Genomic DNA, 56,146 nt, shown 5'->3' with positions numbered 1-56,146 from the left:
CCGGAGTTGGCGCATGTGCGGGGAGTTGGCTGATGGCGCTGGGGAGGGCGTTTTCGGTGGCGATCCGTGGGGTGGCGGGGGTGATCGTCGAGATCGAGGCGGATATCACCTCTGGTCTGCCGGGGGTGCATCTGGTGGGTTTGGGGGATGCGGCGTTGCAGGAGTCGCGGGACCGGGTGCGCGCGGCGATCACCAATTGTGGCAATACCTGGCCGATGTCGCGGTTGACGTTGGCGTTGTCACCGGCGACGCTGCCCAAGAACGGTTCGGCGTACGACTTGGCGCTGGCGGCTGCGGTGTTGTCCGCGCACGGGAAGAAGGACTGGCCGCGGCTGGAAAAAGCCTTGCTGCTAGGGGAGTTGGCGCTCGATGGGCGGGTGCGGCCGGTCACCGGGATTCTGCCGGCGGTGTGGGCGGGCAAGAACGAGGGGTGGCCGGTGGTGGTGGTGCCCGAGGAGAATCTCGCCGAGGCCAGCCTGGTGGATGGTATCGAGGTGTGGGGTGTGCGCACGCTGGGTCAGCTGCAGGCGTGGCTGGCGGGCAAAGGTGGGTTGGCCGCTCGTCTGGAGACTGTGGCGCCCGCGCCGGCGGTGGTGGCTGATCTTGCTGATGTGGTCGGGCAGACCCAGGCCCGGTATGCGGTCGAGGTGGCGGCCGCCGGTGCGCATCATCTGTTTCTGTCGGGGCCGCCGGGGATCGGTAAAACGATGTTGGCGCAACGGCTTCCGGGGTTGTTGCCGCCGTTGACGGAGCAGGAGGCGTTGGAGGTGACGGCGATCCATTCGGTGGCCGGGTTGCTGACCGGGGCCACGCCGTTGATCACCGAGCCGCCGTTCATCGCGCCGCATCACACTTCCAGTGTTGCGGCCATGGTCGGTGGTGGTTCGGGTATGGCCCGCCCGGGTGCGGTCAGCCGGGCGCACCGCGGCGTGCTGTTCCTGGACGAGTGCGCCGAAATCGGTACCAGCGTGCTGGAAGCCATGCGGACGCCCCTGGAGGACGGCGAGATCCGGCTGGCCCGCCGCGACGGGGTCGCGAAATACCCGGCGCGGTTCCAGCTCATTCTGGCGGCCAACGAATGTCCTTGTGCGCCGGCCAATCCCCGCGATTGTGTGTGTCCGGCCGCGGTGAAGCGGCGTTACCTGGGCAAGCTGTCCGGACCGTTGATGGACCGGGTCGATCTGCGCGTCAAGATGCATCAGGTGCGTGGCGGGGCATTCGGCGACCAGGTCCCCGAACCCACCGCGGTGGTCCGGGAACGGGTGGCCAACGCCCGGGCCGCGGCGGCGCACCGATGGCAGGCGGTCGGGGTGCGGACGAACGCGGAGGTGCCCGGGCCGATCCTGCGGCGCGCGTTCCGGCTCAGCCGCGAGGCCATGGCACCGCTGCGCACAGCGCTCGATCGCGGCACGCTGAGCATCCGCGGAGTCGACCGAACCTTGCGTGTCGCCTGGTCCATCGCCGATCTGGCGGGCAAGGAATCGCCGACGGTGGTGGACGTGGGCACGGCGCTGAGCTTCCGCGATGAGGTGGTCAACGATGGCCGATGAACAGACCCGGCGGGCGTGGGCCTATCTGTCCCGCGTGACCGAACCACCCTGTCCCGCACTGGCCGAGTACGTCGGCGTGCACGGTCCGGTCGAGGCGGCCGCGAGGATACGGTCGGGCACGGAGCCGCCGTCGCTGACCGATGCGGTGGCGGGGCGCCGCGATGTCGACCGCTCGGCAGACGATCTGGCGATGCTCGATCGTCGCGGCGGCCGGCTGATCACGCCGGACGATGACGAGTGGCCGTACCTGTCATTCGCCGCGTTCGGGGCGGAAGACGTCAGGAGGAAACAGGACGGGCGGGTGCCGATGGTGCTGTGGGCGATCGGGCCCGCTCGGCTGGACGATATCGCCGACCGTGCCGCGGCCATCGTCGGCACCCGGGCGGCCACCGCCTACGGCGAACATATGGCCGCGACCCTGGCGGACGGGCTCGTCGAACACGATGTGGCGGTGGTCTCGGGCGGCGCGTACGGGATCGACGGCGCAGCACATCGAGCGGCACTGGCTGCCGAGGGCTGCACGGTGGCGGTGCTGGCCGGCGGTATCGACGTGCCGTATCCGAGCGGTCATTCGGCTCTGCTGCACCGGATTTCACAGACCGGATTGCTGCTCACCGAGTACCCACCCGGCGTGCGTCCGGCCCGGTTCCGCTTCCTGGCCCGCAATCGTCTGGTGGCCGCGCTCGGGCGTGCCACCGTCGTCGTGGAAGCCGGGCTGCGCAGCGGGGCGGCCAACACCGCCTCGTGGGCCGCGGCGATGGGACGAGTGGTGTGTGCGGTGCCCGGACCGGTGACGTCCTCCGCGTCAGCGGGTTGCCATGTGCTGCTGCGGGGCACGGCGCTGCTGGTGGACCGGCCCGACGAACTGGTCGAGATCGTGGGCAAGGCCGGGGAGTTTGCCGACGAGCCCGAACATCCGGTCGCAGCACTGGACGGGCTGTCCCGGCCCGAGCGGCTGGTGTACGAGGCGCTGCCGGCGCGGGGGTATCGCAGCCTCGAGGAGATCTCGGTGGATGCTGCCCTTCCCGCGGAGTCGGTCCTCGGGCCATTGGCGCTGCTCGAGGTGTCGGGCTTGGTGCAGCGAAAGGAGGGCAGGTGGCGGATCGTGTCGCGGTCCACGCCGGCGTAGCCGACCGCCGCCGACCGGCCACTCGTACAGTGGTGCGGAGATCGTCTAACAGAACGGGGAGGCACTGTGGCGGGACGTCCGGTCCACACCTTCGAGGTGATCAGCTCCACGCAGCTGACACCGCACATGATCCGGCTGGTGCTCGGTGGCTCCGGGGCGGGGCAGGGTTTTGACACCTTCACCCCCAGCGCGTTCACCGACTCCTATGTCAAATTCGTCATCGTTCCCGACGGCGCCGATGTGAGCGCGCTCCCGCGGCCGCTGACCCTGGACAGTTTCAACGAGCTGCCCGAGGATCAGCGCCCGACGGTGCGCACCTACACCGTCCGCCGTGTCGATACCGAAAAGCGTCAGATCACAGTCGATTTCGTGGTACATGGTGAGCAGGGGGTGGCCGGTCCGTGGGCGGCAAAGGTCCAACCCGGCCAGCCGGCCTACCTGATGGGCCCCAGCGGGGCCTACGCGCCGGACCCCGCCGCGGACTGGCACCTGCTGGCCGGCGACGAAGCCGGACTGCCGGCGATCAGCGCCGCACTGAACGCCCTACCCCCGACCGCGGTCGGGCAGGCGTTCATCGAGGTGGCCGGACCCGAGGACGAGCTCGACCTGACCGCCCCGGCGGGTGTCGCGGTGCACTGGATCCACCGCGGCGGCCGTGCCGATCAGGTGCCCGATTCGGTCGCCGGTGACCACGCGCCGCTCATCGCGGCGGTGCGCGCCGCCGAATGGCTGCCCGGTCAGGTGCAGGTTTTCGTGCACGGCGAAGCGCAGACCGTCATGCACAATCTGCGGCCCTATCTGCGCAAAGAGCGCGGTGTCGAGGCGAAGTGGGCGTCCATCTCCGGGTACTGGCGCCGCGGGCGGACCGAGGAGACCTTCCGGCAGTGGAAAGCGGAGCTGGCGAAAGTCGAAGCGGGCCAGTCAGACTGACCCCATGGCATTCGGCGACTATCAGCTCGAGATCTACTTCCAGGGCCTTTCCGGGGTGGTGCCCACCCTCCCGATCGGCTACGCCGAACTGGAGGCCAGGGCCGAGAAGGCGATGTCCCCGTCGCTGTGGTCGTATGTGGCCGGGGGTGCCGGCGACGAACGCACCCAGCGCGTCAACGTCACCGCGTTCGAGAACTGGGGCCTGATCCCGCGGATGTGCGTCGGCGCCACCGAACGCGACCTGACGGTGAACCTGTTCGGGCTGACCCTGCCGTCGCCGCTGTTCATGGCGCCCATCGGGGTGATCGGGCTGTGCGCTCAGGACGGCCACGGCGATATCGCCTCGGCCCGCGCGGCCGCCAGGACCGGCGTCCCGATGGTGGTCTCCACGCTGACCGCCGATCCGCTGGAGGCCGTCGCCGCCGAATTCGGTGAGACCCCGGGTTTCTTCCAGCTCTACACCCCGAAAGACCGTGAGCTGGCGGCGAGTTTCGTGGCCCGCGCCGAGGCGGCCGGGTTCAAGGGCATCATCGTCACGCTCGACACCTGGGTGCCCGGCTGGCGGCCGCGCGACCTGACCACCTCGAACTTCCCGCAGTTGCGCGGGCACTGCCTGACCAACTACACCAGCGACCCGGTGTTCCGGGCCGGGCTCGCGCAGCCGCCGGAGGAGAACCCACAGGGCGCGATCCTGAGCTGGATCCAGAACTTCGGCCAATGCGTCACCTGGGACGACCTGGCCTGGCTCCGGACCTTGACGACGTTGCCGCTGCTGGTCAAGGGCATCTGCCATCCCGATGACGTGCGCCGCGCCCGCGACGCCGGGGTCGACGGCATCTACTGCTCCAACCACGGCGGCCGCCAAGCCAACGGCGGCCTGCCCGCCATCGACTGCCTGCCCGACGTGGTGGCCGCCGCCGACGGGCTGCCGGTGTTGTTCGACTCCGGGGTGCGCAGCGGCGCCGACATCGTCAAGGCGCTCGCGCTGGGCGCCACCGCGGTCGGCGTCGGGCGGCCGTACGCCTACGGGCTGGCGCTCGGCGGCGTCGACGGCGTGGTGCACGTTTTGCGTTCCCTGCTCGCCGAGGCCGACCTGATCATGGCGATCGACGGTTACCGGTCACTGGCGGATCTCACCCCGGACACGCTGCGGCGCGTCACCTAGACAGCGCGCGTGCGGCTGAGCACGGTGGGGGAGTGCAGATCGAGCCCCTTCTGGAGGAATTCGACGAATTCCTGGAGCTTCAGCGTGGCCGCTCCGCGCACACCCGCCGCGCCTACCTCGGTGACCTGCGATCACTGTTCGAATTCGCCGGCGGCGGGCTGGACAGCCTGAACCTGATCACGCTGCGCTCCTGGCTGGCTGCGCAGGCCGGTGCGGGGGCGGCGCGCACCACGCTGGCCCGGCGCACCTCGGCGGTCAAGACGTTCACCGCGTGGGCGTGCCACCGGGGGCTGCTGCGCACCGACCCGGCGGCCCGGCTGCAGACGCCCAAAGCGCACCGCACCCTGCCCGCGGTGCTGCGCCAGGATCAGGCGCTCGACGCGCTGGAGGCGCTCAATTCCGGTGCGCAGCAGGGAGATCCGCTCGCGCTGCGGGACCGGCTCATCGTGGAGCTGCTCTACGCCACCGGTATCCGGGTCAGCGAGCTGTGCGGGCTGGACATCGACGATGTCGACACGTCGCGGCGGGTGCTGCGGGTGCTGGGCAAGGGCAACAAACAACGCTCGGTGCCGTTCGGGGAGCCGGCCGCGGTGGCCCTGAACGCCTGGCTCACCGATGGCCGTCCCGAACTGGCCACCGAGAAGTCCGGGCCGGCCCTGCTCCTCGGTGCCCGCGGCGGCCGGGTGGACCAGCGGCAGGTCCGCACCGTCGTGCACGACACCATGACCGCGGTCGACGGCGCACCGGATATCGGACCGCACGGTCTGCGGCACAGCGCGGCCACCCACCTGCTCGAGGGCGGCGCCGATCTGCGCATCGTGCAGGAACTGCTGGGACATTCCTCACTGGCCACCACGCAGCTCTACACCCATGTCACGGTGGCGCGACTGCGGGCGGTCCACGACCAGGCGCACCCGCGAGCCTGACCGGTTTGAGCCGGATGGGTGTCTCGCCGATCAGCCCCAGCGGATCGACATAATCGGCGCGGGCGGCCGGGCCCCACATCGCGCCCCAGTGCAGGCACGCCGCGGCGGGACAGCCCACATGCCCGGCGATCAGCACACCGATCGGGGTTCCGGCGGCCACCAGCTGACCTGCCCGCACCGTCGCGCGCACCGGCTCGTAGCTGGTGCGCAGGCCACCGGGGTGGCTGATGGACACCAGCGGCCGGCCGGCCAGTTCGCCGGCGAACACCACCGTGCCGGCCCCGGCGGCATAGACCCGCCGCCCGGGTGCCCCCGCGAGGTCGACACCGCGGTGGCCGCGGTTCCAGTTGGGCGCCGGGGCGTCGAAGCCGCGGGTGACCGCCGGGTGGGGCTGCAGCGGCCAGCCCAGCCGGGTGGTGTCGGCGTGCGCCGGGGCGGCCGCGGCAAGCATTGCCGACAGCACGGCGAGAAACCTCATCACCCCAGTTCAGCGGCCCGCCGCCGGTATGGGAAGCCGGTCGCCGGAGAATGTGGATGAGGGCCCGACTGTGGATAACTGCGGTGGTAAAAGCACCGGTATCCACGGTGTAAACTGCTACCCGCAGCTCACTTTTGTGGGCTGACTTCGCGCGCCTGCTTTGCAATCGCTGCTTCCTCCGGGAACGAGGGTTGCACCAGCTTGCCGGGCGGTCCCGCTTCGGGAAACCGAAACGGGTCCGGCAACAGCGGACGCCAGGGTCCGGTATCACCCGATGCCGGGCGACAACCGATATATAAGTGAGGCACCATCGTGGCCGTAGTGACCATGAAGCAGCTGCTCGACAGCGGCACCCATTTCGGGCATCAGACCCGGCGCTGGAACCCCAAGATGAAGCGGTTCATCTTCACCGACCGCAACGGCATCTACATCATCGACCTGCAGCAGACGCTGACCTACATCGACAAGGCCTACGAGTTCGTCAAGGAGACCGTCGCCCACGGCGGCACCGTGATGTTCGTCGGCACCAAGAAGCAGGCCCAGGAGTCCATCGCCGCTGAGGCGACGCGGGTCGGTATGCCGTACGTCAACCAGCGCTGGCTGGGCGGCATGCTCACCAACTTCTCCACCGTGCACAAGCGCCTGCAGCGCCTCAAGGAGCTTGAGGCCATGGAGCAGACCGGTGGGTTCGAAGGCCGCACCAAGAAGGAAATCCTCATGCTCACGCGTGAGAAGAACAAGCTGGAGCGCAGCCTCGGCGGTATCCGGGACATGCAGAAGGTGCCGTCGGCCATCTGGGTCGTCGACACGAACAAGGAGCACCTGGCCGTCAACGAGGCCATCAAGCTCGGCATCCCGGTCATCGCCATCCTCGACACCAACTGCGACCCCGACCAGGTCAACTACCCGGTCCCGGGTAACGACGACGCGATCCGCTCGGCCGCGCTGCTGACCAAGGTCATTGCGTCCGCCGTGGCCGAGGGCCTGCAGGCTCGTGCCGGTGCCGGCAAGACCGAAGCAGCCGAGGCGGCCGAGCCGCTGGCCGAGTGGGAGCAGGAGCTGCTGGCCGGCGCGACCACCGGCACCGAAGCCGCTGCCGAGACCACCACCGACGCTTCCTGATTTCTCAGTTCAAGGAGAACCGCTTTCATGGCTAACTACACCGCTGCCGACGTCAAGCGCCTTCGGGAGCTGACCGGCGCCGGCATGCTCGACTGCAAGAACGCCCTGACCGAGAGCGACGGCGATTTCGACAAGGCCGTCGAGGTACTGCGCATCAAGGGTGCCAAGGATGTCGGCAAGCGCGCCGAGCGCGCGACCGCCGAGGGTTTGGTGGCCGCCAAGGACGGCGCGCTCATCGAGCTGAACTCCGAGACCGACTTCGTCGCCAAGAACGCGGAGTTCCAGGCGCTCGCCGACCAGATCGTCACCGCCGCGGCAGCCTCCAAGGCCGCTGACGTCGACGCTCTCAAGGCTGCCAAGTCGGGTGACACCACCGTCGAGCAGCTGATCGCGGACCTCAGTGCCAAGATCGGCGAGAAGCTCGAGCTGCGCCGGGTGGCGTACTTCGACGGTCAGGTCGAGACCTACCTGCACAAGCGGTCGGCCGACCTGCCGCCGGCCGTCGGCGTGCTGGTCGAGTACACCGGCGCCTCGGAGGAGGCCGCGCACGCGGTCGCCCTGCAGATCGCCGCGCTCAAGGCCAAGTACCTGACCCGTGAAGAGGTGCCCGCCGATGTCGTCGCCAACGAGCGCCGCATCGCCGAGGAGACCGCCAAGGAGGAGGGCAAGCCCGAGCAGGCGCTGCCCAAGATCGTGGAAGGTCGCGTCACCGGTTTCTACAAGGATGTCGTGCTGCTCGATCAGCCGTCGGTGTCGGACAACAAGAAGTCCGTCAAGGCGCTGCTCGACGAGGCCGGCGTGACCGTGACCCGGTTCGTCCGGTTCGAGGTCGGCCAGCAGTAACAGCTCGGCCCATTGTGGCCAGAAGAACCCCGCGTCGCCTCCGCGACGCGGGGTTCTTTGCGTCGGGAACCTCCCAGCGACGTGGTACGTACTGGTACCGTCGGGCTCATGACACGTGTGCACGCTTTCGGCGATGACGCCCTGGGTGATCTGGATGCGGTCGGGCTGGCCGCTGCGTTGCGGGCCGGCGACGTCTCGCAGGCCGAACTGGTCGAGGCCGCGATCGCCCGGGCCGAAGCCGTCAATCCGGCGTTGAACGCGCTGGCCTACCCGGCATTCGACCGAGCCCGCACGGCCGCACCTCGCAACGGCTTCTTCGGTGGGGTACCGACGTTCGTCAAGGACAACTCCGACGTCGCCGGGATGCCGACGATGGAGGGCACCGACGCCTGGATACCGCGGCCGGCGCCCGTCGACGGCGATTTCGCCCGCAGCTACCTGGGCGCCGGTCTGGTCGCCCTGGGCAAGACCCAGCTCTCCGAGTTTGGCTTCAGCGCCTCGGCCGAGCACCCCCGCCTCGGGCCCGTGCGCAACCCGTGGAACACCGCACACACCGCCGGGGCGTCATCGTCGGGATCGGGCGCCTTCGTGGCCGCCGGGGTGGTACCGATCGCGCACGCCAACGACGGTGGCGGATCCATCCGCATCCCGGCCGCCTGCAACGGACTGGTCGGGCTCAAACCGTCCCGTGGCCGGCTGCCGCTGGACAAGGCTATGCGCCAGATGCCGCTGCGCATCGTGGCCAACGGGGTGCTCACCCGGTCCGTGCGTGACACCGCCGCGTACTACCGCGAGGCCGAACGCCTGCAGCGGAACCCGAAGCTGCCGCCCATCGGCGACGTCACCGGGCCCGGCGGCCGGCGGCTGCACATCGCGGTGTGCACTGAATCGATTGCGCGGGAATCCAGCCCGGAGATCCGCGAGGTGACGATGAAGACCTCGGCACTGCTGGAGAGTCTCGGGCACCGGGTCACCGAGATCGCCAACCCGGTGCCGGCGTCGTTCATGAACGACTTCCTGCTGTACTGGTCGCTGCTGGCGTTCGCGCTGGTGCGCGGTGGGCCGCGCACGTTCGGCCCCAGCTTCGACAAGACAAAACTGGACAACCTGACCCTCGGGCTGGAACAGCTGGCCGGCCGCAACCTGTTGCGCATGCCGCTGGTGATCGGCCGGCTGGCCCGGACTCGCCGCACCATCGCGCGGCTGGCCGCCTCCTACGACGTCCTGCTCACGCCCACCCTCGCCGACGTGACGCCCCGGATCGGGCACCTCGATCCGAGCGCCCCGTATGAGCAGATCATCGACCGGCTCATCGACTGGGTCGCCTTCACCCCGCTGCAGAACGTCACCGGGGACCCGGCGATCTCGCTGCCGCTCGGCCAATCCGCCGACGGCCTGCCCGTCGGGATGATGTTCGCGGCGCCGGTCGGGCAGGAACGTCTCCTGCTGGAGCTGGCCTACGAACTCGAGGAGGCCCAGGCGTTCCCCCGCATCCAGGAGTGACCGCTCTATGCTGTGAGGCGGCTGGACGGGGAAGGCCGCTGGGCGGGAAATAAATTTGGGGGGATGGATGGAATCCGGGTCCGACGACGCGCCCGAGCGCCCACCGGGGCCGCGAGGTTCCATGCGCTATCAAGACCCCGGCTCGACAACACCGCGGCCGCCCACCGTCGCCGAGGCCCGTCAGCGCGATAAGGCGCGCCGGGCCCGGGAAGCCGCCGAACATTTCGCCGCCCTGCAACGGGAGAACGCGGAGAAGCGCGCGGCCACCGGGAAGAAAGTCCTGATGGGCTCGGTGGCCGTCGTCGGCGTCGTGGGGGCCATCGCGCTGGGCTACCAGGTACTGCACGAAGACACGGTCTCGGCCACCTGTGTCGCCGACGGGAGCAACCAGGTGGTGCCGGACAGCTACTGCAGCAGCGGTTACGCGGGCACGGGTGGGCTGTTCATCTTCGCCGGCTCGCCGTACCGCTACTACTACGGCGGCAGCAACGGCGGAATCGGGACCACGGCGCGGGGCGGCACCCTCGAACTCCCCAAGGGCACCACCGGCAAGACGAGTTCGGGATCGTCGATCTCGCGCGGTGGCTTCGGCTCGTCCAGCCATGGAAGCTCGGGCAGCTGAATGCGCCGTGAGCACAGTTCCCCGCGACCGGGCTGGGAACGGATCGTGGCCGAGCAGGGCATGTGCTTCGGCACCCCGGCGCGTGATTCGGTCGGTGCGGATCGGCCGTATTGGGACGAGTCGGTGCACTACGTCTTCGATATGGACGAGGTGCTGTCGCTGGAAGCCTCTGTCGAGGTGCTGCATTCGATGTGCCTGGATGCCGTAGAACACGTGGTGCTGACGGAGCGCTACCGAGACTTCGGCCTGCCCGAGTGGACCTGGGAGCACATCGAGAAGTCGTGGCGCCGCAGCGATCCGCACCTGTACGGGCGATTCGATCTGCGCTACGACGGACGCAGGCCACCGGTGCTGCTGGAGTACAACGCCGACACCCCGACCTCGCTGCTGGAAGCCGCGATCCTGCAGTGGCACTGGAAGACCGACGTCTTTCCCGCCGACGACCAGTGGAACTCGCTGCACGAACGCCTGGTCGTGCGGTGGGGTGAGATCCGGGATCGGTTGCCCGGCAAGGAAACTCACTTCACCTGGTCCTCGGCCGACGCGAGCGGTGAGGACAACGTCACGCTCGGCTACATCCAGGAGTGCGCGGCCGAAGCCGGCCTGCACACCGTCGGCCTCTCGATCGAGGACATCGGGTTCGACCGGGACCTGGGCTGCTTCGTCGATCTCGAGGAAGCCCCCATCGCGTCGCTGTTCAAGCTCTACCCGTGGGAGTGGATCCTCGACGACGATTTCGGGCGGCACGCCCTGGACCTGCTGCCGTCGACCATGTGGGTGGAACCGCTGTGGAAGACGCTGCTGAGCAACAAGGCCATCCTCGCGGTGCTCTGGGAGATGTACCCGGGCCACCCCAACCTGCTGCCCGCCTATCTGGACAGCCCGCACGAGCTCACCGAATACGTCCGCAAACCCAAGCTGGGCCGCGAAGGGGCGAATATCAGCGTGGTCGGGGCGGGGCAGGATATGGAGACCGGCGGGGTCTACGGCGAAGAGGGCTACGTCTACCAACTGCTGGACCCACTACCGAAATTCGACGATATGCGGCCCGCGCTGGGTGCGTGGATCGTCGGCGACGAATCCGCCGGGCTGGGCATCCGGGAGACCTCCGGCCTCATCACCGATGACGGCGCCGCATTCGTCCCCCATCGTATTCCGCTGTGACCGGAAGGATCCGTCAATGAACCGCGCCACCCTCTCGGCCCTGGGGCCGGACTACTGGTCCATCGTCGGCCACGGTGCGTCGGCGATCGTGCTGTACACGATCGTCGGCATCGCGCTGATGGTCCTGGGCTTCCTCGTCATCGACTGGACCACGCCCGGTCCGCTGCGCGCCTTGGTGCAAGCCGGACGACCCAACGCCGCCGCCATCACCGCCTCCGGAGTCCTGTCGATGGCACTGATCATCGTGCTGGCGATCTACAGTTCCACCGGTGATCTCGTCGGCGGGTTGATCAAGACCCTGGTGTTCGGTCTGCTGGGCATTGCCGCGCAGGCGTTCTCGGTCCGCCTGGTCGGCGTGATCAAGGGTGTCGACATCGGCCGCGTGCTTGCCGAGGAGCGCTTCACCCCCGAAGTGCTGGTCGTGGCGGCGTCGTATCTGGCCTTCGGACTGATCATCGCGGCCGCGATTCTCTGATCCGACGACGAAATCCGTTGTCGTCGAGACACCTTGTTGTAATCGCAAGCAGTCTCCGTTAACGCGGCATATACCACAGATAGCGTTCGACGAAACACAGCGCGCCCACCATCCCTTCCGTGGAGTCCGCTGCACCACCCACGATCACGCGACCACCGGAGATCGCCACCGCGTCCGGTAACACCTTTCTGTGCCTGGTCCGGTTCGCCCTGGCGAACATCAGGCGCCGGCCCGAACGATTCGTCCTGTCCGTCCTCGGTATCGCGCTGGCGATCACATGCGTCACCGTGGTGCGCACCATCGCCGCGAGTTTCGCCATCACAGGCGCGGATTCGGTCACCGATGTGATCGGCGGCGCGCAGCTGTGGGTGGTGCCGGCCGCCGGGGTGCACTATGACACCGCGGCTCTGGCCTTGGTGGCCGACGGCCCCGCCTCCGCCATCACCGTCGTGCCCGCCGACTGGTCGGCCGTCCGCACGCTGTCCGGAACCACCTCGATCAACGGTATGACGGTGTCCGTACGCGGCAACGACTCGGTGGCCCCCGGCCACGCCGCGGTGGGGGAGCAACTCGCGACCCGGCTGGGCGTCAGCCCCGGCGACCGCGTGGTGATCGGTGGACAGAGTCTCGTGGTGGACCCCTCTGGCCCGGGCGAATCTGCCACGGTGTCAACCGATCTGGCGCACAGCGTGGTGGGTGACAACGGGTGGTGGACCATCACCGCGCCCGCAGGTGAGCAGAAGCGCCGCGACCTGGCCCAGATCTTCGGCGCGGCGACCGGGCTGCCCACCACCACGGATCCGGCGGTACAGCCCGACCACAACGGATCGGGACTGATCTATGACACGGTGGGCGGGGTGGGGCCGCTGACCTTCGAGCAGAACTTCTCGGCGCTGTTCTCCGGCAAGGTGACCGGGTCCACGCTGGGGCTCATCTCCACCATCGGCCTCATTCTCGGCTTCGTGATCGCGGTGTCCTCCTTCCTGGCCGCCGTCGCCGAACGCAAAAGGGAGTTCGGCATCATGTCGAGTATCGGACTCGCCGACGAGGTGCTGTATTTCTTCCTCGTCGAGTCGGCCATCGTCTTCGTGGTCGCCTATCTGGTCGGTGTGCTGGGTGCGGGAGCGGCTGTCGCCCTGGTGATTCCGGGTATCGCGACCGTGACCGCGTGGGCACAGGCCGCCGGTATGGTCGCGGCGTTCATCCCCGCCATGGCGATCGTCGGGGCGTTGATCCCGGTGCACCGGCTGTTGCAACAACGGCCCGTCGACCTCTTGGGGGGCAGGTAGTCATGCGCTACGGACTGTCGTACGGCTGGCTGGCGGCGCGGCGCCGGCTCGGTGAGATGATCCTGCCCGCCATCACCACCGCCACGGGTGCCTTTTTGGTCGTCATCGTGTTCGGGATGTCGGAGGGGATCCGGGCCCAGTCGGCATCGCTGGGCCACGCCGACGAGATCAGTGCCGCTGTGGTGCTCATCGCCGTCACCGTGTTGCTTGTCGGTGTGGTCGAGGTGGCGGTCGCCACCACCCGGACGGTGGCCCAGCGGACCAGGGAACTGGGCGTGTTGGGGGCCAACGGAATTCCCCGCGCACCTGTCGTGGTCGCGCTACTCGTCGAACCTGTCATCGCCGCCCTGCTGGGGGCCGTCGGCGGGGCAGTGCTGGCGATGGTCGCCGGACTGGTGCTGGGGGCCGTCGGCTTCGTCCCGACCGGGGTGGCGATCGGCGGCCTCGCGCTGGGGACCGCCATCGCCGTCGCGGTCAGTGTGGTCGCCGCGCTGGCCACCAGTGTCGTCCCCACCTGGAATGCGGCGTCTCGCCCACCCATCCGATCGTTGAGCACGGGATAGGAAGACATGACTGCCATCAACGAATCCGCCACCGATTCGGTCGCGGTGGCCGACGGCGCATCAGCCGGCGCGGCGCCGGTCATCGAGATCTCCGATGTGTGGAAGCTGCACAAACTGGGGGACGAGGTCGTCAAGGCGCTGATCGCCGTCGAGCTGAAGGTCATGCCGGGCGAATTCGTCTGCCTGATGGGCCCCAGTGGAAGTGGCAAGTCGACGCTGCTCAACATCATCGGCGGCCTGGATCGCCCGACGAAGGGCGCCGTCCACGTCGCGGGCCAAGACACCTCGACGATCTCGGAGAGCCAGTTCGCCGCGCTGCGGCACGACACGATCGGGTTCATCTTCCAGAGCTACAACCTGATCCCCTTCCTGTCTGCCGTCGAGAACGTCGAACTACCACTGATGTTCGAGCCGTATGACCGTAAGGCGTTGCGCAAGCGCGCCACCGAACTGCTCGAACTGGTCGGATTGGGACACCGGATCAATCACCAGCCGACGAAGATGTCCGGCGGCGAGCAGCAGCGCACCGCCATTGCGCGTTCGCTGATCAGCAATCCGACATTGGTACTGGCCGACGAGCCGACGGCCAATCTGGACCACCGCACGGGGGAGACGGTGGTGCGCATGCTGCGCGACCTGTGTTCGACGCTCGGCGTCACGGTCGTCGCGAGCACACACGACCCCACGGTGGCCGACGAAGCGAGCCGTGTTGTCCGGATGCGAGACGGACAGATCGTCAACTGATCCAACGGTATTGGGAGACTAGTCATGACACAAGAACTCGAACACTCGGCCACCGCCGAACGCGACAAGCTGATGACCACCGAACTGGTACCGGAACAGATCCTGCCCAAGGTGATGAGCACATTCGGCCTCACCGCCGCCTATGTGTTCATCATCTGCTGGATCACCGGTTCCTCGGTGATGGCCACCGGTGGGTGGACCGCCATCCCGATGTGGATCCTCGGCATCCTGACCTTCCTGGTTCCCGCCGGCATGGCCGTCGTCGAACTCGGCAACCTGTGGCCCGGCCAGGGTGGTGTGTACATCTGGGCCACCCGGACGATGGGTGAGACGTGGGGCTTCATCGGCGGTTACCTGTCCTGGGTGCCGGTGATCCTGAACGCGGCGTCCTCCCCGGCGGTGGTGCTCTCGTTCCTGTTGCTGGCGTTTCACACCGAACTCGGGGTGATGACGAGCGTCATCCTGCAGCTGGTCATCATGTGGGTGGTGGTCGGGCTGGCGCTCGCCAAACTCGCCGCCAACCAGCGCATCATGAACGTCGTCTTCGTCGTGTTCGGCATTCTCGCGCTGACCATCTTCATCTGCGGCTTGCTGTTCGCGGTGAAGAACGGCTCGGCGACCCCCTTCAACTGGCACGACGCCGTGATCCCGAACTTCGCGGTATCGGGCTTCCTGTACGGCACGGTCCTGCTCTACCTGCTCGGCGTGGAGACGCCGTACAACATGGGTGCCGAGTTCCTGTCGGTCCGCAAGAGTGGCCCGCGGATGATCCTCTGGGGTTCCGCCGCGTTGGTGGCCATCTACCTGCTGACGACCCTGGGCACCATGATGGCACTGCCCACCGATCAGATCGACGCGGTCACGGGTGTGATCGGCATGCTGGGCGTCTCGGGATTCCCCGGCCTGATGGAGATCTGCGCGGTGGTGCTGGCCTTGATCATCGTCGTGGCGCTGATGACCTACCAGGTCGCCTACTCCCGGCTGATCTTCGTGTCCGGCCTGGAACGCCACCTGCCGCGGATCTTCACCCACCTCAACCCGCGCACCCGCAACCCGGTGAGCGCCATCCTGATCCAGGGTGTGCTCTCCTCGCTGCTGATCATCGGGCTCTACTCGCAGAGCAGCCTGGTGAACACGACGATCTTCCTGCAGGGTGGCCTGTCGACGGTGTGGCTGCTCTCCGGATTCTTCTTCCTGATCCCCGTCGTCATCGCCCGCAAGAAGTACGCCGATCGCTATGCGAGCGAGACGTTCTGGCGCATCCCCGGTGGCATGGTCGGCGTCTGGATCACCGTGATCGTGGGCACCATCGGCACCATCGCCGGCGTCTACTACTCGTTCGCGAAGTCCTGGCTGACCAGTTCCGGCGTCGGGGACGGTGAGTGGATGACGTGGGTCGGCAGCATCAGCGTCGGGATGTTCGCGCTCGGCCTGGTCGTCTACATCTTCGGCCGACGGTCGGCGCACAAGGTGTCCCAAGACGATGCCCTGGCCCATCTCGCGGTATTCGATCTCACCAAGGAAGCAGAGGAAACCGCCAAGTGACCATGGAAGACACCCGCGCGACGGGCACTGCCAGTGACGCCACGTTCTATCCGCTCGACCCGCTGTCGGGCGCCGAGATCGAAGCCGCCGCGGCGGTCGTCACGGGGTGGGAATATGCCACTCCCACACTGAAATTCGTGATGATTCAGCTCGCCGAGCCGGACAAGACCGCCGGGCTGAACTTCGAGGGACTCGAAGTCCCGCGGTGTGCGTTCGTGAGCATGTACGACGCGGCCGCCAAGATGATCTATGAAGCGGTCGTCGACCTCGGCGCCCGAGTCATCGAATCGTGGAAGGGGGTGCCCGGCCGGTTCCCCTCCTACCTCGTCGAACACATGACGGGTGTAGAGGAGAAGGTCCGTGAGGACCCGCGGTGGCAGGAGGCGATGCGCAAGCGTGGCGTCACCGACTTCAGTCTCGCGATGATCGACCCCTGGCCTGCGGGCTATTACGGCGCGGGCGACCATTACGAGAACTCGCCGCTGATCTGCCGTCCGTTGACGTTCATGCGCGCCGCACCGTCCGAACACGGGTACGCGCGACCCGTCGAGGGGCTGATCGTCACCTTCGACCTGGACACGATGACGGTCATCGATATCGAGGACCACGGGGTGGTTCCCCTGCCGCCGACCGCGGGCAACTATTCCGAACAGTTCATGTTCTCACCCGACAACCGGCCGGCGTTCACGCAGTTCCGCGATGACGTCAAGCCGATCGAGATCACCCAGCCGGACGGCCCGAGCTTCACCGTGGACGGGTGGAAGGTGCAGTGGCAGAAGTGGTCTCTGCGTATCGGCTTCAATCCCCGCGAGGGTGTGACGATCCATGAGGTGACCTATACCGATCGCGGCGAGACACGCCCGATCCTCTACCGCGGGTCGCTCTCGGAGATGGTGGTGCCCTACGGCGACACTTCGCCGACCCACTGGAACAAGAACGTGTTCGACATGGGCGAGGTCGGGATGGGCTTCTCGGCCAATCCGTTGACGCTGGGCTGCGACTGTCTGGGCGAGATCCACTACTTCGACGGTACGGTCAACGATTCCAACGGGAACGCGGTGGTCATCCCGAACGCGATCTGCATGCACGAGGAGGACTTCGGGATCTCCTGGAAGCACACCGACTTCCGCACGGGCGAAGTGGAGGTGCGCCGCTCGCGGCGGCTGGTCGTGTCGATGATCTGCACGGTGGGCAACTACGAGTACGGATTCTTCTGGTACTTCTACAACGACGCCTCGATCGAGGTGGAGGTCAAGCTCTCCGGTGTGCTGACCACCGGTGCGGTGCCCGAGGGGGAGACGCCCCGCTGGGGCAAGATGGTGGCCCCCGGCATCTACGGTCCGAATCACCAGCACTTCTTCAACTTCCGGCTCGACATGAGCATCGACGGCGCCGGGAACAGTGTGTACGAGGTCGACTCGGTGCCCGAGCCGGATCCGGCACTCAACCCGCACCACAACGCGTGGATCACCCAGGACACGTTGGTGGCGTCGGAGGCCGAGGGCGCCCGGGACTGGAACTGGGAGACCGGCCGGTACTGGAAGGTGACCAATCCGTCGAAGGTCAACGAACTCGGTGCACCGGTGGCCTACAAGCTGGTGCCCAAGGAAATCGTGCCGGTGATGGTGCAGGAGGGCTCCTACATCTACGACCGGGCCCGATTCGTGCAGCACAACCTGTGGGTGACCAAGTACGACCCGTCGGAGATGTTCGCCGCCGGTGATTACATGTACCAGTCGGCCGACGTCCAGGGCCTGCCCGAGTTCGTCGCCGACGATGCGCCGCTGGAAGACACCGATGTGGTGCTCTGGTACACCCTCGGTGCCCATCACGTGGTGCGCCCCGAGGACTGGCCCGTGATGCCGTGTGCCTACACGGGCTTCCATCTCAAGCCGATCGGCTTCTTCGACGGTAACCCGGCGCTGGATCTGCCGCCGTCCCCACCGAAAGCGTGCCACCAGCACTGACGGGGTGGCGGTCGCCGGCGGGGGGCTTCTGAACGCCTACTCGCCGACGGCCGCCAGGATCCGTTTCAGCTGGGAACGCTCGTCTTCGGCGAGGTTGCCCAACACCTGTAATTCCGCGGCGCGCACACCGGAGTCGGTTCGGCTGAGTATCGCCACGCCCTCCCGGCTCAGCTCGGCGGGCAGCGCGCGTCCCGAGGCCACGCTGGCCGGACGGGAGACCAGCCCCCGGTCTTCAAGCCCGCGCACCACCATGTTCATCGCCTGCGGGGAGACGTTGAGTTGGCGCGCGAGCTCGGCGTTGGAGCTTCCCGGAGCCTTGGACAGGATCCGCATGCACAGGTACTGGGCGAAGGTCAGATCCAGGGGCTCCAGGACGGAGGTCGTCACCTCAGACCGCAACGCCATGGCAGCTCGGTGCAGCAGGTAGCCCAGCGGCAGATCGTCGAGTGCGTCACCCATGTCAAGCATATTGACACATATCAACTACGTTGATATACCGGAGACATGACCACGCCACAACAGATGTTCGAATCGGCCTACCGCGGCGAGGCACCGGATTTCGAGGGTGCCCGGCCGCCGTGGAGTATCGGGGAACCGCAGCCCGAGATCGCCGCTCTCATCGCCGCCGGACGCGTGCACGGTGACGTGCTGGACGCCGGATGCGGGGAGGCGGCCACCGCCCTGGATCTCGCCGCGCGGGGCTTCACGACCGTCGGTCTTGACTCATCGCCCACCGCGATCGAGCTGGCCCGTGCCGAAGCGGCCCGGCGAGGACTGACCAACGCCACCTTCGACGTCGCCGATATCAGCGCCTTCACCGGATACGACGGGCGGTTCGGCACCGTCATCGACTCGACGCTGTTTCATTCGATGCCGGTGGAGCTGCGTGAGGGTTACCAGCAGTCCATAGTCCGCGCGGCCGCGCCCGGCGCGTCGTATTTCGTGCTGGTCTTCGATGCCACCGGTATGCCCACCGACGGCCCGGTCAACCCGGTCACCTCCGAGGAACTGCGCGACGTGGTGGGCAAGTACTGGGAGATCGACGAGATCCGGCCGGCCCGAATCCACGCCCAGGTGCCGCCGGAGCTCGGTGACTTCGGTGCGTTCGCCGGAGCGGACGTCCGCGACGAGCCGAATGGACGCAAATCGGTGGGCGCCTGGCTCCTGGCCGCGCACCGCGCGTGATGGGTCCGGCACACCGCGCCTGACCAAATCCGCAGGACGCCCCGGCCACCCCGACGTGGCCGGGGCGCCGTCATGAGGCAGGATGGTGGCGATTCTGTGTCGGAAGCGAAGGAGCCTGATGACGGAGGGACAGATCCGGCCGGCGTACTCCCGAGTGCTCCTCAAACTCGGTGGCGAGATGTTCGGCGGTGGACAGGTGGGCCTGGACCCCGACGTCGTCGCGCTGGTGGCGCAGCAGATCGCCGAGGTGGTACGCAGCGGCGTGCAGGTGGCCGTCGTCATCGGCGGTGGCAACTTCTTCCGCGGTGCCCAGTTGCAGCAGCGGGGTATGGAACGCACCCGTAGCGATTACATGGGCATGCTCGGCACGGTGATGAACAGCCTTGCGCTGCAGGATTTCCTGCAGAAGGAAGGTATCGACACCCGCGTGCAGACCGCCATCACGATGGGGCAGGTCGCCGAGCCCTACATCCCGCTGCGCGCCCGGCGGCACCTGGAGAAGGGCCGGGTTGTCATCTTCGGCGCCGGCATGGGGCTGCCGTACTTCTCCACCGACACCACCGCCGCGCAGCGCGCGCTGGAGATCGGTGCCGACGTGGTGTTGATGGCCAAGGCCGTCGACGGTGTGTTCACCGCCGACCCGCGTGAGGTGCCCGACGCCGAATTGCTGACCGTGATCACCCACCGCGAGGTGATCGATCGCGGACTGAAGGTTGCCGATGCCACCGCCTTCAGCCTCTGTATGGACAACGGCATGCCGATGCTCGTGTTCAATCTCCTCATCCACGGCAATATCGCGCGAGCGGTCGCAGGTGAGAAGATCGGAACACTGGTCACCAGCTGACAGCCGCGCATTGTGATTGAGATGCTGGGCGAGCGAATGCGACGGGAGATAGTGAAGTGATCGACGAAACCCTCTTCGACGCCGAAGAGAAGATGGAGAAGGCGGTGACGGTGGCGCGCGACGACCTCGCGTCGATCCGTACCGGCCGTGCCAACCCCGGCATGTTCTCCCGGCTGAACATCGACTACTACGGTTCGCCGACGCCGATCACGCAGCTTTCCAGCATCAACGTGCCCGAGGCCCGCCTGGTCGTCATCAAGCCCTATGAGGCCAATCAGCTGCGCGCCATCGAGGACGCCATCCGCAACTCCGATCTGGGCGTCAATCCGTCCAACGACGGCAACGTCATCCGGATCTCCGTCCCGCAGCTCACCGAGGAGCGCCGCCGCGAGCTGGTGAAGCAGGCCAAGTCCAAGGGTGAGGATGCCAAGGTGTCCATCCGCAACATCCGCCGTAAGGCGATGGACGAGCTGGCCCGGATCAAGAAGGACGGCGAGGCCGGCGAGGACGAGGTGGGCCGCGCGGAGAAGGACCTCGACAAGAGCACCGGGCAGTACGTCGCCCAGATCGACGAACTGGTCAAACACAAGGAAGGCGAGTTGCTGGAGGTCTAGATGACCTTTCAGCACCCCAGTCCCGTGGCACAGACCGAGCCACCCAAGAAGACGTCACGCGCCGGCCGCGATCTGCCTGCTGCCATCGCGGTCGGGGTGGTCCTCGGCGCCATGGCCATCGGCACCCTGCTGTTCGCGCCGATCTGGTGGCTGCCGCTGCTCGCCGTCGCGATCGGGATCGCCACCCACGAGGTGATCCGGCGCCTGCGCGAACACGGCTACGCGCTGCCCACCCTGGCGCTGCTCGTCGGCGGTCAGGCCATGATCTGGCTGACCTGGCCGTTCGGCGTGGCGGGTCTCCTGGGCGCCTACGGCGCGACCATCGTCGTCTGCATGGTCTGGCGGCTCGTCGGCCAAGGTCTGGACCAGCAGCCGGTCAACTACCTGCGCGATATCGCTGCCACCGTGCTGCTGGCCACCTGGGTCCCGATGTTCGCCGCGTTCACCGCGCTGCTGATCTTCGCCGACCACGGTGGGGTGCGGGTGTTCACCGTGATCGTGACGGTCGTCTTCGCCGATATCGGCGGCTACGTCGCGGGGGTCCTGTTCGGCAAGCATCTACTGGCGCCGGCGATCAGCCCCAAGAAATCCTGGGAGGGCCTCGGCGGATCGCTGCTATTCGGTATCACCGCCGCGGTGCTGTCGGTCACGTTCCTGTTGGACAAGCCCGCCTGGGTCGGCGTGCCGCTCGGTGTGCTGCTGGTCGTCACCGGCGTGCTCGGTGACCTGGTCGAGTCTCAGGTCAAGCGCGATCTCGGCATCAAGGACATGGGCACGCTGCTACCCGGTCACGGCGGGATCATGGACCGCATCGACGCGATGCTGCCGTCCGCGGTCGTCGGCTGGATCGTGCTCACGCTGCTCGCCTAGTCCCCGCGCGTTCAGCCAGCACGCCACCGCTCCGAGCACCAACCCGACGGCGATCCCGACGGTGACCCGCTCGCCGAGCATCAGCCACGACAGCACCCCGGCGACGGCGGGAATCACACAGAACAGCATCGCCACCGACGACGCACCGTGATGGCTGATGGCCCGCACGTACAGCGAGACGCCGAGGGTGGCGTTGAGCAGCACGACGCCGGCGACCGCGAACACCGCGTGGGTCATGTTGTGCACTTCGATCGGCGTGCTCAGCGCCAGCGCCAGGGCCGGCACGAACGCCACGGCGTTCTGCACCGAGGTGGAAGCGCGGAAGTCGATATGGGCGCAGAACCGCTGCTGATAGACCCCACCTGCGGCCAGGCCGAGCAGAGCCACCATCAGGAGTCCGACCACGGGGTCGACCCCGCCGGTCGCGATGAGGCGGGTCGCGCACGCCGCGAGCACGGCGGCGACGCCGAGCACCAGGGCGATGACGCGCCGTGAGGTCAACCGGTCCCGCAGGAACGCCGCGGCCAGCAGTGCGGTGGCCACCGGGTTCATCGCGATCACCACCGCGCACAGCACAGCCGGGGCGCCGTGCTGGATGGCGATGTAGAGCGCGCAGAACTGCACGGCCTGCATCAGCAGCCCGGCCACCGCGACATGGGCCAGGGTGCGCCCGGTCGGGAACCGCACGCCGGACAACGCCGCCCACGCCCCGAGGATCGTGCCCGCCAGCCCGAACCGGAACGCCAGCACGGCCATCGGGGACAGTGCGTGCACGGCCAGGTTGCCGATCGGGTAGCCCAGCGCATAGAAGAACGTCACGGTCGTCGCGGTACGCAACGGCATCGGGGTCATGAGGTCCATGGTGGGTTGCCGGAGGATGCGCGGTCCAACGAATATCGGCTATCACGATTGATCGTGAATACTGATCGATATCTGGGAATAGCTGCACGATCAACCGTCGAAGGCTCGTTTTTTGATCGTATGCACTGATCGGAGTACCTTGACGGCATGGGTCAGGTGCTGGACATCGCGCCGCTGCGCAGCGTGGTGGCGGTGGCCGACTGTGGTGGGTTTCACCGCGCCGCCGCGGTGTTGCACATGACGCAGTCCGCGGTCAGTCAGCATGTTCGGCGGATCGAGGCCGTCGTCGGCGGCCCGGTGGTCGAACGCTCCGGCCGCGGCGTCGCCTTCACCGAACTGGGACACCGCGTGCTCGGGCACGCCCGGACCATCCTGGCCGCACACGATGCGGCGCTGACCGACCTCGGTGCCGCCGAGGAGCGGGTGCTGCTGATCGGCGCCACCGAACACGGTGCCGATGTCATGCTGCCGGGGCTCACCGCGGCGCTGGGCGAACGGTTACCCGACTGGCGGCTGCGCTTCCGGCTCGATCGCAACGTCATGCTGGCCGACGCCATCGAACACGGCCTCGTCGACCTCGCGGTGATGCTCGACGGATCCGGTCTGGATCCGGCGCATGCCTCCGGAACGCTTGCGCTGAAATGGGTCTCGGGTCGCAGTTTCGCAGCGCCGGCCAACCAGCCGCTGCCGGTCGTGATGTTCTCCGAACCGTGCACCCTGCGCGAACCGACCTTCGCCACGCTGGACCGGATGAAGATCGGCTACCGCATCGCCGCCGAATCCGCCGATCTGTCCGGCCTGTTCGCCGCCGTGCGCTCGGGGCTGGGGGTGGCGCTGCTGCCGATGATCGGCCGGCTGCCCGACGGACTCTGTCTGGCCGAGGGGCTGCCTCCGGCCAGTCGCGCGTCGGTGTTCGTCCGTGGCCGGGCCGGGGTCGACGCGGGCATCCTCGACACCGTCGAACAGACCGTGCGTGACGTTCTCGCCGGACAAGACTGATACTGGAATCGATCATGAAGCAGGAACTGGTTTTCGAAGCCCCCCGCCGCGGTATGCCGCCGCGGCATCTGGCCGATCTCGACGAAGCCGGGCGGGTGGCGGCCGTCACCGAGCTCGGGTTGCCGAAATTCCGGGCCAAACAGCTGGCCCATCAGTACTACGGGCGCCTCATCGCCGATCCGCACCAGATGACCGACCTGCCCGCCGCCGTGCGCGCCTCGGTGGCCGGCGAGCTGTTCCCGACGCTGATCTCGCCGGCTCGCGAGATCCAGTGCGATGCCGGCGAAACCCGCAAGACGCTGTGGCGCGCACTGGACGGCACCACCTTCGAATCGGTGTTGATGCGCTATCCGCAGCGCAACACCGTCTGCATCTCGTCACAGGCCGGCTGCGGTATGGCGTGCCCGTTCTGCGCGACAGGACAGGGCGGGCTCAAACGCAACCTGTCCACTGCGGAGATCCTGGAGCAGGTGCGCGCCGCGTCCTTCGCGATGCGTGAAGAGCATGACGGCCGCCTGTCCAACATCGTCTTCATGGGCATGGGTGAACCGCTGGCCAACTACAACCGGGTGCTGGCTGCCGTGCGCCGGATCATCGCCCCGCCGCCGGACGGCTTCGGGATCAGCGCCCGCTCGGTGACGGTGTCCACTGTCGGGCTGGCACCGGCCATCCGCAAGCTCGCCGACGAGAAACTCGGGGTCACCCTGGCGGTGTCCCTGCACACGCCCGATGACGAACTGCGCGACACCCTGGTCCCGGTGAACAACCGCTGGAGCGTCGACGAAGTCCTCGATGCCGCACGTTATTACGCCGATAGCACCGGCCGTCGGGTGTCCATCGAGTATGCCCTGATCCGCGATGTCAACGACCAACCTTGGCGCGCAGACCTTCTCGGCAAGAAGTTGCACAGCAAGCTGGGGTCGCTGGTGCATGTGAACCTGATCCCGCTGAACCCGACCCCGGGCAGTGAGTGGGATGCCAGTCCCAAGCCGGTCGAGCGCGAGTTCGTCAAACGGGTTCTGGCCAAGGGGGTCTCGTGCACCGTCCGAGACACCCGCGGGCGCGAGATCGCGGCCGCGTGCGGCCAGCTGGCGGCCGAGGGCTGATCAGCCCGGTTCTCGACAAGCCGGTATCGGCCGGCCGCTTTACATGGTCACGTTGAAGTGTCACGATTTGGCGATGTCGCCCAGCCCCGTGACCGACGAGCAGAAGGTCACCTACTGCCGAATCTGCGAGCCGATGTGCGGTCTGATCGCGACCGTCTCGGCCGGCCGGCTGGTTTCACTGCGCCCGGATCAGGATCATCCGCTGTCCAAGGGGCGGGCATGCCCGAAGGGGATCGCCTTCACCGATGTCCAGAACGACCCGGACCGTGTCCTGCATCCGATGCGCCGCCGCGAGGACGGCACCTTCGAACAGGTCGCCTGGGATACCGCGATCGACGATATCGCCGCACGGTTGAGCGCCGTCGTCGCCGAACACGGCGGGGCCTCGGTCGGGCAGTACTTCGGCAACCCCGCCGCATTCGGCTACGCATCCAGCGTGTGGTCGGGCATCTTCATGGCCCGCATCGGATCTCGGCACCTGTACTCGGCGGGGTCCCAGGACATCAACAGCCGCTTCGTGGCCAGCAAGCTGCTCTATGGTGCGGCCAGCCAGCTGCCGTTCCCGGATTTGCCGCGCACCGACTTCCTGCTGATGCTGGGCGCGAATCCGCTTGTCTCGCATGGCAGTGCGGTCCGTGCGCCGCGCATCAAGGACGACTTGGCCGCGATCGTCGGTCGTGGCGGACGGGTGGTGGTGCTCGATCCGCGCCGTACCGAGACCGCCCGGCATTACGAGCACATCGCGGTGCGACCGGATTCGGATGCGTGGCTGTTGCTGTCGATGCTGCATGTGCTGTTCGACGAGGGCGTGCACGCCGATATCGGCCACCAGGCGCGCGGCCTTGAGACGCTGCGGTCGCTGTGCGCGCCCTTCCCGCCCGAGCAGACGGCGGCACGCACCGGCGTGGACGCGGCCATGGTGCGCACCCTGGCCCGTGATTTCGCCGCGGCGCCCAGCGCCACCGCCTACGGCCGCACCGGAGCCTGCCTCGGCAGGCACGGCACCCTGGTCAGCTTCCTGCTGGATGCCCTCACCGCGGTGACGGGGAACCTGGACCGGCCCGGCGGCACGTTGATGTCGCACTCGGTGATCCCGCTGGAGGAGATGGGGGAGCGGGTCGACAGCTTCAGCTACGGCAAGACCCGTTCGCGGATCGGTGGCTTTCCCGACGTCCTCGGCACCTTCCCGGCCGCACTCATGGCCGACGAGATCACCACCGGGGGCGAAGGACAGCTGCGGGCGCTCTTCGTCGTCGCCGGCAATCCGGTGCTGTCGGTGCCCAACAGCGCGGCCCTGGAATCTGCGCTGCGCCGTCTCGACCTGTTCGTCTCGTTCGACCTCTACATCAACGAGACGAACCGGTTGGCGGACTACGTATTACCTGCCACCACCATGCTGGAGCGCGACGACCTGCCGATCGCGTTCGCGGCCTGCTCGCCGACACTGTTCGTCCAGTCGTGCGAACCCGTGCTGGAACCCTACGGGGAGGCCAGGCCGGAATGGGAGGTGTACTCCGAGATCGCCCGCCGGATGGGTATGGCGTTGTTCGCCACCGGCCCGCTGTTGCGGTTCAACCGAGTACTGGCCTGGCTGGACCGGAGCGGTATCGGGCGGATGACGCCACGCCGGCTGATGGGGCTGCTGCTGCGCACCGGCCCGCACGGCGACCTGTTCGGACTGCGGCGCCGGGGACTGAATCTCACACGACTCGGCGAACACCCGCACGGTATCGTGCTGGCGCAGCACGCCCCGACCGGAATCCTGGCCGATGTGGTGCGCCATGCCGACGGCAAGGTACACCTGGACCCACCGCAGATCGCCGCGGAGATCGCCCGGCTGGGTCGCAACCATCCCGCCGATCCACGGTTTCCGTTGCTGGCCATCGGTATTCGTGAGATGCGATCGCAGAACTCGTGGATGCACAACAGTCCCACCCTGATGAAGGGGGACCGTCGGCACAACACCCGGATCCATCCCGCCGATGCCGCGGCCGCCGGCCTCGTCGACGGGGGCCGGGTACGGATCGTCTCCGAGCACGGGAAGATCGAGACGGGCGTGCTGGTCACCGACGAGATGGTGGCCGGCGCCGTCGCGATCCCGCAGGGCTGGGGACATCGGGGTGGGGGCTGGCACCTGGCCAACGCGGTGCCGGGCGCCAACGTCAACGAACTGACCTCCAACCGGCCCGAAGATCTGGAGGCGCTGGCCGGGATGGCCGTGCTCAACGGGGTCGCGGTGCGGTTGGAGAGCGTGTAGCGCGCGCTGGTCCTAGTCGGACTGGCGGATACCCACCGCGTGTCGCAGCTGGGCCAGGAACTGACCGTCGTCATCGCTGCGCACGATGTAGTGGGAGATCGCCACCCGGATGGCGGTGGCGGCGCGCACCGGCCCGTTCGGGCCGGGGATCAGTTTGAGCAGTCGGGCGCGCATCAGCGGGATGATGTGGGACAGCTGCCCGATCACCACCTCGGGTTCGATGTCCACCACCCGCACCCCCGAATAGGACTGCTGGTATTCCACGATGAATCGTAGTGCGGCATCGAGCTTTTCATTGCCGCGCAGACCCGAGGTGACCCGGCTCATACCGGTGTCGAACATCTCGCGCTCGTACTGGCCGAACGCGGCGAGCAACTCTTCCTTGGAGGCGAACCACCGGTACAGCGTGGGCCGGGAGACACCGGCCTGAAGCGCCACCTCGGACAGGCTGAGCTTGGTCTGTCCGCTGCGCCCGAGTACCTCTGCCGTGGCCACCAGAATCCGCCGTCGCGTCGAGGTGTCCTCACTCGCATCGGTGGTCAATGGCTTGTTCACATCCCTGATGGTAGTTGCTGGTGCATTACAAATTCGCCTGCAGTGTCTTGACCGTGTCGAGATCGTCGAGTGCCGCGACCGCACGGCCCAGGCCTTCGAACGCGATCGTCTCGTCCTGCATGCCACCCATCCCGGCCGTGATGAGGGTGGCGACATAGGCGTACAGCGCGGCCTGGCGGTACCGGTCCCACAACTCGTCGCCGTCGAGTTCGGGACCGCCACCCGCGGCCAGGGCGCGCCGGTACACATCGAGCAACTCGCGTTGATGGTCCACCCGGTCGGTCGACGTCATGCTGGTGATCAACGTGTAGGACAGCTCCCGCGAGGGATGCCCGCGGCGCACCGCCTGCCAGTCGAGCAGACCAGCTTTTCCGTTGCGGAAGTACACGTTTCCGGGGTGTGCGTCCCCGTGCATGACGGTGTGCGGGGCCGCGTCGATGAGCGCCGCGACGGCGCGGTAGTGGTCATTGATGAAGCGGCCGTTGTCCACGGCGATGGTGGTCCGGCCGGCCAGCCGGCGAACCGAGGTGCGGGCCAATGACCCGGTCAGCAGGGCGGTGGCGTCACCGGAGGCGGAGTACGTCCACGAGGGCACTCGCTCCCAGAAGGTGGCGTGGACGCGGGCCAGCAGTTCGACGATGAGTGCCGCCTGGTCGACGGACAACGGATGCAGGGTGTCGGGGAACTCACACCGGTCGACCGTCAGATCCTCGAGCACCAGCACGAAGCGTCCGGTGAGGGCATCGAAGATCCCGCCGTGACTCACGGGCACCTCGGGCAGACGGGGGGCGAGGTCGCGATAGAAGCGCACCTCGGTGTCGGCCAGCCTGCCGAGCTCGCCCATCAGCCGGGTCGCGGCGGTCTCGGCCGGCATCTTCACGAACACCGAGGCGGGCACACCGGCGCCGGTGAGCGCCAGCCTCGCACGCGACGAGGTGCCGGCGTCACCGCCGATCACCGCCACCGACTCCACCTCGCGGCCCAGCAGACCGGACAGGAACGCGGCGTCCAGATCACCGATCCGGCGCGGGACTGTCCGCATCCGCCCGATGGCGGCGTCGGTTGCGATACGTTGCACACCGCGGCCGAGATGAGCGGTCAGGCCGAGGACGGGTGTGACGCGCCGGCGCAGCGAGGGCATCCGTCGATGTTTACAAATGTGCGTTTCCTTGTAAAGGGGTGTCATGGACGGGCCGATGGACGGATTCACCGTGGTCGAACACGGTGTCTGGGTGGCCGCACCCGCGACCGGTACCATCCTGGCGGACTGGGGCGCCGACGTCATCAAGATCGAACCCCCGGCCGGCGACCCGGCCCGCACCTTCGCCGCGATGATGGGCCTCGACGGTGAGGTGAACCCACCCTTCGAGATGGACAACCGCTCCAAGCGCAGCATCGTGTTGGACCTCGGCACGCCCGCGGGGCGTGACACTGTCGTCGAGTTGCTCAGCACCGCAGATGTTTTCGTGACCAATCTGCGTCCAGCGGCCCTGCACCGGCTCGGCCTGGACCACGAGTCGGTGGCCGCGATCAACCCGCGGCTGGTGTACGGACTGATCACCGGATACGGCACCGAAGGCCCCGACGCGGATCGCGCCGCCTATGACGCTGGCGGCCGCGGTGTGCGCGGCGCTGCTGGCCCGGACGCGGACCGGCGCCGGGCAACTGGTGACCACCTCGTTGTACCGCCAAGGTGCCTACACCGTGTCGTTCGATCTCAACACCCTGCTGCTGACCGGGCAGCAGGTGGCGATCGGCGAGCGCGAGTCGATGGCCAATCCGTGTATGAACAACTACGCCGCCGGGGACGGCAGGCGGTTCTGGATCGTCGGTCTGCAGGGGGAGCGGCACTGGCCGGCGCTGTGCCGCGCGGTCGACCGCACCGACTGGCTGACCGATCCGAAGTACGCCAAGCCCCGGGACAGGTTCGTGCATGCGCGCGAATTGATCGCCTGCCTGGACGAGATCTTCGCGATGCGACCGCTGGCCGACTGGGCGACGGTATTCGACGGGGAACGGGACTTCTTCTGGTCGCCGATCAACTCGCTCGACGATGTCGTCGCCGACGAGCAGTTCCACGCCGCCGGGGGAATCGTCTATGTGCCCGAAGGGGATTCGTCCATCCCGATGGTCGCCACCCCGGCCGACTTCTCCGCCACGCCGTGGGCGCCCCGGACCGTGGCCCCCAAGCTGGGGCAGCACACCGACGAGATCCTGGCTGAGCTCAGGGCGCGCGCCGATCGTTGATCTCGACCAGTAACGCGGCCAGCCGGTCCCGGGTCAGCCGGCCACCGCTGAAGCCGACGAGCCGGTTCAGCGGGGTGGACGCGATGATCGCGAGAAGTTCGGGGCTCATCGCGAGGCCGGTTGCTGCGCCCGGCAACTCGGCCATCGTCGCCGCGATCAACGCTGCGGCCGAGGGGTCTGCCCACAGCTCACCGAGGGTCGACTCGGCGGTGAACGGCACGGGTTGCTCGTCACCGGCCAGTGTCACCGTGGCGTGCAAGCGTAGATCGCGGCTGGACGCCCCGGTCCACAGCGTGTAATCGCCCGCCTCGACGGTCCAGCGATCGGCCCAGTACGCGAGGTCATGCCGGGATATCGCTATCTCGACCACACGGTCTTCGCCGGGATCCAACGTCACCGACCCGAATCCCACCAGCCAGCGCGGGGCACGGCTCACCCGGGATGCGCTCATGCCCGCATAGACCTGCACCACCTCGCGGCCACGCCGGGTGCCCGTGTTGGCGACGGTGACGGCCACGGCCAGTCCGTCGCCGTGTTCGGTGATCTCCATACCGCGGTAGCCGAATGTGGTGTAGGACAGGCCGTGTCCGAACGGATACGTGACGGGCAGCTCGCGCGCGTCATACCAGCGATAGCCGACGAAGATCCGTTCGGCGTAGTAGGTGTGACCCCGTTCGGACGGAAAGTTCAGAAATGCCGGCGTGTCCTGCAGTCGCACGGGCACCGTCTCGGCGAGCCGTCCGGACGGATTCACCACGCCGAACAGCACATCGGCGATGGCACCGCCACCGGCCTGCCCGAGCAGGGCACCGTCGAGGACGGCCGGAGCCAGCGCACTCACCTCATCGAGGCGCACCACCCCGCCGTGGGACAACACCACCACCGTCCGCGGCTGTACCCGCAACACCGCACGGAGCAGGGCGATCTGCTCTGCCGGCAGATCGATATGCGGGCGGTCGAAGCCCTCGGATTCGTCCTCGGCGCTCAGGCCAAGGAACACCACGGCCGCATCGGCGGCCGCGGCGTGAGTCGCGTCATCCGAATACGTCACCTCGTGATCCCCTGCGAGCCTGCGGATCTCGTCCAGTGCAATGTCCAGGCGCGTCGGATTCACCCGCGAGCTACCGCCACCCTGAAAGCGGGGTTGCTCGGCAAGGCGGCCGATCACCGCGATCCGCGACGGCGCCAGCGGGAGCAGGTCGGCGTCGTTCTTGAGCAGCACGATGGAGCGGCCCGCGGCCTCGCGGGCCAGGGCGTGATGCACCTCGATATCGAACGACGTTGGGGTGGAGGTCTGTTCATGTGTCCTCCCGGCCAGGCGGGCGACCCGCTCGGCGGCCCGGGTGACCACGCCGGCCGCGAGCCTGCCCTGCTCGACCGCCTCGACGACATCGCGGTCCGACGCGCCACCGGTCGCCGGCATCTCCAGATCCAGCCCGGCGGCGACCGCCGCGACCCGGTCGGCCACCGCGCCCCAATCGCTGACCACCACCCCGTCGAAACCCCACTCGTCACGCAGCACGTCGGTGAGCAGCCAGGTGTTCTCCGCCGCGTACACACCGTTGATGCGGTTGTAGGAACACATCAGCGACCACGGTCGGGCCTGGCGCACCACGAACTCGAAGGCCCGCAGATAGATCTCCCGGAGGGTGCGCTCGTCGATATCGGAACTCGCTCGCATCCGGTCGAATTCGGCATTGTTGGCCGCGAAATGCTTCACCGACGCGGCCACGCCGCGGCTTTGCACACCGCGCACCCAGGCCGCTCCGAGCACCCCGGACAGCAGAGGATCCTCGGAGAAGTACTCGAAGTTGCGCCCGCACCGCGGATCTCGCTTGATATTGATGCCGGGGCCCAGCAGCACATGCACTCCCAGCACCCTGCACTCCTCGCCCAGGGCCACCCCGATCCGCTCGACCAATTCCGGATCCCAGGCCTGGCTCAGGCCCACCGCGGGTGGGAAACACGTCGCAGGCGCGCTCTCGCCGAGGCCCAGATGATCGGAGCCGCCGCCGAACTGCCTGCGCACGCCGTGCGGACCGTCGGTGAGCACCATGGCGGGGACCGGTCCGACCGCCTTGGTGGCCCAGAACGTGGCGCCGCTGCCGAGCGCGGCTGCCTGTGACACATCGAGTCCACCGAGATCGGCCATGGCGTCAGGCTACCGACGCGAACTGTGCGTCCTGGCCCTCGTGGCGTGTTGCAGCTGGGCCAGGAAGTCATCGCCGTCATCGCTGCGCACCAGGTAGTGCGACACGGCGACCCGGACCGCGGTGGCGGCCGCGACCGCCGCCTCGGGGCCGTCGGTGAGCCGTTCCAGGCGTTCGCGCATCAACGGGATGAACTGCGCCAGCCGGGCAATGACCTGTTCCGGTTCGATATCCACCATCCGCAGGCCCGGGTAGGACTGCTGGTATTCGACGATGACCGCAAGCGCGGCGTCGAGTCGTTCGGCGGCGGGCAGCCGCGCCACGACGGCCGCGACGGCTCGCTCATAGTGTCTGCGCTCCCAGACGACGAACGCGTCCAACAATTCCTGTTTGGACGCGAACCAGCGATACAGCGTCGGACGCGACACGCCGGCCTGGGCTGCGACCTCGGACAGGCTGAGCTTGGTCATGCCGTAGTTGCCCAGGACTTCGGCGGTCGCGGCCAGGATGCGTTCGCGCGTGCTGTTCGCGTCCGCGGCGAGCACTGGTTCGGCCATCCCCACAGCTTTACAAACTATCGCACAACTGTCACGCTCAATCTGTCGCGACATCGCCGTCGCAAGCCCTGTAGGAGGGAACGCCCCGTGACCGTCGCCAGCACGCCGCAGGCACGCGAATACAGCCCGTTCGACATCACGTCGCACGATTTCTGGAGTCAGCCGTTCGCCTTGCGGGAGGACACATTCGCCCGGCTGCGAGCGGCGGACGGAGTCTCCTGGCACCAGCCGATGCCCACCCTCTTCGATGTCGAGGAGCCCGGCTTCTGGGCGCTGACCCGCCGTGCCGACATCCAATTCGCCAGCCAGCACCCCGAGCTGTTCACCTCGGAGCGCGGGGTGGCGCTGGATCCGATGCCTGCCGAGGTGCAGAAGTTCGCCACCTTCTTCCTGACGATGGATCCGCCCACGCACACGGTGTATCGCAAACTGATCAGCGCGGCGTTCACCCCGCGCCACGTCCGCGAGATCGACGAACAGATACACCGTGACGCGGTCGCGGTGGTCGATGACCTGATCGGGGCGGGTGATGTCGACTTCGTAGAGGCCTGTTCGGCGCGGCTGCCGATGGTGACCATCTCCTCGATGCTGGGGGTGCCCAAGGCCGACCAGCCCGCCCTGGCCAAGGCCGCCGAGAAGTTGTTCAGCATCAGTGACGACGAATTCTCCACGCTCGAAGAACGCGCCATGGCGACCATCAACGAGATCATGTTGATCTCCAATACGGGCATCGAGTTGGCCAAGTTCCGCCGCGCGAACCCCGGCGATGACCTGATGACCAGCATCGTCAACGCCGAGGTGGACGGTCATCGGCTGACCGATGAGGAGATCGGTGCCTTCCTGATCCTGCTCGCGTCAGCCGGTAACGACACCACCAAACAGACCACCACGCACGCCATGATGGCGCTGGCGGCCAACCCGGAGCAGCGGGACTGGTTGATGGCCGACTTCGACGCCCGGATCGGCACTGCCGTCGAGGAATTCGTGCGCTGGTCGACACCGGTGCTGCAGTTCGCCCGCTTCGCCACCGAGGATGTCGAGATCGCCGGGCAGACGATCAGCGCCGGGGACAAGGTGGGACTGTTCTACTGCTCGGCCAACCGCGACGAGTCGGTGTTCGACGCGGCGGGCCGGTTCGACCTGAGCCGCTCACCCAACCCGCACGTCGGCTTCGGCGCCGGCGGCCCCCACTTCTGTCTGGGCAATCAACTGGCGAAGACCGAACTGCGGAATCTGTTCCGCGAGTTGCTCACCCGGCTCACGACCATCGAGTTCGGCGAGCCGGACCTGCTGTACAGCTCGTTCGTGCACGGCATCAAGCGCGTGCCGGCGCACATCCGGTGACGGGGATGCGCTAAGGCAACGGATGCGCGGGCAGGGCCGACAAGATCGAATCCTCCCAGCCGTCGCGGAGCGCGGGCGCCACGCTCATCCAGGTGACGATCTCCGCGGGCGGGGCGTCCTTCCAGGACGGGTAGTGGTTCTCGAAACAGGCCCAATCCCCGTCCAGCGCCCAATAGTGGATGACCTCGTTGAAGCGGAACGTCGTGATGAACGACCCCAGCCAGCGCTTGCCGGTGGACTCCGACCACGGCACGTACAGCCGTTCCAGTTCGCGGATGTAGTCATCCTGACGGCCGGGTTTGGTCTGCATGATCTCCTGGATCACCAGGCCCGCACCGAAATTCGCCGCTTTGAGCTGGCTCAGCGTCTTGTTGTACTTGCCGGCGTACATGATCCTGCCCTCGCCGTGGGCCCCGGCCTCGGCCAGGTACTCCGACCACTGGCCGGCGGCCTTGGCGTGGCTGCCGCCGCGCGCCTGCGCGCGCCCGATCCTGGCGTAGTCGGCGAAGGCGTCGATCTCCCAGATCACGGTGACCTGGGGCCAGTGCCCGTTGTAGGGGGTGCTCTCCCAGAGGGCGAACAGCCGTGCCCCGAGTTGTTCCATCATCGGCTGGTAGACCTCGGCGAAGACGTCGCAGAACCGGTCACTGCGGCCCAGGGAAATCGTCTCGTGCAGATACAGCAGGGTGTGGCCGTAGTACTTCTTCATGCTCATGGTGGCGCGGCTCCTGTCTCACTCGTCGACGGCTGGTCAGCCTCGCGGACCGAAATCCGGTAGGGTGTAACCCGATTCGGTGGCGAGCACCGTCGCGATCGCTCCGTAGGCCAGCTCGGCCGCGGTCTGCCAGTCCCGGTCGGCGTCGACCATGAGGGCGGCAGTGAAGTGCGGGCTCAGATGTGCGGTCACCGTGGTGTTCAGCGCCGGCGGCGGGTCGGCCGCGCTGCCGGTGGCCTGCCAGAGCGTGCGCGTGATGGCTGTCATGGCGCCACGGAACTCCCTGCGCCGCAGGCGTTCCGCGGCGGCCAGGTCGGGCGGGAGGTCGCGGCGTGAGGCCAGCTCGAAGAAGCCGGGACCGATGGTCGCGTTCATGTGGTGCGCCGTCTCGCAGGTGGCCCGCAGCCAGGTGCCCGGATCGCCGAAAGGATACCCATATTCGGGCAGTTGGCGAACGTAGCCGCTCATACCCGCTTCGAACGCGGCGCCGACCAGCTTCTCGCGGGTGTCGAACAGGCGGAAGAGCGTCCGCCGGCTCACTCCGGTGGCCGCGGCCAGCTGATCCATCGTGACGTCGAGACCGTCGTGCAGGACCAGTCGTCGTGCCAGCGCCAGGATGTGGTCGACGGTGGCTTGGCGTTTCGCCTCGGCCACCGTGACGGGAACGGGTTTCGGCACAGGGGAGAGTCTAGCGCCGAAATCGCGCTATTGACACTCATGAGTGCCATGAAGAACACTTCTGGGTGTCAAGACAGGGAGAGTTCATGGGCGGTAGGCATCTGGTCACCGAGTCGATCGTCGGTATCGATGACGCGACGATCGCCGCGGCACTCGACCACCTCTCGGTGCCCGCCCTGATGGCCTCGGTCGTGCAGATCACCGGCGATCCGGATTTCGTCCGCGGACCGATCCGCCCGGTGCAGTTCGTCCAGAACGAGTTTCAGGGCATGCTCCCGGAGGGCGACAGGCAACAGCTGCGGCGCCAGGCGCTCACGGCGATCTGCGCGTGGCGTGATGCGGGTTGCCCGTCGGCACCGCCGATGGGCGACCGCCTGATCCGCGAGGTGATGGACTGGATCGCCTGCGAGCCGGTGCCCGAGGACAACGCCGCGCTCTACATGGAGGAGATGGACCTTCGCGGCCATAATCCCCGTGCCATCGCCGGGCCGGGCGCTCTGGCACCGCCACCCGGCTTCTCGGTGCTCGTCATCGGTTTCGGAGCGTCCGGGCTGCTCGCCGCCATCCGGCTGAAAGAGGCCGGTATCCCGTTCGAGATCGTCGACAAGAACCTCGATGTCGGCGGCACGTGGTTCGAGAACACCTATCCCGGTTGCCGGGTCGATGTGGCCAGTCACTATTACTCGTACTCCTTCGAACACGTCGGGGATTTCACGGCTTACTACACGCGCCAGCCGGAACTCCACGCGTACTTCCGAAAAGTCATGGCGGAACACGAGATCGAGTCGCATGTGCACTGGGGACTGGAGGCCGAGCGCGCCCAGTGGGATGACGACACCGCCCGGTGGTCGGTGACGCTGCGCCACCGCGACGGACGGACCGAGGTGCGCACCGCGTCGGCGGTCATCTCCGGTGTCGGATTCCTGAACCGGCCGTTGATCCCCGATCTCCCCGGCTTGAAGACCTTCGGCGGGCCGGTCTTCCATTCGGCCCAGTGGGATCACGCGGTGGACCTGAGCGGTAAGCGGGTGGCCCTCATCGGGGCCGGGGCCAGCGGTTTCCAGATCGGGCCGGCCATCGTCGACGATGTCGACCACCTGGCGGTCTTCCAGCGCACCCCTCAGTGGATGGCGCCCAACCCGCGCTATCACGCCGAAGTCGGTGCCGGCGAACGGTGGGCGATGCGCCATCTGCCGGGTTACTCGCGCTGGTATCGGTTCATGTTGATGTGGCAGTCCAGCGACAGATTGTTGGAATTGGTGCGCGCCGACCCGGATTGGCCGGACTTTCCGCACACCGCCAATGCGGCCAGTGCGGCTCGACGCGAGATCTTCGCCACCTGGATCGACGATCAGGTCGGCGACCTTCCGGAGCTGGCGCGCAAGGTCACCCCGGACTACCCGCCGATGGCCAAACGGATGCTGCAGGACAACGGCAGTTGGCTGCGCTGCCTGCGGCGAGACCATGTCGATCTGGTGAACGACCCGATCACCGGCATCGACCGAACTTCGATACATACCGCGACAAGCCGGCACGACGTGGATGTCATCGTGCTGGCGACGGGCTTCCGTGCCTCCGAGGTGTTGTGTCCGATGGAGGTCATCGGACGCGGCGGGATGCCCCTCTCGTCGGTCTGGAACGGCAAACCCGGTGCGTTCAACGGGATCTCGGTGCCCGGCTTCCCGAACTTCTTCATGATGGCCGGGCCGGGTACCGGACTGGCCCATGCGGGCAGCGTCATCTTCATGCTCGAATGCCAGATGCGCTATATCGGGGCGGCACTGCGGATGACGGTGGAGGCGGGCAAGCAGACGATCGAACCGACCGAGGCCGCGTATGCGCGCTACCACGGTGAGCTCCAGACCGAGGTGGCCACGTTGATGTGGGGGCACCCGTCGATCGAGCACTCCTGGTACAAGTCGCCCGACGGGGGTGTGTACGTGCTGAACCCGTTCGGCTGCGTGGACTACTGGAAACGCACGCGATCGGTGTCACCGGCAGACCACGTGCTGCGCTGACCGCGCGGGGTCAGCGATTCTGCCTGCGCCGCACCAGGACCGACTGCTGAATCGCGCCGACGGCGCCGTGCTCGTCGAACAAGGTCCCCCGGGTGGTCCCGATCCCATCCGGTCCGTAATCGGTCTCGGCGCGGATCCCGATCCACTCACCGTCGGGTATCCGGTGGATGTGCACGGCAAGGTCGGTGTTGAGGAAGGTGAACGCGCGGATATCGATCTTGGCGCCGATCCCGTTGGCATCGTCGGCCACCGTGAACAACCGCTGCAACGGCGTGAGCGCCTCACCCTTGACCAGGTCCACCGTCGGGGACAGCCAGGACTCTCCCGGTCCGTCACCGAAAGGCATTGTCAGCCAGCGCCAGTCGATACTGTGCAGGTAGTTCGGATCCCAGTGCTCGGCCATATCGCGGCTGCGGGCCTGCGACAGCGGGCGCAGTGGGGCCTCGGCGGCATGCACCACATCGGCGGAGTCCTGTTGCTGAAATCGCCATCCGCTGGCCCGCGCCACCGGGCGAACCGCGCCGTCCGGACCCGGTGCAAGCATCTCGGCGGTGATGAGCTCGATCTGCCTGCCGGCTCGCTCGCGGGCTGCGCGGACCCAGAAGTCACCCGTGGCCGGCACCGGTCCGAGCAGGTCCACCAGTACCCGGCTCAGCCGGGTGTCCTCGCGCTGCTCGCACCGCTCGAGCGCGCGGACCAGCAGGGCCGACGGCGGGGCGCCGTGCTGGATGTCCGCCGACCAGGTGCTGCGCACCATGTCGGTGGCCCGGAATCGCTCGCCGGTGGCGTCGACGTCGATCAGTTCGTAATAGCAGTCCGACATGGCTCCCTTTCAGGTTCTGGTGCAGGTCAGGGGGCGGGGATGTCGACCATCACCGCGTCGAGCCGGGACAGTGTGGTGCCGATCAGGCGCTGCGGATAGGCCTCGGTCGAGGACAGCAGAAACAGGGTGCGGTCTTCCGGCCCGCCGAGTGCACAGGAGATCGCGGTGCGCCCGTCCAGTTCGATGCGGTCGGTGACGGTGTGGGCACCGGTTCCGTCGCCGAGGATGCGGTCGAACCGGTGCGCCAGCGTCATGGCCACCCAGACACCGCCCGCGGCGTCGACGGCCATGCCGTCGGGCGGGCCGTCCAGCCCGTCGGCGAACACCCGGCGGTCGTGCACGTCGCCCGCTTCGTCGAGGGTGAACGCGGTGAGGCGACGGGCCGTCGACTCGGCCACGATGAGGGTGCCGCCGTCCGGTGTGATGACCATGCCGTTCGGGAAGTCGAGATCGCCCGCGGACACGTGCACGCTGTCGTCGGTGTCGATCCGCACGAGGACACCGCCGGTGCGGGCCTGCGAGCCGAGATAGACCCGACCATGGGCATCCACCACCATATCGCCGAGATCGGCGGGCACCAGCTCACTGAGATCGGCCAGGACGGAGACGTTTTCGCCGTCGTATCGCAGCACCTGGCGCGCCTGTGTCGAGGCGATCAGCAGGGTCCCGTCGGGCCGGAATCCCAACCCGGACGGGGCATGTCCCGGTAGCGGCAGGGTGGACATCTCGCCGGACAGTGTCACGGTGTGCACCGCTTCGCCCAGCATGTCGGAGAACCACACCAGGCCCTCGAACCACCGTGCGCCCTCGCCGAAGCAGAATCCGTTGGCCAGCGACTGCACCGTCATGTGGCCACGATAGCCGACGAGTGCCCTGCACCTTTACAAAACACGACGAAAATGTCACGCTCGGGAGGTGCGACAGTCCGCCGGCTCTGCCTCATCAGACTTCGCCTACGATCCGTTCGATCCCGCGGTCATGGCGAATCCACTGCCGTACTACCGGGTGCTGCGCGACCGACACCCCGTCTACTACCTGCCGAAGTGGGACACCTACGCGTTGTCGCGGTTCGCCGACATCTGGGATGTGCTGGCGATCAACGACGGCACGTTCGTGCCCTCGGAGGGAACGCTGCCCGCCGCAACGGTTCTCGCCCGGCATCACGACGGTCCGGTGCCCGACCCGCCGCTGCACCCGATGCCGTTTCACGCCAACTTCGACTCACCGCTGTATGAGGATGTCCGCCGGTGCACGTCCGGGCAGTTCCGGGCACGCACCGCCGCCGGCTTCGCCGACCGGATCCGCCGGCTGGCCAACGACCGGCTCGACGCGTTGCTGCCGCTCGGCTCGTTCGATCTCACCCAGGACTACGGTGGGATAGTGGCCGCCTCGATGGTGTGCGAACTCGTCGGTCTGCCGGTTGAGCTGGCCCCGGATGTGCTGGCCACGGTCAACGCGGGCAGTCTGGCCGAGCCCGGCAGCGGGGTGGAGGTGGCCAACGCCCGCCCCGGTTACCTCGAATACCTCACCCCGATCATCGAACGCAGGCGGGCCGGTGCCGGGCCGCCGCTCGCGATCGCGGACAACCTGGTCGACTACCGGTTGCCCGATGGGTCGGGGTTCACCGATATGGAGGCGGCGGTGCAGATGCTCGGCGTGTTCATCGGGGGCACCGAGACGGTACCCAAGATCGTCGCGCACGGTCTGTGGGAGCTGCTGCGGCATCCCGGGCAGCTGGCCGCGGTGCGCGCGGACCTGGATGCCAATGTCCCGGTCGCCCGCGAGGAGATGATCCGCTACTGCGCGCCGGCCCAGTGGTTCGCGCGCACCCTGCGCAAACCGTTCACCCTGCACGGCACCACCATCAATCCCGGACAGCGGATCATCACTCTGCTCGGATCGGCGGCGCGAGACGACCGGGAGTACGTGAATCCCGATGATTTCCACTGGGATCGGCGCAGTGCCAGGATCCTGTCCTTCGGCCGCGGGACACATTTCTGCCTCGGCGTTCACCTGGCCCGCCTGGAGATCACCATCCTGGTGACCGAATGGCTCAAGCGAGTACCCGAGTTCACGGTGCGGGAAGAGGCGGCGTCCCGGCCACCGTCCAGCTTCCAGTGGGGATGGAACTCTGTTCCCGTCGACGTCGGCGTGGCGGCGTGATGTGGGGTTACCGCCTCGTCGCGCCGTACACGTTCGCGCGTATCGATCTTGCCGAGCCCGCCGGTCTTGCGGACGGCCAGGTGCTGATTCGGTTCCTGGCGGCCGGCATCTGCGGTAGCGATCTGCCCGGCTTCCGGGGGACGCAGGGCAAACTGCCCGGCGACACCGGCTGTTGTGCGGCGGAGATGGACGGCTTTCCGATCCACGAGATCGCCGGCGAGGTCCTGGCCAGTGCGCACCCGGATCACGCGCTCGGGGATCGCGTCGTGGGCTGGGCGTCCGGATTCGACGGCCTGATGGCCCAGGTGATCGCCGATGGCGACGGATTGACCTGTTACGAGCCGAGTTTGACGCCGCAGCACGCGATCGGCCTGCAGCCGCTGGCGTGTGTGCTCTACGCCGTCGAACAGCTGGGCGACCTGACCGGCAAGCGGGTCGCCGTGATCGGGCAGGGCTCGATCGGGCTGCTGTTCTCCTATGTCGCCAAGGCGTTCGGCGCCGCGCACGTCACGGGTGTGGACCCCGTCGACCGGTCGGCCCTCGCCGGGACCTTCGGTGTCGACACCGCCGTGCGGTCCACCAGTGACCGTTGGGTGCGCCACCTCGATCCCGCCGCCCGGCCCGATGTCGTCATCGAAGCCGTCGGACACCAGGTGGCGACCCTCGGCCACGCGGTGGAAGCCGCGGCCTTCGGGGGTACGGTGTTCTACTTCGGGGTGCCCGATGACGACAGCTATCCGATCAGCATGCGGATCATGTTGCGTAACAACCTCACCCTGAAATCCGGGGTGACCCTGGACCGGCGGCGGGTGTTACAGCGTGCCGACGCCTTCGCCCGGGCGCATCCCGCGCTCTTGCCGGCCTACCTGACCCACACGTTCCCCGTCGCGCAGGTGCAGCAGGCCTTCGAGCTGGCCTGCCGCCCGGATCCCGCGCGGGTCAAGATCGCGTTGGTGGCATGAGTGGGAACCCAGGCATGAGTTCGCGACTACAGGATGCGCTGGCGGCACAGTGACAGATCTGGGGCGGCTGGGTGGTCGGCCCCACCATGCTGGGCCCCGAGGAGTTCGCCCACGCCGGTTATGACTATGTCGGATTCGACGCCCAGCACGGCTATCTCGACGATGCCGATATCGCGCTGCTGCTGCCCCGCCTCGAGCACGTCCCGATCGCGACGGCGGTACGCCTGCCCTCGGTCGATCCCGCACCGATCGGCCGGGTGCTCGACGCCGGTGCCGACGCGGTGATCATCGCGATGGTCGAATCGGCCGAACAGGCCGCCGCGGCGGTCGCCGCCACCCGCTATGTCCCCGCCGGTGTGCGCAGCTTCGGGCCGTTGCGCGCCGGCCTCGGCCACGACATCGCCGAACTAGAGTCCAGGGCCGGTGTGTACGTGATGATCGAGACGGCACGCGGGCTGGCCGCGCTCGACGATATCTGCGCCGTACCCGGAGTGACCGGCCTCTATGTCGGTCCCGCGGATCTGGCCATCTCGATGGGGTTGCGCGTGTCGGACGCCTGGACCCACCCGCAGGTGACGGACGCGATGACGCGCATCCAGCGCGCCGGAGCCGCGGCCGGGTTGATCACCGGGGTGCATGCGGGCACGGGCACGCTCGGAAAGGCTGCGGCGGCAATGGGTTTCCGGATGATCACCCTGGCCTCGGAATCCCAGGCCCTGCGCCGGGGTGCGGCCGCCCACCTGGCCGAGGCACAAGACGGGGCAGCAATCACCGACGAATCCCGGGGGTACGTATGACCACGGCACCGGTCGCCCTCGTCACCGGCGCGGCCGGCGGGCAGGGTGCCGCCATCGTCGCACGCCTGCACGCCGACGGATACCGGGTGGTGGCCGGCGATGTGCGCATTGACGAACTCCGCACCAGCACAGAAGATTACGGTGACGGCATCATCGCGATGGCGCTGGACGTCACCTCGGAAGAGCAGTGGGCGGCCGCGGTGGCCGCCGCGGTCGACCGATTCGGGACGCTGACCACGCTGGTAAACAACGCCGGCGTGCTGCACCGGGCAGCGCTGGCCGACGAGACGGCGGCCGGCTTCGAGGCCAGCTGGCGGGTGAACTGCCTGGGCCCGTTCCTGGGTATCCGCGCCGCGCTGGCGGCCCTCACCGCGGCCGACGGCGCGTCGATCGTCAACACCTGCAGCACCAGCGCCGTCCGGCCGTTCCCGCACCACGCCGCGTACGGATCGTCGAAGTGGGCGCTGCGCGGTCTCACCCAGGCCACCGCGGTCGAACTCGCTCCGTCCGGTATCCGCGTCAACGCCGTGTTCCCCGGGCCGGTGGCCACCCCGATGCTCGATGACCGCACCCAGGATCGGCTGGCCGCGCACGGTCGGCTGGGGACGCCTGCCGAGATCGCGGACGCGGTGGCGTTCCTGGTCTCGGCGCAGGCGTCGTTCATCACCGGTGCCGAACTCGTCGTCGACGGCGGTCAGATCCTGAAGATCGGCTGATCCCGGTGGGTATCGATGAGCGGCTGGCCCCGGCGCTGCGGCATCTGGCCGGGGCACGCACCGACCTGTCGGCCGAAAAGCTCACCGCGGTAAGGGCTTCCCTCGACGCCCGTCGTCGGGAGACGGCCCGGCTGCTGGACTGTACCGGCGTCGAGGTCACCGATGAGGTGGCGTGGGGGACCGGTGTGCGGATCTACCGAGGAGGCGGCCAGCCCGCTGTCGTCTTCTGCCACAGCGGCGCCTTCGTGCTGGGAAATCTGGACACCGACCATCACCTGTGCGTCGAGCTGGCCCGGCGGGCGCGGTTGACCGTGATCTCCGTCGACTACCGGCTGGCCCCGGAGCACCCGTACCCGGCCGCCCTCGACGACGCCGGCCAGGTGCTGGACTGGGTGGTCGAGAACGCCGCCGTGCTCGGAATCGACCCGGGCCGGGTCGCGGTCGCGGGCAGCAGCGCCGGCGGCTCGCTCGCCGCCGAGCTGGCGCACCGGGCGGCGGCGGGTGCGGCTCCGCCGGTCGCCTTCCAGCTGCTGCACCAGCCGGTACTCGATGACCGGCTGACACCCTCGAAGGACGAATTCGACAGCACCCCCGGATTCGACGGCCCGGCAACACGATTGATGTGGCGGCACTACCTCGGCGGCGCCGGGGCGGCGCCGGCCGGCGCGGTGGTGGGTCGCCGCGACGATCTCGCCGGCCTGGCACCCGCCTTCGTCAGCTGTGCCGAACTCGACCCGTTGCGCGACGAGGCCGTCGACTACGCGCTGCGCCTGATGTGGGCCGGCGTGGCATGCGAATTGCATGTCTTCCCCGGCACCTGCCATGGCTTCGAATCGCTGCTGCCGCAGTGGGAGACCAGCGGGCAGCTCTTCGCCCTGCAGGGAGCTGCCCTGCGGCGCGCACTACACGGCTAGTTCGCGTGCGACCGCGGCGTGATAGGCGTCGATATGGGACGGGTTGACGATGCGGAAGAACCCGTCCGACATCGGCGCATCCCGGTAGGCCTCGATGGTCATCGTCCTGGTGAACAGGGTGAGGTCCGGTCCCGGCGTGCTGAAGTGGTACTCGATGGTCATCCGGCCGTCGAAGCCGACCTCACCGGCGCTGTCGGCGGACAGCCGGCCGATCGAACTGAACACCCACAACCTGGGCCTGGTGGCGATGGCCAGCTGCCAGGTGAAGGTGCGGTCGGCCGTCGGATGCGACTCCTGCCAGGTGTCACCGACGCGCAGCGGGAGGGTGCCGTCGAGACCGCTGATGCGTGGGGCGTTCGGGTAGGTCTTGGTCCAGTTGGCCGGGTTGGTGACGAAGTCGTAGATCGTCTCGGCGGAGTGCGTGAAAGTGGTTGACGAGCTGGTGGTCACGATGCCCACGGAGGTTCCTCTCGGGTCGGTGTCAGGTGGAGCAACCGCAGTCGCCGTGGCTGCCACCGGGTAGTTCGGCGAGCACCTCGGTGCGGGTCTCGTCGAAGCTCAGGAAGCCCGCGATCGGGGCCGATTCGGGCAGCGGCGTCTCATAGCTCCAGGCGATGTCCTCGATGACCGCGTCACCGACCACCGCCGACCAGTACGTCGCATATCCCTTGTAGTTGCAGTATGCGGTGGTGGCCGAGCGGCGCAGCAGGTCCGTGCGGACCTGAGTGGGGTGCACGTACAGGCGCGGCGCCAAGGCCGTCTCGAACAGCACCGTCGATTCGGCGGTATCCACCAGGGTGGCGCCGTTGACCGTCACCCGCAGCCCGCGGTGGCCGGGCCGGCAGTCGACCCGATGGTAGGGGTTCGGCGGATAGTGCACCAGGGTGCGACCCTCTTCGAGCCAGGTGTCCACGGCGTCCCACGGGACGTGCACATGGTCGGGCTTCTCGGGCAGTGGCGTGGTGGGGAGATCGGCGGTCTCGCCGAGGGGGAACGCGTAGGCGAGAGGGTGGCCGCGACGGTGGACCATCAACGCGGCTTCGGTATCAATGACGATGCGGCCGTTGACCACTGCCTGAACGCGGCGAGGATGTGGCTCGATGAACACGACATCGTCGGGCAGCGGCGGAAAGCACCACCCCGCGGGATCGGGGCCCAGTGGGCCGCGACCGGCGTAAAGACTCATGACGGCACTCCACGAACGAGGCGATGGGGCGGACAGCTGACCCACAGAGCTTTACAGAAACGGTACAAAATGTCACGCTGTGGGTATGGCGATGCCCTCCCGGCCTGCCCGCCCGCCGTCCGAGTCCCGTCCCCAAGGAGTGAGACCGCATGAAAGCCCGCTCATTTCGCCTCGACGATGCCCACCCGCTGCACACGCGGCTGTCCTATGAACTCTCGGTGGTCGCGGTCGATCCGCTGGACGCGGTACGCGCGGCCGGCGGCTGGATGTTCGACCGCGTGCGCGCCGGATGGAAGGTCAAAGTGCTTGTGCCGCAGCGCTATGACTCACGCCCATTGGATATCCTCGGTGTCCGGCCGTGCGCGCTGGAAACGAATTTCGACCTCGTGACCGGTGATCCCGCGGCGCTCGCGGTGTCGGCGCAAGCCTGGGGGATGGATGCCCGGATGCGCCGCGACGTGGTGCGGGCAGTGGAACGACGGGCCATCGAGGTGTCGGTCTGGGGATCGCAGCCGTCGGAGATGGCGGGCAGGGTGGAGCCGGTGCAGCACCGACTCAGTCCTGCGGCGCGGGCATTCAAGGCGCACGCGATGGCCGCCGCCGGGGGCGACCCGGCCACCGTCACGGCCACGGAGGAATTCCACAGCTGTGCGTTGTGGTATCCATCGGACGGTCCTGATCTCATATCGGTTAGCTAGCTTTAGTATTCGGGGATGACCCCACTGCTCGACCGGCTGGCCTCGACCGTCGGCGCCGGGTACGTCAGCGCCGATCCCGAGGTGCTGGCCGGGCGCGCGATAGACCACACGGGCCGCTACCGCGGTCACGCGCAGGCCCTGGTGCGCCCCGGCACCGCCGCGGAGGTCGCGGCCGTGCTCACGGTGTGCCGGGATGCCGGAGCCTGTGTGACGGTGCAGGGCGGCCGGACGTCCCTGGTGGCCGGCACGGTGCCCGAACACGACGATGTGCTGCTGTCCACCGAGCGGCTGACCACGCTCGGTGAGGTGGACATGGCCGAACGCCGGATGACCGTGGGCGCAGGAGTCACCCTGGCCGCGGTCCAGCGTGCGGCCAACGCGGCCGGGCTGCTCTTCGGGGTCGATCTGGCCGCCCGCGATTCGGCGACGATCGGCGGGATGGCGTCGACGAATGCCGGCGGGCTGCGCACCGTGCGCTACGGCAATATGGGCGAGCAGATCCTGGGCCTGCAGGTGGCCCTGCCCGACGGCAGCGTGCTGGCCCGGCACAGCCAGGTGCGCAGTGACAACACCGGCTACGACCTGACCGCCCTGCTGGTCGGCGCGGAGGGCACCCTCGGTGTGCTGACCGAAGTGGATCTCCGGCTGCATCCCGTACCCGCGCACCGGGTCACGGCCATCGCGGGTTTCGACGACCTGGCCGCGCTCGTCGAGGCCGGCCGTGTCTTCCGGGACACCGACGGTATCGCGGCGCTGGAACTGCTCGACGCCCGTGCCGCCGCACTGACCGCCGAGCATCTGGGTGTCGCGGCGCCCGTCGGGGGCGCGTGGCTACTGCTGATCGAACTGGCCGCCGACCTGGATCCGACGGAGCGATTGGCCGACCTGCTCGACGTGCCCGGCGTACGCGGGGAACCCGCCGTCGGTGTGGACACCCTTGCCCAGCAACGACTCTGGCAGGTTCGCGAAGCGGTGGCGGACATCCTCGGTGTGTACGGTCCGCCGCTGAAGTTCGACGTGTCGCTACCGTTGCACGCCATCGCGAGCTTCGCCGAGGATGCCACCGCACTGGTGGCCGAGCACACGCGCGATGCCATCCCGGTGCTGTTCGGCCACGTCGGGGAGGGCAATCTGCATCTGAACCTGGTGCGCTGCACCCTCACCGGGGAACGGGAGCGCGCCCTCTACGCGGCGATGATGACCCTGATCGCGGCGCACGGCGGCAACGTGTCCTCAGAACACGGCGTCGGCAGCCGCAAACGTGACTACCTGTCCATGTCGCGCACGGACGCCGACATCGCGGCGATGCGGGCGGTGAAGACGGCTTTCGATCCGACCGGCTATCTCAACCCGGCGGTGCTTTTTCGCTGATCCTGGACGCGGTCAGCGGTACCAGCCGGCGCGGCGGGCCCACCAGTCGCGGGCCACCACGCCCAGGATGCCGATGGCGAAGAGGATCAGGAACACGTCCTCGACATGGCCGACGTGGTTACCGCGCAGCATGCACAGCAGGAAGATGGCCGACAGGATGCCGCCGATGTGGATCCAGGTGTGGTTCTCCTTCGACCAACCCCACGCGGCGGACGGAACTTCTTCCACGTCGACACCGGTGTGTCGCTCGACCTCGGTGTTGGCCACGGTTGCTCCTCGTCGGTCTACATCTGGTCCAGACTTGTCTGGTTCGACATTCTGGCACACCCGGGCGATCCGGCCCGACCGGCCGTCGATTGTGGGTACTTTCCCAAGATGGCAGGCAGTCGAGTCAAATCCGTCGAGCAGTCCATCGCCGATACCGACCAGCCCGGAACCCGGCTGCGCAAGGACCTCACCTGGTGGGACCTCACCGTGTTCGGGGTGTCCGTCGTCGTCGGCGCTGGCATCTTCACGGTCACGGCCTCGACCGCGGCCAACATCACCGGCCCGGCCATCTCGGTGTCCTTCGTCATCGCCGCCGTCACCTGCGGCCTGGCCGCGCTGTGCTACGCCGAGTTCGCCTCGACGGTGCCGGTGGCCGGCAGCGCCTACACCTTCTCGTATGCCACCTTCGGCGAGTTCGTGGCCTGGATCATCGGCTGGGATCTGATCCTGGAGTTCGCGATCGGGGCGGCGGTGGTGGCCAAGGGCTGGTCCAGCTACCTGGGCACCGTGTTCGGGTTCGCCGGCGGAAGCGTCGACATCGGTCCGCTGACGCTGGACTGGGGTGCACTGCTGATCGTGGCGGTGGTGGCCACCCTGCTGGCCTTCGGCACGAAGCTGTCCTCGCATTTCAGTGCCATCGTCACCGCCGTCAAGGTGGCGGTGGTGCTGCTGGTGGTGATCGTCGGTGCGTTCTTCATCAAGGCGGCCAACTACACGCCGTTCATCCCTGCCCAGGAATCGGCGGACGCGACCGGAACCGGCCTGGATCAGTCGGTGTTCTCCCTGCTCACCGGCGCGGCGGGCAGTCACTACGGCTTCTACGGCGTGCTGGCGGGGGCTTCCATCGTGTTCTTCGCGTTCATCGGCTTCGATGTCGTCGCCACCACCGCCGAGGAGACCCGCGATCCGCAGCGCGATGTGGCCAAGGGCATCCTCGCCTCGCTCGCGGTGGTCACCCTGCTCTATGTCGCGGTATCGGTGGTGCTGTCCGGGATGGCGTCCTACGCCGACCTCAAGCAGGCCGGGAACGGCCATCCCAACCTGGCCACGGCGTTCGAGCTGAACGGCGTGCACTGGGCGGCGAAGGTCATCTCGATCGGCGCCCTCGCCGGGCTCACCACCGTGGTGATGGTGCTGCTGCTCGGACTGTCCAGGGTGCTGTTCGCGATGTCGCGGGACGGCCTGCTGCCGCGCCGGCTGGCCCACACCGGCACCCGCGGCACCCCGGTGCGCATCACCGTCCTGGTGGCCGTGCTGACCGCGGTGGCGGCGGCGGTGTTCCCGATCGGCAAGCTGGAGGAGATGGTCAACGTCGGCACCCTGTTCGCCTTCATCCTCGTCTCGGCCGGCGTGCTGGTGCTTCGTCGCAGCAGGCCGGACCTGCCGCGCGGATTCCGCGTGCCGTGGGTGCCGCTGCTGCCGCTGGCCTCGATCGCCGCGTGCGCCTGGCTGATGCTCAACCTCACCGGCCTGACCTGGCTGCGGTTCGGGATCTGGATGGCCGTCGGTGTGGTGGTCTACCTGGCCTACGGACGGCACCATTCGGTGCTGGCGCAGCGCGAGCAGGCGCTGCGCTGATGCAGTTCTGGAGTGGCACCGCGTTCATGGACACCGCCGCCGCGTTGCGGCTGGCGCCGTTGCTCGACGAAGCCGGGTTCGACGGCTTGATCAGCGCCGACCATCTGGTCTATCCGCGCGAACTGAAATCGAAATACCCTTCCCCAGACGGGGTTCCGCCGTGGCAGCCGGAGACGGCGTGGCCCGACTCCTGGGTGCTCATCGGGGCGATGGCGGCGCTGACCAAGCGGCTGCGATTCTCCAACGCCGTCTACGTCGCCCCGTCGCGACCGCTGGTGGCGGTGGCCAAACTGGTGGCCACCGCCTCGGTCATCTCGGCGGGCCGGGTGTCGCTGGCCGTCGGGGCGGGGTGGATGCGCGAGGAATTCGAACTGCTGGGCCAGGATTTCGGCACCCGCGGTGCACGCCTGGACGAGATGATCCCGGCGCTGCGCGAACTGTGGCGCGGTGGGTGGGTGTCCTGGCACGGCGAGCACTACCAGGTGCCCGAGTTGATGCTGGAGCCGCACCCGCCCGCGCCGGTGCCGATCCTGTGCGGCGGCGAGTCCGAGGTGGCGCTGCGCCGCGCGGCCCGGCTGTGCGACGGCTGGGTCGGTACCGCCTACCGGCTCGACGAGGCGGTGCGTTACGTGGACCGGCTCACCGTGCTGCGGCGCGAATACGGCCGGGAGAACCAGCCGTTCGAGATCATGCTGGCCCTACTCGAGGTGCCGACGCTGGAGGTGTTCCAGCGGGCCGAGGAGGCCGGGATCACCGCGGTGATGTGCGCTCCCTGGTTCGGCTCGGACGATATAGCGGGGGCGATCGCCCGCTTCGCCGACGAGGTCATCATCAAGATGCGCTGACGCCGCCCGGCGTGCGACATTACTTCCGTGACGTACCCCCGCGACATGGTCGGCTACGGGCCGCACCCACCCGACCCGCAATGGCCCGGCGGGGCCAACATCGCCGTCCAGTTCGTGCTCAACTACGAGGAGGGTGCGGAGAACTCCGTGCTGCACGGTGACGCGGGCTCGGAGACTTTCCTGTCCGATGTCGTGGGCGCACAGTCGTTTCCGAACCGGCACCTGAGCGTGGAATCGTTGTACGAATACGGCTCGCGCGCGGGGTTGTGGCGGGTACTGCGGACGTTCGAACGTCGTGGGCTGCCGTTGACGATCTTCGGGGTGGCCATGGCGCTGGCCCGCAATCCCGAGGCCGTGGCGGCGTTCACCGCCCGCGGCGACGAGATCGCGTGTCACGGCCTGCGCTGGCTGAGCTACCAACTGACCGATGTCGACGTCGAACGCGACCACCTGGAACGGGCCGTCGCACTGATGACCGAGCTGACCGGCTCGGCGCCGCTGGGCTGGTACACCGGCCGGGACTCCCCGCAGACCCGGCAGCTGGTCGTGGAACACGGCGGCTTCCTGTACGACTCGGATTCCTACGCCGACGACCTGCCGTACTGGACTCGGGTCGGCGGACGCGATCACCTGGTGGTGCCCTACACCTTGGACACCAACGATATGAAGTACGTCTCCACCAGTGGGTTTCCCAGCGGGACAGAGTTTTTCACCTACCTGCGGGATGCGTTCGATGTGCTCTACGCCGAAGGCGAAGCCGGTGCGCCGAAAATGCTGTCGGTGGGCCTGCACTGCCGGTTGGTGGGCCGGCCCGCCCGCATCGCCGCACTGGAACGGTTCCTCGACCATGTGCAGTCCCATGACTCGGTGTGGATCGCCCGCCGGGTGGACATCGCCCGGCACTGGATCGAGCGCTTCCCGGCTCAGTGATCGACCGGCGCGGTGTTGACCCTCCCGCAGGGGGAGACCGCAGACTGGCCACATGCCTGACTCCTCCGACACGGTATCCATCGGTGACTTCTCCCGGATGACGCAGTTGAGCGTGAAGACGCTGCGGCACTATCACGACATCGGGCTGATGGCGCCCAGTCATATCGATCCCGGCACCGGATACCGGTACTACTCGTACGACCAGCTGCCCACCGCGGCGGTGGTGCGCCGGTTGCGCGCACTCGATATGTCGATCGCCGACGTCAAGGCGGTGCTGGCCGCCGACCCCGCCGGTCGCAACGCGCTGATCGGCACCCACCTGCAGCGGCTGGAGGCGCAGCTGGCCGATACCCGGGCCGCGGTCGACGCGCTGCGGGACATTCTCGACCCGCCGCGGGGTGCGTGGAAGCTGGAGCATCGCAGCGTGCCCACGACCGCCGCGGTGGCGGTGCACGACAACGTGGACCGCGACGACCTGCCGACCTGGTGGGAGGGCGCCGTCGCCGAACTGCAGGCGACCGTGCGCACCCAGCACCTGACCCAGACCGGCCCGCCCGGAGCCCTTTTCGGTTTCGGGATCTTCGACCGTGACCACGGACCGGCCACCGTGTTCATCCCGGCGACCGGACCGGTCCGTCCGGTCGGGCGGGTGGCCGAGTACACCGTGCCGGCCGCCGAGCTGCTGGTCGTGCGTCATGACGGACCCCATGATGACGTCGACCTCGCCTACACCGAACTGGGCAGTTACGCGACCCGGCACGAGATCAGCGTCGACGGACCCCTGCGCGAGTATTACGAGCGGTTCGCCTGGGACACCCCGGATCCGGCGCAGTGGCGAACCGACCTGTGCTGGCCGATCTTCCGCTCCGACCGGGGCGGCCGGCGATGACCGCGGGTCAGCGCCGGGCAGTTGTCACGGGTGCCACGAAGGGCACCGGGGCCGCGGTGGTGCACTGGTTACAAGAGCGCGGTGTCTCGGTGACCGCCGTGGCGCGACACCGCCCCGAGACTGTCACCGCCGACCATTTCGTCGCCGCCGACCTGACCACTCCCGAGGGTGCGGTCGTCGTCGCCGACGAGGTCGGCCGCCGCGGCGGCACCGACATCCTGGTGCACGTCGCGGGCGGTTCCAGTGCTCCCGCCGGTGGGTTCGCCCACCTCGGTGACGACGACTGGGCCCTTGAATGGCAACTCAATCTGATGGCCGCCGTCCGGCTGGACCGGGCCTTGCTGCCGGCGATGATCGCCGCCGGCGGTGGGGCGGTGGTGCACGTGGGATCCATCCAGAGCCGCCTGCCGCTGTATGACGGCACCCTCGGCTACGCGGCGGCCAAGGCGGCGCTGCGCGCCTACAGCAAGGGATTGGCAAACGAGCTGGCGCCCAAGGGGATCAGGGTCAACACCGTCTCGCCGGGTTTCATCCGGACCGAGGCCGCAGACGCCCTGGTGGCCAGGATCGCGGAAGGGGAGGGCACCGACCGGGACGCGGCGCTGAAATCCCTGATGGCCGCACTCGGCGGCATACCGCTGGGCCGGCCGGCCCAGCCCGCCGAAGTGGCCGAGGTCATCGGCTTCCTGGTGTCGGATGCCGCCGGATCGGTCGTCGGCGCCGATATCGTCGTCGACGGCGGGACCGTCCGCACGGTGTGAGCTCACCGGTCGTCGAGACGGAACACGGCCAGCCGCCCGGCCAGTGCCTCGAACTCCTCCGGTGTGCCGTGCACCACGAGCCCGGACCGTTTGGCGAACCCCACCCCGACCGGCACCTTCCGCGCGAACGCGCGTAACACGGGCCGGGACTGCTCGGCGGTCAGCTCGACGATGCGTACCCGGCGGGCGCGCCGGCCCCTGGTCAACACGCCTGCGCCGGCGGCGCGGGCATTGGCCGCCCAGTCCGCACCGGGGTAGCCGGCCACCGTGTACAACGCACCGCCGTACTCGAACGGCGTCATGGGTGTGCTGCGCGGTTGCCCGGTTTTGCGTCCCGGCACCGTGAGGACCTGAGACGGTCCGGCCGGTACCCCGAGCCGGCCCAGGGCGACCACCAGCTTGTTCATCGTCTTCAGCCAGCTCGGCGGTGTGGGGTCATCAGACATGATCTGCTCCTTGATATTCGGCGAACAGGGCGAGGTTGGCGCCGACCCACCGGGCGAAAGTGGTGGCGGGCCGGCCGAGGATGCGCTGCACCTCGTCGGTGACCGGTGCCGGCCGGCCGACCCCGGCCTCGAGCAGGCCGATATAGGCGTCGGCGAATGCGGCGGGAAACCCGATGGCGGCGAACCGCTCGCGCACCGCGTCGGGCGGCAGCTCGACATAGCGCAGGTCGCGGCCCAGCGCGGCGCCGATCACCTGCACCAGTTCGATATTGGTCAGCGACTGCGGGCCGGTCAGTGGGATCCGCGTTCGGTCGAGGGCGTCGGTCAGCAGTGCGACGGCCGCCACCGCGGCGATATCGGCTTCGGCGATCACCGCGGTGCACGCCTGCGCGTACGGCCCGCTGACCACGTCCCCGGCTCTGATCTGCCCTGCCCACATCCCCGCGAAATTCGAGGCGAACACCGTGGGCCGCAGGCTCACCCAGTCCAGGCCGGAGGCGACCGCGAGCTGTTCACACTCGCGGTTGCGATCACCGCGCACCCGCGAGGGCTGGCGCGCATCCTCGTCCTCGGCGTTGATCGCCGACAGCGCCACCAGCTTGCGCACCCCGTGCGCCCGCGCCAGTTCCACGGTGGCCTCGAGTTCGCCGATGAGTGCGCGCGAGTTGAGGAAGACGGCGTCGGCGCCCGGCATCCCGGCCGCGGCGGTCGGCACCGCGGTGACCGACGGCGGGAAGGGCGAGGCCGAGCGGGTGACGGCGCGGACCGCCACCCCGGCGTCGAGAAGATGTGCGACGAGGGGGCGGCCGACATTACCGGTCGCCCCGGTGACCAGAATTGTTTTCATGCCACCAAGGACGGAACCGCGGGGCGGAAAGTTACCCGTAACTTTTCCCGGTGCGAGATCGTCATAACACCATGACCGACTCGATCGACACCGTCTGGCGCGAGCAACACGCCTACCTGGTGAACCTCGGCTACCAGATGCTCGGCGATATCGGCGACGCCGAAGATGTTGCGCAGGAGGCGTTTCTGCGGCTGGCCCGGGCCGGTGAGCTCATCGAGGACGTGCGGGCCTGGCTGACGGTGGTGACGGGCCGATTGTGTCTGGATCTGCTTCGCTCGGCGCGGGTGCGCCGCGTCCACCTCGGCGGGGACAGCGCCACGGCCACGGTCCCCGACCCCACGCCGGGCCCCGCCGACCGGGTCACGCTGGACGACGAGGTCAGCGCGGCACTGCTGGCGGTACTGCGCATGCTCAGCCCGGGGGAGCGGGTGGCGTTCGTGCTGCACGACGTCTTCGGGGCGCCGTTCGAGGAGATCGCCACCACCGTGGGCCGGCCGGTGGGCACCTGCCGGCAGCTGGCCCGCCGGGCCCGGGCCAAGGTCACCGGAGCGGGACCCGGCCTGGTGGAGGTGACCCGGGCCGAGCACCGCCACGTCACCGAGGCGTTCATCACGGCCTGCGCCAACGGCGACCTGACCGCGCTGACCGCGGTGCTGGACCCCGAGGTCTGGGGGGTGGGCACGGTGCTGGCCGATCCGCCCGTGCCCGCGCAGGTGAATCACGGTCGGCACGACGTGGCGGTGAACCTGCTGCGCCACCTGGGGCCGGGTGCCACCGTGGTGTGCGCGGCCGAACCGGTGCTGCTGGCCTTCGACCGTGGCCGGTTGTTCGCGGTGGTGGTGCTGACCTTCCGCGGCGAGCGGGTCGTGAAGATCGAAGCCACCGCGGACCCGGCCGCCCGTCAGCCATAGGTGAACGAATACGCCTGCAGGCCCTGGGATAACGTCACGTCGAGATGCCCGGGCCCGGCGGAGTCGCCCGCGACGATCTGCCGCATGTTGGGCGGTCCGCGCACGGGGATGCGCCGGGTGCCGCCGGAGGTGGTCACCTCGACGGTGCCGGTGCCGCCGACGACGAGATAAACGTTGCGGGCGTGGTAGTTCAGCGCGATCTGGGCGCCGTCGGCCGCGGCGGTGGCGCCCTGGTAGTCGAGTCGCCATGGACCGCGCAGGGCGAAGTTGTCGTCGGCCAGACGGGCCGGGAGATCGAAGGTCGCGGTGCCCTGGTCGTAGGTGCCGGTGCCGCCGTAGTTCACCACTTTCCCCACGCTGAGGTAGGTCTCCGGAGTCAGCTGCGACCGGGGGGTGGTGTCGGGCGCGCCGGTCGGCGGGGGCAGGGCACGGTCCGGATGTGCCTGGGAAAGCAGCTCTCTGATCAGTTTCTCGGTGACGTCATAGTCGCCCTCGCCGAACTTCACGTGCCGGACGGTGCCCTCGGCGTCGATCAGGTAGTGGGCGGGCCAATAGCGGTTGCGGTAGTTGGTCCAGGTGGCGTAACCGTTGTCCAGCGCGACGGGGTAGGTGATGCCCAGATCGCGGGCCCCGCCGGCGACGTTGGCCGGAACCCGTTCGAAGGCGTACTCCGGGGTGTGCACACCGATGACGACGAATCCGGCGTCGCGGTAGGCGCGGTACCAGTCGGTGACGTGCGGGATGCTGCGTTGGCAATTGATGCACGAATAGGCCCAGAAGTCGATGAGCACCACCTTGCCGCGTAGCGCCGCGAGGTCGACAGCGGAGTTCCCCGGCGTGTTCAGCCACGCCGTGATGCCCTTGATACCCGGTGCCGGGCCGCAACTTTCGAGTTCGGGTGCACCGTCGGAGCAATTGGACAGCCCGGCATTCTGGTCGTTGACGATCCCGCCCAGGTTGAGTGTGTCGCGGATCTGCCGGTCGCCGCCGACGGCATCGGACAGCGCTGCCGTGTAGTCGGGTACGACTCGCTGCAGGTGGGCCGGAAGATCGAACACCAGGGCCACCGCCAGTGCGAGGGTGACGAGGCCGGCCGAGACGCGGATGCCACGCTGGCGGCGGCGGAAGGCGCCGACGCGTTCGCTCACCCGCCGCCCGGCCAGCGCGAAGAAGAGCAGCGGCAGTGCCGCGCCGATCGCGAACGACGCGGTGAGCGCCACCGTCGGCAACCCGATGTTGCCGGTGGCGCCGGCCAGGATGATCGCGGTCAGCACCGGCCCCGCACAGGGCACGTACAACACCCCCAAGGCCAGACCGAGACCGAAACCCGAAGTTCCGGAACCGAATTGCCGTTGCGGCAGGCGGGCGAACGGTTTCTCCAGAATCGCCTCGAACCAGGGGAAGATCAACCCGATACCGATGGCCGTCAGGGCGGCCAGCGCCACCCACCGCAGCGCGTCCTGCGGCAGATTCAGCAGCGACAACACCGCCGAACCGGTCAGGGTGACGGCGGTGAAGCTCAGCACCAGGCCGGCGATCACCAGATAGGGCCGGCGTGCGGAGGTGGGTCCACTCTGGGTGCCGGAGAAGAAGATCACCGGGAGTACCGGCAGGATGCACGGCGAGATGCCGGTGATCAGACCGCCGAGAAGTCCGATGGCGATGACGGTGAGCATGCGCGTGACTTCCCGATCGGTCCAGGCACGTGCGGCGCCCCGAGTGCCACGGGGGGGTGCGAATCGGGACGCCGCACGTGGGTTCTGTTGTGCTGCAGCTGGACTCAGGCGGGGGGCATGAGCACGGTGTCGATCATGTAGACGGTGGCATTGGCGGTCTTCACGCCGCCGCACACCAGGCCCGCGTCGTTGACCTTGAGCCCCGGACCGGATCCGGTCACGGTGACGGTGCCGCCCTGAAGCGTCTTGTGCTGTCCGGTGACCTGCATGGGGCTGGCCTGCCCCTCGACCACGTGATAGGTGAGGATCTTGGTCAGCAGATCCGAATCGGTCTTGAGCTTGTCCAGGGTG

General features: G+C 68.2%; 57 protein-coding genes and 1 pseudogene (2 of these 58 running past the window's edge). 40 read left to right on the top strand and 18 right to left on the bottom strand.

The window, feature by feature from the left end:
* The 6 genes from QN239_RS21850 to QN239_RS21825 all read left to right on the top strand — a co-directional run.
* On the top strand, positions 1-33 hold the 3' portion of the coding sequence (locus QN239_RS21850; RefSeq protein ID WP_499013473.1) for a YraN family protein. It extends 330 nt beyond the left edge of the window; 33 of the gene's 363 nt are visible here — the last part of the coding sequence; its start codon lies beyond the left edge, outside the window; it ends in the stop codon at positions 31-33.
* Complete coding sequence (locus QN239_RS21845; protein WP_499013471.1) at positions 33-1,550, top strand: YifB family Mg chelatase-like AAA ATPase; 1,518 nt, start codon at positions 33-35, stop codon at positions 1,548-1,550. The genes QN239_RS21850 and QN239_RS21845 overlap by 1 nt, the downstream gene beginning before the upstream one ends.
* A complete protein-coding gene (dprA, locus tag QN239_RS21840; RefSeq protein WP_499013469.1) occupies positions 1,540-2,679 on the top strand; it encodes a DNA-processing protein DprA in 1,140 nt (379 codons plus the stop codon). Before QN239_RS21845 ends, dprA begins: the two co-directional genes overlap by 11 nt.
* Positions 2,680-2,745: 66 nt before the next feature.
* A complete protein-coding gene (locus QN239_RS21835; RefSeq protein ID WP_499013467.1) occupies positions 2,746-3,609 on the top strand; it encodes a siderophore-interacting protein in 864 nt (287 codons plus the stop codon).
* Between the two features lie 4 nt (positions 3,610-3,613).
* Entirely contained in the window at positions 3,614-4,774 is a 1,161-nt protein-coding gene (locus tag QN239_RS21830) for an alpha-hydroxy-acid oxidizing protein (protein WP_499013465.1), read from the top strand.
* Positions 4,775-4,812: 38 nt separating this feature from the next.
* The gene (locus QN239_RS21825; protein ID WP_499016918.1) at positions 4,813-5,700 is read left to right on the top strand and encodes a tyrosine recombinase XerC; all 888 of its coding nucleotides are present in this window, start codon (positions 4,813-4,815) and stop codon (positions 5,698-5,700) included.
* On the opposite strand, the gene QN239_RS21820 is transcribed toward QN239_RS21825, so the two are convergent.
* On the bottom strand, positions 5,648-6,178 hold the full coding sequence (locus QN239_RS21820; protein ID WP_499013463.1) for a M23 family metallopeptidase: 531 nt from the start codon (positions 6,176-6,178) through the stop codon (positions 5,648-5,650). The genes QN239_RS21825 and QN239_RS21820 overlap by 53 nt on opposite strands.
* A gap of 312 nt (positions 6,179-6,490) precedes the next feature.
* Here QN239_RS21820 and rpsB point away from each other — a divergent pair, with 312 nt between their 5' ends.
* The 11 genes from rpsB (at position 6,491) to QN239_RS21765 (ending at position 18,015) form a co-directional block, all read left to right on the top strand.
* Entirely contained in the window at positions 6,491-7,300 is an 810-nt protein-coding gene (gene rpsB / locus QN239_RS21815) for a 30S ribosomal protein S2 (RefSeq protein WP_090356822.1), read from the top strand.
* Positions 7,301-7,327: 27 nt separating this feature from the next.
* On the top strand, positions 7,328-8,143 hold the full coding sequence (gene tsf, locus QN239_RS21810) for a translation elongation factor Ts (protein ID WP_499013460.1): 816 nt from the start codon (positions 7,328-7,330) through the stop codon (positions 8,141-8,143).
* A 108-nt stretch (positions 8,144-8,251) separates the two neighbouring features.
* Complete coding sequence (locus QN239_RS21805; protein ID WP_499013457.1) at positions 8,252-9,646, top strand: amidase; 1,395 nt, start codon at positions 8,252-8,254, stop codon at positions 9,644-9,646.
* A 121-nt stretch (positions 9,647-9,767) separates the two neighbouring features.
* Positions 9,768-10,268 (top strand): hypothetical protein, encoded by a 501-nt coding sequence (locus QN239_RS21800; RefSeq protein ID WP_499013454.1) that lies wholly within the window; start codon positions 9,768-9,770, stop codon positions 10,266-10,268.
* Positions 10,269-11,432 carry a glutathionylspermidine synthase family protein gene (locus QN239_RS21795; protein WP_499013452.1) on the top strand — a complete coding sequence of 388 codons (1,164 nt, stop codon included), beginning with the start codon at positions 10,269-10,271 and terminating at the stop codon, positions 11,430-11,432.
* A gap of 16 nt (positions 11,433-11,448) precedes the next feature.
* Positions 11,449-11,907 (top strand): DUF350 domain-containing protein, encoded by a 459-nt coding sequence (locus QN239_RS21790; protein WP_499013449.1) that lies wholly within the window; start codon positions 11,449-11,451, stop codon positions 11,905-11,907.
* Between the two features lie 110 nt (positions 11,908-12,017).
* On the top strand, positions 12,018-13,196 hold the full coding sequence (locus tag QN239_RS21785; protein WP_499016917.1) for an ABC transporter permease: 1,179 nt from the start codon (positions 12,018-12,020) through the stop codon (positions 13,194-13,196).
* Positions 13,197-13,198: 2 nt separating this feature from the next.
* Positions 13,199-13,759: an ABC transporter permease gene (locus QN239_RS21780; protein ID WP_499013446.1), complete on the top strand. Its 561-nt coding sequence runs from the start codon at positions 13,199-13,201 to the stop codon at positions 13,757-13,759.
* A gap of 6 nt (positions 13,760-13,765) precedes the next feature.
* Positions 13,766-14,503 (top strand): ABC transporter ATP-binding protein, encoded by a 738-nt coding sequence (locus tag QN239_RS21775; RefSeq protein WP_499013443.1) that lies wholly within the window; start codon positions 13,766-13,768, stop codon positions 14,501-14,503.
* A 24-nt stretch (positions 14,504-14,527) separates the two neighbouring features.
* A complete protein-coding gene (locus tag QN239_RS21770; protein WP_499013441.1) occupies positions 14,528-16,048 on the top strand; it encodes an APC family permease in 1,521 nt (506 codons plus the stop codon).
* A complete protein-coding gene (locus tag QN239_RS21765; RefSeq protein WP_499013439.1) occupies positions 16,045-18,015 on the top strand; it encodes a primary-amine oxidase in 1,971 nt (656 codons plus the stop codon). The genes QN239_RS21770 and QN239_RS21765 overlap by 4 nt, the downstream gene beginning before the upstream one ends.
* Before the next feature lie 36 nt (positions 18,016-18,051).
* Here the strand turns inward: QN239_RS21765 and QN239_RS21760 are convergent, their stop codons facing one another.
* Positions 18,052-18,483 carry a MarR family winged helix-turn-helix transcriptional regulator gene (locus tag QN239_RS21760; RefSeq protein ID WP_090356806.1) on the bottom strand — a complete coding sequence of 144 codons (432 nt, stop codon included), beginning with the start codon at positions 18,481-18,483 and terminating at the stop codon, positions 18,052-18,054.
* A 36-nt stretch (positions 18,484-18,519) separates the two neighbouring features.
* Between QN239_RS21760 and QN239_RS21755 the strand changes: the two genes are divergently transcribed.
* The 4 genes from QN239_RS21755 (at position 18,520) to QN239_RS21740 (ending at position 21,528) form a co-directional block, all read left to right on the top strand.
* A complete protein-coding gene (locus QN239_RS21755) occupies positions 18,520-19,200 on the top strand; it encodes a class I SAM-dependent methyltransferase (protein ID WP_499013435.1) in 681 nt (226 codons plus the stop codon).
* Positions 19,201-19,318: 118 nt separating this feature from the next.
* Positions 19,319-20,044: a UMP kinase gene (gene pyrH / locus QN239_RS21750; RefSeq protein ID WP_090356802.1), complete on the top strand. Its 726-nt coding sequence runs from the start codon at positions 19,319-19,321 to the stop codon at positions 20,042-20,044.
* A 56-nt stretch (positions 20,045-20,100) separates the two neighbouring features.
* A complete protein-coding gene (frr, locus tag QN239_RS21745) occupies positions 20,101-20,658 on the top strand; it encodes a ribosome recycling factor (RefSeq protein ID WP_090356801.1) in 558 nt (185 codons plus the stop codon).
* The gene (locus QN239_RS21740) at positions 20,659-21,528 is read left to right on the top strand and encodes a phosphatidate cytidylyltransferase (RefSeq protein WP_499013432.1); all 870 of its coding nucleotides are present in this window, start codon (positions 20,659-20,661) and stop codon (positions 21,526-21,528) included. It begins immediately after the preceding gene.
* On the opposite strand, the gene QN239_RS21735 is transcribed toward QN239_RS21740, so the two are convergent.
* On the bottom strand, positions 21,439-22,371 hold the full coding sequence (locus QN239_RS21735; RefSeq protein ID WP_499016916.1) for a DMT family transporter: 933 nt from the start codon (positions 22,369-22,371) through the stop codon (positions 21,439-21,441). The two genes, QN239_RS21740 and QN239_RS21735, sit on opposite strands and share 90 nt — an antisense overlap.
* Positions 22,372-22,536: 165 nt before the next feature.
* Between QN239_RS21735 and QN239_RS21730 the strand changes: the two genes are divergently transcribed.
* From QN239_RS21730 to QN239_RS21720, 3 genes are all read left to right on the top strand, one after another.
* On the top strand, positions 22,537-23,388 hold the full coding sequence (locus QN239_RS21730) for a LysR family transcriptional regulator (RefSeq protein WP_499013429.1): 852 nt from the start codon (positions 22,537-22,539) through the stop codon (positions 23,386-23,388).
* Between the two features lie 14 nt (positions 23,389-23,402).
* Complete coding sequence (gene rlmN, locus QN239_RS21725; RefSeq protein ID WP_499013427.1) at positions 23,403-24,494, top strand: dual-specificity RNA methyltransferase RlmN; 1,092 nt, start codon at positions 23,403-23,405, stop codon at positions 24,492-24,494.
* A gap of 73 nt (positions 24,495-24,567) precedes the next feature.
* The gene (locus QN239_RS21720; RefSeq protein ID WP_499013425.1) at positions 24,568-26,751 is read left to right on the top strand and encodes a molybdopterin-dependent oxidoreductase; all 2,184 of its coding nucleotides are present in this window, start codon (positions 24,568-24,570) and stop codon (positions 26,749-26,751) included.
* Positions 26,752-26,763: 12 nt separating this feature from the next.
* On the opposite strand, the gene QN239_RS21715 is transcribed toward QN239_RS21720, so the two are convergent.
* Together QN239_RS21715 and QN239_RS21710 are read right to left on the bottom strand one after the other, a co-directional pair.
* Positions 26,764-27,306 (bottom strand): TetR/AcrR family transcriptional regulator, encoded by a 543-nt coding sequence (locus QN239_RS21715; protein ID WP_499013423.1) that lies wholly within the window; start codon positions 27,304-27,306, stop codon positions 26,764-26,766.
* A gap of 25 nt (positions 27,307-27,331) precedes the next feature.
* The gene (locus QN239_RS21710) at positions 27,332-28,447 is read right to left on the bottom strand and encodes a phosphotransferase (RefSeq protein WP_499013420.1); all 1,116 of its coding nucleotides are present in this window, start codon (positions 28,445-28,447) and stop codon (positions 27,332-27,334) included.
* A gap of 43 nt (positions 28,448-28,490) precedes the next feature.
* On the opposite strand from QN239_RS21710, the pseudogene QN239_RS21705 reads away from it, so the two are divergent.
* Positions 28,491-29,553 (top strand): annotated as a pseudogene (locus QN239_RS21705) (CaiB/BaiF CoA transferase family protein).
* Here QN239_RS21705 and QN239_RS21700 read toward each other — a convergent pair.
* Positions 29,531-31,705: a glycoside hydrolase family 3 C-terminal domain-containing protein gene (locus QN239_RS21700; RefSeq protein ID WP_499013418.1), complete on the bottom strand. Its 2,175-nt coding sequence runs from the start codon at positions 31,703-31,705 to the stop codon at positions 29,531-29,533. The pseudogene QN239_RS21705 and the gene QN239_RS21700 overlap by 23 nt on opposite strands.
* A 9-nt stretch (positions 31,706-31,714) precedes the next feature.
* Positions 31,715-32,260 carry a TetR/AcrR family transcriptional regulator gene (locus QN239_RS21695; protein ID WP_499013415.1) on the bottom strand — a complete coding sequence of 182 codons (546 nt, stop codon included), beginning with the start codon at positions 32,258-32,260 and terminating at the stop codon, positions 31,715-31,717.
* An 87-nt stretch (positions 32,261-32,347) separates the two neighbouring features.
* On the opposite strand from QN239_RS21695, the gene QN239_RS21690 reads away from it, so the two are divergent.
* Entirely contained in the window at positions 32,348-33,604 is a 1,257-nt protein-coding gene (locus QN239_RS21690) for a cytochrome P450 (RefSeq protein WP_499013413.1), read from the top strand.
* Between the two features lie 10 nt (positions 33,605-33,614).
* On the opposite strand, the gene QN239_RS21685 is transcribed toward QN239_RS21690, so the two are convergent.
* Together QN239_RS21685 and QN239_RS21680 are read right to left on the bottom strand one after the other, a co-directional pair.
* On the bottom strand, positions 33,615-34,313 hold the full coding sequence (locus QN239_RS21685; RefSeq protein ID WP_090356781.1) for an NIPSNAP family protein: 699 nt from the start codon (positions 34,311-34,313) through the stop codon (positions 33,615-33,617).
* A gap of 42 nt (positions 34,314-34,355) precedes the next feature.
* Positions 34,356-34,997, bottom strand: a complete 642-nt coding sequence (locus QN239_RS21680; protein ID WP_499013411.1) for a TetR/AcrR family transcriptional regulator — start codon at positions 34,995-34,997, stop codon at positions 34,356-34,358.
* 86 nt (positions 34,998-35,083) lie between these two features.
* Between QN239_RS21680 and QN239_RS21675 the strand changes: the two genes are divergently transcribed.
* Complete coding sequence (locus QN239_RS21675; protein WP_499013408.1) at positions 35,084-37,015, top strand: flavin-containing monooxygenase; 1,932 nt, start codon at positions 35,084-35,086, stop codon at positions 37,013-37,015.
* 10 nt (positions 37,016-37,025) lie between these two features.
* Here QN239_RS21675 and QN239_RS21670 read toward each other — a convergent pair whose 3' ends face one another.
* Together QN239_RS21670 and QN239_RS21665 are read right to left on the bottom strand one after the other, a co-directional pair.
* Positions 37,026-37,838, bottom strand: coding sequence for a thioesterase family protein (locus tag QN239_RS21670; protein ID WP_499013406.1), 813 nt, complete (start codon positions 37,836-37,838; stop codon positions 37,026-37,028).
* A gap of 26 nt (positions 37,839-37,864) precedes the next feature.
* Positions 37,865-38,686: an SMP-30/gluconolactonase/LRE family protein gene (locus QN239_RS21665; RefSeq protein ID WP_499013402.1), complete on the bottom strand. Its 822-nt coding sequence runs from the start codon at positions 38,684-38,686 to the stop codon at positions 37,865-37,867.
* A 130-nt stretch (positions 38,687-38,816) separates the two neighbouring features.
* Here QN239_RS21665 and QN239_RS21660 point away from each other — a divergent pair, with 130 nt between their 5' ends.
* The 5 genes from QN239_RS21660 to QN239_RS21640 are packed head-to-tail and all read left to right on the top strand — an operon-like array spanning position 38,817 to position 43,390.
* The gene (locus QN239_RS21660) at positions 38,817-40,001 is read left to right on the top strand and encodes a cytochrome P450 (protein ID WP_499016915.1); all 1,185 of its coding nucleotides are present in this window, start codon (positions 38,817-38,819) and stop codon (positions 39,999-40,001) included.
* Complete coding sequence (locus QN239_RS21655; RefSeq protein WP_499016914.1) at positions 40,001-40,963, top strand: zinc-binding dehydrogenase; 963 nt, start codon at positions 40,001-40,003, stop codon at positions 40,961-40,963. Before QN239_RS21660 ends, QN239_RS21655 begins: the two co-directional genes overlap by 1 nt.
* Before the next feature lie 56 nt (positions 40,964-41,019).
* Positions 41,020-41,760 carry an HpcH/HpaI aldolase family protein gene (locus tag QN239_RS21650; protein WP_499016913.1) on the top strand — a complete coding sequence of 247 codons (741 nt, stop codon included), beginning with the start codon at positions 41,020-41,022 and terminating at the stop codon, positions 41,758-41,760.
* Positions 41,757-42,476 (top strand): SDR family NAD(P)-dependent oxidoreductase, encoded by a 720-nt coding sequence (locus tag QN239_RS21645; protein WP_499013401.1) that lies wholly within the window; start codon positions 41,757-41,759, stop codon positions 42,474-42,476. Before QN239_RS21650 ends, QN239_RS21645 begins: the two co-directional genes overlap by 4 nt.
* Positions 42,473-43,390: an alpha/beta hydrolase gene (locus QN239_RS21640; RefSeq protein ID WP_499016912.1), complete on the top strand. Its 918-nt coding sequence runs from the start codon at positions 42,473-42,475 to the stop codon at positions 43,388-43,390. The genes QN239_RS21645 and QN239_RS21640 overlap by 4 nt, the downstream gene beginning before the upstream one ends.
* Here the strand turns inward: QN239_RS21640 and QN239_RS21635 are convergent.
* On the bottom strand, positions 43,379-43,849 hold the full coding sequence (locus QN239_RS21635; RefSeq protein ID WP_499013399.1) for an SRPBCC family protein: 471 nt from the start codon (positions 43,847-43,849) through the stop codon (positions 43,379-43,381). The genes QN239_RS21640 and QN239_RS21635 overlap by 12 nt on opposite strands.
* Positions 43,850-43,871: 22 nt before the next feature.
* Entirely contained in the window at positions 43,872-44,576 is a 705-nt protein-coding gene (locus tag QN239_RS21630) for a DUF427 domain-containing protein (RefSeq protein ID WP_267289562.1), read from the bottom strand.
* Between the two features lie 149 nt (positions 44,577-44,725).
* On the opposite strand from QN239_RS21630, the gene QN239_RS21625 reads away from it, so the two are divergent.
* Together QN239_RS21625 and QN239_RS21620 are read left to right on the top strand one after the other, a co-directional pair.
* On the top strand, positions 44,726-45,274 hold the full coding sequence (locus tag QN239_RS21625) for a hypothetical protein (RefSeq protein WP_499013394.1): 549 nt from the start codon (positions 44,726-44,728) through the stop codon (positions 45,272-45,274).
* A gap of 15 nt (positions 45,275-45,289) precedes the next feature.
* Entirely contained in the window at positions 45,290-46,645 is a 1,356-nt protein-coding gene (locus QN239_RS21620) for an FAD-binding oxidoreductase (protein WP_499013390.1), read from the top strand.
* A 12-nt stretch (positions 46,646-46,657) separates the two neighbouring features.
* Here the strand turns inward: QN239_RS21620 and QN239_RS21615 are convergent, their stop codons facing one another.
* Entirely contained in the window at positions 46,658-46,912 is a 255-nt protein-coding gene (locus QN239_RS21615; RefSeq protein ID WP_090356757.1) for a DUF2631 domain-containing protein, read from the bottom strand.
* A 108-nt stretch (positions 46,913-47,020) separates the two neighbouring features.
* Here QN239_RS21615 and QN239_RS21610 point away from each other — a divergent pair, with 108 nt between their 5' ends.
* The 5 genes from QN239_RS21610 to QN239_RS21590 are packed head-to-tail and all read left to right on the top strand — an operon-like array spanning position 47,021 to position 51,915.
* Positions 47,021-48,490, top strand: a complete 1,470-nt coding sequence (locus QN239_RS21610; RefSeq protein ID WP_499013386.1) for an amino acid permease — start codon at positions 47,021-47,023, stop codon at positions 48,488-48,490.
* The gene (locus tag QN239_RS21605; RefSeq protein ID WP_499013383.1) at positions 48,490-49,335 is read left to right on the top strand and encodes a TIGR03619 family F420-dependent LLM class oxidoreductase; all 846 of its coding nucleotides are present in this window, start codon (positions 48,490-48,492) and stop codon (positions 49,333-49,335) included. The genes QN239_RS21610 and QN239_RS21605 overlap by 1 nt, the downstream gene beginning before the upstream one ends.
* Before the next feature lie 45 nt (positions 49,336-49,380).
* Complete coding sequence (puuE, locus tag QN239_RS21600; protein ID WP_499016911.1) at positions 49,381-50,265, top strand: allantoinase PuuE; 885 nt, start codon at positions 49,381-49,383, stop codon at positions 50,263-50,265.
* 52 nt (positions 50,266-50,317) lie between these two features.
* Complete coding sequence (locus QN239_RS21595) at positions 50,318-51,154, top strand: MerR family transcriptional regulator (protein WP_499013380.1); 837 nt, start codon at positions 50,318-50,320, stop codon at positions 51,152-51,154.
* Positions 51,151-51,915 (top strand): SDR family oxidoreductase, encoded by a 765-nt coding sequence (locus tag QN239_RS21590; protein ID WP_499013377.1) that lies wholly within the window; start codon positions 51,151-51,153, stop codon positions 51,913-51,915. Before QN239_RS21595 ends, QN239_RS21590 begins: the two co-directional genes overlap by 4 nt.
* 2 nt (positions 51,916-51,917) lie before the next feature.
* On the opposite strand, the gene QN239_RS21585 is transcribed toward QN239_RS21590, so the two are convergent.
* Together QN239_RS21585 and QN239_RS21580 are read right to left on the bottom strand one after the other, a co-directional pair.
* Positions 51,918-52,361, bottom strand: a complete 444-nt coding sequence (locus QN239_RS21585; RefSeq protein ID WP_499013375.1) for a nitroreductase/quinone reductase family protein — start codon at positions 52,359-52,361, stop codon at positions 51,918-51,920.
* Positions 52,354-53,208, bottom strand: coding sequence for an NAD(P)H-binding protein (locus tag QN239_RS21580; protein WP_499013374.1), 855 nt, complete (start codon positions 53,206-53,208; stop codon positions 52,354-52,356). Before QN239_RS21580 ends, QN239_RS21585 begins: the two co-directional genes overlap by 8 nt.
* A 71-nt stretch (positions 53,209-53,279) precedes the next feature.
* Between QN239_RS21580 and sigI the strand changes: the two genes are divergently transcribed.
* Positions 53,280-54,119, top strand: a complete 840-nt coding sequence (sigI, locus tag QN239_RS21575) for an RNA polymerase sigma factor SigI (protein WP_499013371.1) — start codon at positions 53,280-53,282, stop codon at positions 54,117-54,119.
* Here the strand turns inward: sigI and QN239_RS21570 are convergent.
* On the bottom strand, positions 54,110-55,795 hold the full coding sequence (locus QN239_RS21570) for a cytochrome c biogenesis protein DipZ (RefSeq protein WP_499013369.1): 1,686 nt from the start codon (positions 55,793-55,795) through the stop codon (positions 54,110-54,112). The genes sigI and QN239_RS21570 overlap by 10 nt on opposite strands.
* A gap of 104 nt (positions 55,796-55,899) precedes the next feature.
* A protein-coding gene (locus QN239_RS21565) for a fasciclin domain-containing protein (RefSeq protein WP_499013366.1) crosses the window boundary here: on the bottom strand, positions 55,900-56,146 show its 3' portion. 431 nt of this gene lie beyond the right edge of the window; 247 of the gene's 678 nt are visible here — the last part of the coding sequence; the start codon falls outside the window, past its right edge — the gene reads right to left on this strand; its stop codon occupies positions 55,900-55,902.

It is taken from the genome of Mycolicibacterium sp. Y3 (assembly GCF_051188035.1).
GTDB lineage: Bacteria > Actinomycetota > Actinomycetes > Mycobacteriales > Mycobacteriaceae > Mycobacterium > Mycobacterium fluoranthenivorans.
The sequence above is the reverse complement of the archived record's forward strand: the minus strand, read 5'-3'. Positions and strand labels throughout refer to the sequence as shown.

Bases quoted from the DNA above. Each gene is read 5' to 3' on its own strand.
- QN239_RS21845 (WP_499013471.1), top strand. From the start codon at position 33: ATGGCGCTGGGGAGGGCGTTTTCGGTGGCGATCCGTGGGGTGGCGGGG.
- dprA (WP_499013469.1), top strand. From the start codon at position 1,540: ATGGCCGATGAACAGACCCGGCGGGCGTGGGCCTATCTGTCCCGCGTG.
- QN239_RS21830 (WP_499013465.1), top strand. From the start codon at position 3,614: ATGGCATTCGGCGACTATCAGCTCGAGATCTACTTCCAGGGCCTTTCC.
- QN239_RS21820 (WP_499013463.1), bottom strand. From the start codon at position 6,178: ATGAGGTTTCTCGCCGTGCTGTCGGCAATGCTTGCCGCGGCCGCCCCG.
- tsf (WP_499013460.1), top strand. From the start codon at position 7,328: ATGGCTAACTACACCGCTGCCGACGTCAAGCGCCTTCGGGAGCTGACC.
- QN239_RS21805 (WP_499013457.1), top strand. From the start codon at position 8,252: ATGACACGTGTGCACGCTTTCGGCGATGACGCCCTGGGTGATCTGGAT.
- QN239_RS21800 (WP_499013454.1), top strand. From the start codon at position 9,768: ATGCGCTATCAAGACCCCGGCTCGACAACACCGCGGCCGCCCACCGTC.
- QN239_RS21795 (WP_499013452.1), top strand. From the start codon at position 10,269: ATGCGCCGTGAGCACAGTTCCCCGCGACCGGGCTGGGAACGGATCGTG.
- QN239_RS21790 (WP_499013449.1), top strand. From the start codon at position 11,449: ATGAACCGCGCCACCCTCTCGGCCCTGGGGCCGGACTACTGGTCCATC.
- QN239_RS21780 (WP_499013446.1), top strand. From the start codon at position 13,199: ATGCGCTACGGACTGTCGTACGGCTGGCTGGCGGCGCGGCGCCGGCTC.
- QN239_RS21775 (WP_499013443.1), top strand. From the start codon at position 13,766: ATGACTGCCATCAACGAATCCGCCACCGATTCGGTCGCGGTGGCCGAC.
- QN239_RS21770 (WP_499013441.1), top strand. From the start codon at position 14,528: ATGACACAAGAACTCGAACACTCGGCCACCGCCGAACGCGACAAGCTG.
- QN239_RS21760 (WP_090356806.1), bottom strand. From the start codon at position 18,483: ATGCTTGACATGGGTGACGCACTCGACGATCTGCCGCTGGGCTACCTG.
- QN239_RS21755 (WP_499013435.1), top strand. From the start codon at position 18,520: ATGACCACGCCACAACAGATGTTCGAATCGGCCTACCGCGGCGAGGCA.
- pyrH (WP_090356802.1), top strand. From the start codon at position 19,319: ATGACGGAGGGACAGATCCGGCCGGCGTACTCCCGAGTGCTCCTCAAA.
- QN239_RS21740 (WP_499013432.1), top strand. From the start codon at position 20,659: ATGACCTTTCAGCACCCCAGTCCCGTGGCACAGACCGAGCCACCCAAG.
- QN239_RS21735 (WP_499016916.1), bottom strand. From the start codon at position 22,371: ATGCCGTTGCGTACCGCGACGACCGTGACGTTCTTCTATGCGCTGGGC.
- QN239_RS21730 (WP_499013429.1), top strand. From the start codon at position 22,537: ATGGGTCAGGTGCTGGACATCGCGCCGCTGCGCAGCGTGGTGGCGGTG.
- rlmN (WP_499013427.1), top strand. From the start codon at position 23,403: ATGAAGCAGGAACTGGTTTTCGAAGCCCCCCGCCGCGGTATGCCGCCG.
- QN239_RS21720 (WP_499013425.1), top strand. From the start codon at position 24,568: ATGTCGCCCAGCCCCGTGACCGACGAGCAGAAGGTCACCTACTGCCGA.
- QN239_RS21710 (WP_499013420.1), bottom strand. From the start codon at position 28,447: ATGCCCTCGCTGCGCCGGCGCGTCACACCCGTCCTCGGCCTGACCGCT.
- QN239_RS21700 (WP_499013418.1), bottom strand. From the start codon at position 31,705: ATGGCCGATCTCGGTGGACTCGATGTGTCACAGGCAGCCGCGCTCGGC.
- QN239_RS21695 (WP_499013415.1), bottom strand. From the start codon at position 32,260: ATGGCCGAACCAGTGCTCGCCGCGGACGCGAACAGCACGCGCGAACGC.
- QN239_RS21685 (WP_090356781.1), bottom strand. From the start codon at position 34,313: ATGAAGAAGTACTACGGCCACACCCTGCTGTATCTGCACGAGACGATT.
- QN239_RS21675 (WP_499013408.1), top strand. From the start codon at position 35,084: ATGGGCGGTAGGCATCTGGTCACCGAGTCGATCGTCGGTATCGATGAC.
- QN239_RS21670 (WP_499013406.1), bottom strand. From the start codon at position 37,838: ATGTCGGACTGCTATTACGAACTGATCGACGTCGACGCCACCGGCGAG.
- QN239_RS21665 (WP_499013402.1), bottom strand. From the start codon at position 38,686: ATGACGGTGCAGTCGCTGGCCAACGGATTCTGCTTCGGCGAGGGCGCA.
- QN239_RS21660 (WP_499016915.1), top strand. From the start codon at position 38,817: ATGGCGAATCCACTGCCGTACTACCGGGTGCTGCGCGACCGACACCCC.
- QN239_RS21655 (WP_499016914.1), top strand. From the start codon at position 40,001: ATGTGGGGTTACCGCCTCGTCGCGCCGTACACGTTCGCGCGTATCGAT.
- QN239_RS21645 (WP_499013401.1), top strand. From the start codon at position 41,757: ATGACCACGGCACCGGTCGCCCTCGTCACCGGCGCGGCCGGCGGGCAG.
- QN239_RS21630 (WP_267289562.1), bottom strand. From the start codon at position 44,576: ATGAGTCTTTACGCCGGTCGCGGCCCACTGGGCCCCGATCCCGCGGGG.
- QN239_RS21625 (WP_499013394.1), top strand. From the start codon at position 44,726: ATGAAAGCCCGCTCATTTCGCCTCGACGATGCCCACCCGCTGCACACG.
- QN239_RS21620 (WP_499013390.1), top strand. From the start codon at position 45,290: ATGACCCCACTGCTCGACCGGCTGGCCTCGACCGTCGGCGCCGGGTAC.
- QN239_RS21610 (WP_499013386.1), top strand. From the start codon at position 47,021: ATGGCAGGCAGTCGAGTCAAATCCGTCGAGCAGTCCATCGCCGATACC.
- QN239_RS21605 (WP_499013383.1), top strand. From the start codon at position 48,490: ATGCAGTTCTGGAGTGGCACCGCGTTCATGGACACCGCCGCCGCGTTG.
- puuE (WP_499016911.1), top strand. From the start codon at position 49,381: ATGGTCGGCTACGGGCCGCACCCACCCGACCCGCAATGGCCCGGCGGG.
- QN239_RS21595 (WP_499013380.1), top strand. From the start codon at position 50,318: ATGCCTGACTCCTCCGACACGGTATCCATCGGTGACTTCTCCCGGATG.
- QN239_RS21590 (WP_499013377.1), top strand. From the start codon at position 51,151: ATGACCGCGGGTCAGCGCCGGGCAGTTGTCACGGGTGCCACGAAGGGC.
- QN239_RS21585 (WP_499013375.1), bottom strand. From the start codon at position 52,361: ATGTCTGATGACCCCACACCGCCGAGCTGGCTGAAGACGATGAACAAG.
- QN239_RS21580 (WP_499013374.1), bottom strand. From the start codon at position 53,208: ATGAAAACAATTCTGGTCACCGGGGCGACCGGTAATGTCGGCCGCCCC.
- sigI (WP_499013371.1), top strand. From the start codon at position 53,280: ATGACCGACTCGATCGACACCGTCTGGCGCGAGCAACACGCCTACCTG.
- QN239_RS21570 (WP_499013369.1), bottom strand. From the start codon at position 55,795: ATGCTCACCGTCATCGCCATCGGACTTCTCGGCGGTCTGATCACCGGC.